This window comes from Spirosoma sp. 209, assembly GCF_002006735.1.
Classification (GTDB): Bacteria; Bacteroidota; Bacteroidia; order Cytophagales; family Spirosomataceae; genus Spirosoma; species Spirosoma sordidisoli.
In genome coordinates, this window is record NZ_MVEC01000019.1 from 1 (window position 1) to 57,671 (window position 57,671).

The following is a 57,671-nucleotide window of genomic DNA, read 5'->3' on the forward strand; positions in this document are numbered from 1 at the left end:
TCTGATCGAGCTGCTCCCGTGAGGGGGCGGTGTCGATCGAGGAACAACAAGCAGGTTGGTGCTGGTAAGGCGGGTGAACACCTCTTCCATTCCGAACAGAGCCGTTAAGCCCCGTACTGCCGATGGTACTGCTGTCACAAGTGGGAGAGTAGGAAGGTGCCACCTGCTGTTATTAAACGCGAAAGCCGTTACCCGATCCGGGTGACGGCTTTTTGCATATATAAGCTATTTTACGACGAGGAGCGAGATCCGCATGCCTGAATACAATATAAGGGCGGCTATAGAGACCCCAGATGGGATTCACCATAGCCGCCCTTATGTTATAAGTGGTATTAAGCGAGTTCGAGTTCGCTGAACGTTGGGAGGGTGATTTTAGCAAGCAGCTGTTCTTCGAGCAGATCGGCCCAGGCGTTCATGTATGCCACTACATCATCCCGGACATTATGCTTGAGGTATCGTTTTTCGAGCGGAAAACGAGCCAGTACTGCCCGATCATCCAACCGTTCGAGGTGCTTGAGATCTTCCAGCATCAAGCCAGCGTTCAGCATTTCATTGATCACAATATCCAGCGGCATCTGACTGGTGGGGCAGTAATCATCGACCTGTTCATTCCAGTCACCGTAGCGCTGCATGGCGTACTGGTGAATTTGATCTTTGTTTAGCTTGGTTAAAACCTGCGCCAGATTGCCACAGTTGCAGCCACCCATATGACCCCACTGGTAAGGAGATCCATTAGCCAGATTACGAGCCGTACGGCGCAACGCATCAATAAGTTCGGGGGTTGGTCGTGCCATGATAAAACAAGGTTTATTGATTGACTGGCTAACAGCCTGTTAATCCGTTTTGTTCGCCGTTGGCGTTGGGTGTTGATAGATTATCGAACCAGCTCCATCAGGTCTTTATCGTTCACTTCTTTACGGATATCGGCCATGTCCAGGAAGCGCGTGTAAATGCCATCCAGGGTTGGTTTATCGTAACGGAAGCCCAGCAGTTCGAGCCGATGTTTGAGGGCATGACGGCCGCTGCGAGCCGTCAATACGATAGACGACTCCGGTACACCCACATCATGCGGATTCATGATCTCGTAATTCTCCGAATGCTTTAGAAAGCCATCCTGGTGGATACCCGACGAATGCGCGAAAGCGTTGCGACCAACAATGGCTTTGTTCGCCTGTACTGGCATGCGCATCATCTGCGAGACAAGATTGCTGACGGGGAAAAGACGGGTTGAGTCAACATTGGTGTAGTAGCCTAGTTCTTTGTGTACTTTAAGCGCCATGACGACCTCTTCCAGGGATGTATTGCCCGCCCGTTCGCCAATGCCATTCATCGTAACCTCAACCTGACGAGCGCCGTTCATCACACCCGCCAGCGTATTGGCGGTGGCCAGGCCCAGATCATTGTGGCAGTGGATCGAAATAGTAGCCTGATGGACGTTGGATACGTTTTCGTAGATGTAAGCGATTTTACGACCATACTCGTCGGGCAGGCAGTAACCGGTCGTGTCCGGGATATTGACAACCGTAGCACCGGCCCGGATGACAGCTTCGGTCAGCTGCGCCAGGAAGACCAGGTCTGCCCGTCCGGCATCTTCAGCGTAAAACTCGACATCTTCAACGTACGTTTTGGCGTGTTTGACGGCTGCTACGGCCTGCTCCAGGATCTTCTCCCGCGTACTACCAAACTTGTTCCGGATATGTATATCCGAAGAGCCTATGCCCGTATGGATACGGCCCCGTTTAGCCAGTTTCAGCGCTTCACCAGCCGCGTCGATATCACCCTTGACCGCCCGGCTTAGCGCGCAGACGGTTGGTTCTGTAACAGCTTTGGCAATTTCAACAACCGAGCGAAAATCGCCGGGGCTGGAAACCGGGAAGCCGGCTTCGATAATGTCAACCCCAAGTCGCTCCAGTTCTCTGGCCACAACAATCTTTTCTTCGGTGGTTAGCTGACAGCCGGGAACTTGCTCACCATCGCGCAGGGTGGTATCGAAAATATAAACTCGCTGGCTCATACTTAGTAGTAATGACTGATTGGCAATTTATCTGATTGTATAAAAAATGCTCTTCCTGTTGCGAGAAAGAGCATTTATAGGAAAGCCTATCTTTCTCCGTCAACAAACGTAAGGTTTCTGCAGTCGGTTAAGTGAAGGCATCAGGATCATCGGCGAAATTTCGCTGGTTGCGTAAACACGCTACAAAAATAGAGTTTTAAAAAAGATCTGCAAATGAAATTTTATTTTTAATACCAGCCTATCTGACAGCTATGCCTGAAGGAGTTGCAAAATTTGCTGCCCCATGGCATCGGTTCCTAACACATGCTCGGGCTGGGTGGTTGGATCAGCAATGTCACGGGTCCGGTAGCCGGCTTTCAGCACAGCGTCTACGGCGCCGACAACAGCTTCGGCTTCGGCTTTCAGGCCAAAGGATATGTCGAGCATCAGTGCTACCGATAATACAGAAGCCAGCGGGTTAGCTACTCCTTTGCCGGTAATATCATGCGCAGAGCCATGGATAGGCTCATATACGCCGGTATTGTCGCCAACAGAAGCCGAGGCCAGCATACCCATCGATCCGGCAATCTGGCTGGCTTCGTCGGTCAGGATATCGCCGAAGAGGTTGCCCGTAACGACAACGTCAAACCGTTTTGGATCTTTGATGAGCAGCATGGCGGCAGCATCGATGAACTGGTGTTCGACCTCTACGTCGGCGTATTCGGGGGCAATTGCCTGAACCACTTCCCGCCACAGTCGGCTGCTTTCCAGTACGTTAGCTTTATCTACCGAACAGAGCCGCTTGTTACGGGTGCGGGCGGCTTCGAACGCCTTCCGAACAATACGTTCTACTTCGTATTTGCTGTAGATCATTGTATCGTAGGCGGTATTGCCTTCGTCGAGTCGTTCGCGTTTGCCAAAATAAACATCGCCGGTCAGTTCACGGAAGAACAGGATGTCGGCACCCCGCAGAATTTCGGGCTTGATACTCGATGCATCGAGCAGTTCGTCAAAGAGTTTGATGGGCCGCAGGTTGGCGTAAAGTCCCAGTTCTTTGCGCATCTGCAGCAGACCCTGCTCGGGACGGACTTTGGCGGTAGGATCGTTATCGTACTTGGGATGGCCAACGGCACCGAACAGGATTGCATCGGCTGCCCGCATTTTGGTCAGGGTTTCGCCGGGCAGGGGCGAGCCGGTTGCTTCGATAGCGACGTGGCCAATAAGGGCTTCGTCGTAGGTAAATTCGTGACCAAATTTCCGGGCAATGGCTTCGAGAACCTGCTTGCCAACGGTTGTTACTTCGGCACCAATGCCGTCGCCGGGAACTACAAGGATGTGTTTTTTCATGAAAAAGAGAATGGAGAAACGCGTAGATAAGAGGAGACGGTGCTGCGAACGTATACGATCGGACCGGCTCTCTTTCAGCAGGCGTTTCCTTTAGTCTAAAGTATTCAACATTTTTTGGGTTGCCTTAATCGCCGATACGGTCTGATCAGAGTCGAGGCCCCGGGTTTTGAATTCGTGATTTTTGACTTTCCAGGTGATGATGGTCTCGCAGAGCGCATCCGTACGGCCACCGGTCGGAATCCGTACGGCGTAGTCGGTCAGTTCGGGCAGAACGAGCTTTTTGCGGCTGTAAATTTTCTTCAGCGCGTTCATAAACGCATCGTACTGCCCGTCGCCCTGGGCATTTTCTTCAAACTGTTCGCTATCGATGCGTACTCGTAATGTAGCCGACGGCTTCAGGTCTTTAGAATGAGTCAGCACGTAGTTGAGCACTTCTACCCGCGATGCCACCGCGTTGGTGTTGAGCACGTCGGCAATAACATAGGGTAGGTCCTCGCGGGTAACGACCTCTTTCTGGTCGCCCAGTTCGATAACCCGCTGGGTCACTTTCCGAAGGTCATCGTCCGATAGCTGAATACCCAGCTCACGCAGGTTGTTCTCGATATTGGCTTTGCCGGAGGTTTTACCGAGGGCGTAGCTGCGTTTGCGACCGAAGCGTTCGGGCAGCAGCGTGTTAAAGTACAGATTGTTTTTCTTGTCGCCATCGGCATGGATGCCGGCCGTCTGGGTGAACACATTGTCGCCCACTACGGGTTTGTTATCCGGAATCCGAAGGCCGGAGAACGTTTCGACAATTTTGCTGACCTGATAGAGCGATTTTTCGACCACCCCCAGTTTTACCTCCGGCATGAAGTCGTGCAACACGGCCAGGGTGCTGGCCAGGGGTGCATTACCGGCCCGCTCACCCAGCCCGTTTACGGTCAGGTGAATGCCGTGGGCGCCGGCCCGTATGGCTTCCATCACGTTGGCCACCCCGAGGTCGTAGTCGTTATGGGCGTGAAAATCGAAGTGGAGCCTGGGATAGCGGTTTACCAGCTGATAAACGAACTGATACGATTCGGCCGGGGTCAGCACCCCCAGTGTATCGGGCAGAAGAACCCGGCGGATGGGTTGGGTTTGCAGAAAATCCAGAAACTGAAATACGTAGTCGGGCGAGTTACGCATGCCATTGCTCCAGTCTTCCAGATACACATTGATCTGAAACCCGGCGAGCTGAGCCTGGCTAACCATCTGTTGAATATCGCCAAAATGCTGGTCGGGCGTTTTCTTGAGCTGATGAGTCAGGTGGTTCATGGACCCCTTCGTCAGCAGGTTCATGACTTTAGCGCCCGATTCCCGCATCCAGTCGAGGGAGGCTTGCCCATCGACAAAGGTCAGCACCTCGACCCGGTCGAGCAAACCCATACCGGCTGCCCAGCGCGTAATCTGCCGAACGGCCTCCAGCTCGCCCGCCGACACCCGTGCCGACGCCACCTCTACCCGATCAACCTTTACCTCGGTAAGCAGTACCTGGGCTAACGCTAGTTTCTCGGACGCCGAAAACGACACCCCGCTGGTCTGTTCACCATCGCGGAGGGTCGTATCCATAATTTCAATATAACGGCGGGTTTTCATGAAGCAAAATGAGTGGTTGAGCAAACGAGTGATGGAGTGGCCAGTGCGCCTGATAACGCGCCCAATTTACTCCATCGCCATTTACTCAATCACTCAGTAAGGTTAGAACGGTCTGGTATCGGCAAAGGCTTCGATTTCGGATTTCATCGACAGGAGGTAGTCGATGTCGTCGTAACCGTTGAGCAGGTTGTGCTTCTTGTACTCGTTGATGGCGAAGCGCTCACTATCGCCCGTTGCCAGGAGGGTGATGGTCTGCTCGGGCAGGTTCACTTCCAGTTCGGTGCTGGGGTCGGCTTCGATGGCTGCGAAGATTCTGTCCGCAAACTCGGGGCTTACTGTAACGGGCAGGATGCCGACGTTGAGGCAGTTGTTCTTGAAAATATCGGCGAAGAAGCTCGATACGACGCAGCGGAAACCATAGTCGTAAATAGCCCAGGCTGCATGTTCGCGGCTCGATCCGCTGCCGAAATTTTTGCCACCCACCAGAATTTTACGGGCTGGGCCATTGCTCGAATAGGTTGGATTGTTGAGTACAAAATCGGCCTTGGGTGTGTTGTCGGGGTTGTAGCGCCAGTCGCGGAACAGGTTGTCGCCAAAACCTTTGCGCTCCGTCGCTTTCAGGAAGCGGGCAGGAATAATCTGATCCGTATCGACGTTCTCGATGGGCATCGGAACGGCCGCACTGCGAAGAATGGTGAAATTATCGTAAGCCATGTTTACCGTAATAAGTTATGAGTGATGAACGATGAGTGATAAGTGTTAAGGTCGGTCGGTACATATCGGCCGCTCATAACTCAGCACTCATAGCTCATCGCTATATGAATTCTCTGGGATCGGTGACTTTGCCTGTTACGGCGGCTGCAGCGGCAACGAGCGGGCTGGCCAGCAGGGTACGGGCGCCTGGCCCCTGACGACCTTCGAAGTTGCGGTTCGAGGTAGAAACGGCGTATTTACCGGCCGGAATCTTGTCTTCGTTCATGGCCAGACAGGCTGAGCAACCCGGCTGACGGAGTTCAAAACCGGCTTCGGTCAGGATGTCCAGAATACCTTCTTCTTTGATCTGTCGCTCAACCACGTGCGAGCCCGGTACGAGCCAGGCCGTAACGTTATCGGCTTTCCGGTGGCCTTTTACGATCGACGCAAACGCGCGGAAATCCTCGATCCGACCGTTGGTGCAGCTGCCCAGAAAAACGAAGTCAATGGGTTTGCCGACCATCGATTCGTTCTCGGCGAAGCCCATGTACTGCAACGATTTTTTGTAACTGGCCGCGCCGTCTTTTACCGCTTCGGCTATTGGAATCTGCCGCGATATACCCGTGCCCAAACCGGGGTTGGTACCGTACGTAATCTGCGGTTCGATAGTGGCCGCATCGAAGGTCAGATCTACGTCGAACTCGGCCCCGTCGTCGGTGCTGAGCGACTCCCAGTACGGAACCAGCTTATCCCAGGCTTCGCCTTTAGGCGCCATTTCGCGGCCGTTCAGGTAGTTGAGGGTGGTCTGGTCGGGGGCAATTATACCACCGCGCGCGCCCATCTCGATGCTCATGTTACAGACCGTCATGCGGCCTTCCATGCTCATGTTGCGGAACACCTCGCCGGCGTATTCGACAAAGTAGCCCGTTGCGCCACTGGCCGAAATCTGCGCGATGATGTAAAGAATGACGTCTTTGGGCATGACCGCCTTACCAAGCGTACCGTTTACCGTGATCCGCATTTTCTTTGGCTTCGGCTGCATGATACACTGCGAGGCCAGCACCATTTCTACTTCCGAGGTACCGATTCCGAACGCAATGGCCCCAAACGCACCGTGGGTCGACGTATGCGAGTCGCCACAGACGATGGTCATGCCGGGTAGGGTGATGCCGTTTTCGGGGCCGATTACGTGCACAATGCCGTTTTTCTGGTGGCCCAAACCCCAGTGTGAAATGCCATACTTAGCCGTGTTGACTTCCAGCGCCCTGAGCTGATTGGCTGATAGCGGATCGGCAACGGGTAGGTGCTGGTTGAGGGTAGGTGTGTTGTGATCGGCGGTGGCGAAGGTTCGGCCGGGAAACAGTACCGGCGCGCCCCGGCCCTCGAGACCCAGAAACGCTACGGGGCTGGTTACTTCATGGATGAAATGACGGTCGATGAACAACACATCGGGGCCATCTTCGACGTGCCGGATGACGTGCGCATCCCAGACTTTATCAAATAAGGTTTTTGGGGTACTCATTGTTGTAGCGGAAACTTTGTTCGTAGCTACAAAGGTGATGAGTTGTTATCAGGCCGGCATCTCGTTACGCGTCCAATAAATAGCGTTTTTGGTTCTTGATTGGCGAATGGACGGAAAACTACATTGGCTGGTAATGATGATGCGTGAATATAATCAGCTCTATCAACGGTTTGCCGCGTTTTGCCGCATTCGCTTGGGGCCGTACCAAAGCCAGAATCCGGTTACCGTAAACAGCAGCAGGGCCAGGCCGGTAATGGTAGTGTAAACGAGTTTGATCTGGCCGTCGCTGGTTCCGGCGTAGAAGTCGAGGATAGAGCCGTCGTGGATTTTCTCGATAAAGTCGGACCGTCGTTGTTCGATGTGGAGCAGTTTGCCGGTGGCGCCATCCAGCTGTACACCCCAGAAATGATCGGCAAACACGAATTTGACCATGCCTTTATCTTTCCGAACGTCGATCCGCTCCAGCTCCAGCGACAATTCGGGCGATATCGAGTCCTGTACTATCCGACAGGCGTTTTTATGCAGGCTATCGAGCGGCAGCCAGTCTGCCAGATTGGTCGATGTGCCTTTGTAGGATTTGGGGAGCAGGAGCCCACCGCTATTTTTCTTCCAGCCCAGCAGTAAACCGGTTACGGAGATAAACAAAAAGAACACAAATAACAGAGCCCCCGTTGTTCGATGTAGTTTTCTGGAAATCCGTAATACTTTGGCTTGCTGTTGTCTTTTCTGGCTCTCCGTCATAATGGATTGTAGAGGGTATTGCAGGGTTTTCAGCGCTGCATAAACTAAGCCGCAAACTACAGCGATTTCTGGTAAGAAGTAAGTACCGCCCAGGTTACTAAGACGTCGATGACGCTGCTCGCAGCAAGTAATGGATCGTTGAGCTGCGTATTAACACAAGGCGGTGATCAAGGCCCCAACCCGTTGATCAGGAAACGTGTTTTTAGCTTGAGGCTGAGTTGCTGAAGGACAGTCCTCCTGTTGTGTCTGTTTCGAGCATGAGAACGAACGGTGGTTCGTGTCAAACTCAATTACCCCGTTTGGGCGTGGTGCCGTACTGCTGTTTGTAGGCCTTGATGAAATGGGAAACGCTCTCGTAGCCGATCTCCATGCTGACTTCGGAGACGTTTTTGGTGGTGTTGCGGAGCAGAAATGAAGTGTATCTTACCGAATGACTATATTTGTTCATGGCATATCGATTAGATAGAAGCGCCTTTCATGCAGGTACCTTCGAGCAGACCGAGCAATATCACATGGCCTGCCAACCCACTGCATATGCTGATCGTTTGCGTGTAGCCGCCTACTTGAACAGTGTGGCTTACCGCTACGATCCTGATAAACCGCCCCGCCTGGACAGAACCGCCTTCTCGGCGCGCAAGCACACCAGTTAGGATGGCAAATCTCTTCAATGATGATTTTCGTGATTTCCTGCACGCGCTGAAGGTGTGTGGCGTTCGCTACGTGTTGGTGGGTGGTTACTCGGTGATTCTACACGGGTATAGTCGAACCACGGGCGATATGGATATCTGGGTTGAGAAATCGGTTGACAACTATGCTCGTTTAGTCGAGGCTTTTGCGCTTTTTGGCATGCCAACATTTGACATGACGCTCGATAACTTCCTTAGCAATCCTGCTTTTGACGTATTCACATTTGGTCGTCAGCCAGTAGCTATTGACATCATTACCGCTATAAAAGGGCTTGTATTTGAAGAGTCGTATGAGCAGGCTTCCGACGTTGATGTGGAGGGTGTGCAGGTTCGGCTCATTCATTACAATCATTTACTTCAGGCCAAGCGAGCTGCCGGGCGCCCTCGTGATCAAAACGACATCGATAACCTTCGGCGGTCAAATCAATAGACAGTTTTTACTCAATTACCCCGTTTAGGCGTGGTGCCGTACTGCTGTTTGTAGGCCTTGATGAAATGGGAAACGCTCTCGTAGCCGATCTCCATGCTGACTTCGGATACGTTTTTGGTGGTGTTGCGGAGCAGAAAGTGGGCGTGCTCGAGCCGTCGCTGGCGGATCCAGTGGCCGGGCGAGGTATGAAACTGTGCTTCGAAGTCGCGTTTGAAGGCCGATAAGCTCCGCCCCGACAGCCGTGCCAGCTCGTCCATCGATAAGGGTTTGAGCAGGTAGGTATTCATCAGGTAGTTGAGATCCGCTTTCTGGCCCTGGTAAATGTGGAGCAGTATGGCCCGCAGCTGACCGCTTGTATCGAGTTCGAGCAGGTGGAGCAGTAACTCCTGAAACTTAAGCCGAAGCAGTTCGTTCAGAAACGGTGTGCCCGACCCGAAATACGGCAGCAGCGACTGAATAAATGTCGTAAAGGCAGGCGAAGAGGTCAGCGACAAAATAGGCTCGTCGGGCAGCGGACGGTGCTGGTCCTGAAAGAGCGAGAGGTGCTGATTAACAAACTCCTTGAGCATCTTCTCATTAACGAAGAAGACCAGGCTTTTGTAGTTCGCGTCGATGGACTCGTTCATGGAATAGCACCCCCGCTGAAAAAACAGGATCTGCCCTTTCCGGACGTGGAGCTCCTGGGTGGGCGAGTTGAATTTTTTCTCGCCTTCCAGCACAACGATTACGGCATGCTCCTCAAAAAAGACCTCGTTCCGCTCGGGATACACATCGCTCCGATACGCCACAAAAGTCATCTCCGAACCGTCGGACCGCGAACCGTCGGACCGCGAGCCGTCGGCCGGGTCGGTGCCAGGTCGGCGGATGCTCAGCGACGCAAACTGACTGGGCTGTATGGACGATGGGACGCGAAGCATGTAGCTATAATTTATTCAGCTCCTGCTCAACTAGTAAATCTATCCATTCCTTGTTTGAAGGAACTTCTGTCAAAATAGCATTCCAGATGATTTGATACTCAATACCCCAATAGTGGTGAATCAGCCGGTCGCGTAACTTGGCAAAGCCACTCCAGTTAAATTCAGGATTACTGAAACGAATATCTTCGGGCACATTTTTACAAGCCTCTCCCACAATTTCGAAACTTCGGACAAAGGCCCGAATCAAATCGTCATTCGTAATAAAATCATCATAACTCATATCGGCTGACCGCCCCATTAAATACGTCAGTTCTCGTTGTATATGCTGTAAAAACTCAAGCGTTGAACGGGACATATTCGATCTCTTTTTCAACTTCTCGTTTAACAAACGAAGCCATTCCTTCCCAAGTAAGCAAGTCGACTTTTCGATTGAGAACCTTTTCCAGATAATCGGCCATGTTCATGAAATTCCGAAAGGTTTTTTTCCCTTCCTGAAATTCAACCACAAAGTCTACATCGCTATCCGGAGTCTGTTCATCTCTCACAAACGATCCAAATAATCCTAGTCGGGCTGCCCCAAACAATTCTATAGCTGATCGGTGCGAATGAACCCGCTCAAATACTTGCTGCTTATTGGTAACGGCCGTTTGCATAGGTGTTAATTGGGGACAGCCAAATTTAGATCAAAAACTGGAACAAATCGGGTTTGTCATTGACGTGCTCGAACACGATATTCTGGGCCTGCATACGCTGGATGAGCGGCTCAAAATCGTCGCGGTTTTTCAGTTCGATGCCGACCAGCGCGGGGCCGGTTTCGCGGTTGGTTTTCTTGGCGTACTCGAAGCGGGTAATATCGTCGGTGGGGCCGAGCACGTTCAGGAAGTCGCGGAAAGCACCGGAGCGTTGCGGAAACCGGATAATGAAATAATGTTTGAGCCCTTCGTACAGCAGCGACCGCTCCTTGATTTCTTCCGTACGGGTAATGTCGTTGTTGCCGCCCCCTACCAGACAAACTACGTTTTTGCCTTTGATTTCGTCTTTCAGCAGATCGAGCGCGGCAATGCTGAGGGCGCCGGCGGGCTCGGCCACGATGGCTTCTTCGTTGTAGAGTTGCAGGATGGTTGTACAAACCTTACCCTCGGGTACCAGCACCACCCGGTCGAGGTTCTGGCGGCAGATTTCGAAGGTGATATCGCCCACGCGCTTCACGGCCGCTCCGTCGACGAACTTGTCGATATGGTCGAGCGGAACAACGTGGCCCTCGTCCATCGATACTTTCATGGAAGGCGACCCCAGCGGTTCCACGCCGATCAGTTTGGTTTTAGGGCTAAGCTGCTTAAAAACCGTCGACACCCCCGAAGCCAGTCCGCCCCCGCCAATGGCCATCAGCACGTAATCGATCTTGAAATTGGCGTCTTTGAAAATTTCCAGCCCAACGGTTCCCTGGCCTTCCATCACCAGTATGTCGTCGAAGGGGTGAACAAAGGTGCTGTCGTGGGTCTGTACGTACTCGTTGGCAGCCATGTAGGCATCGTCGTAGGTATCGCCGATCAGGACCACGTCAACGAACTCTTTACCGAACAGTTTTACCTGCTTCACCTTCTGGTTTGGGGTGGTGGTAGGCATGAAAATCGTGCCTTTAACGCCCATTTTCCGGCAGGCATAGGCCAGGCCCTGCGCGTGGTTACCGGCGCTGGCGCAAACCACGCCTTTGGCGAGCGCTTCCTGAGGCAGCGACGCCATTTTATTATAAGCACCCCGAATCTTGTACGACCGGACCACCTGCAGGTCTTCACGCTTCAGAAAGATGTTGGCTTCGTAGCGATCCGACAGGTTCAGGTTTTCCTGCAGGGGCGTATGAGTTGCAATGCCACGGAGCCGGTCGGCCGCGAGGTATATATTGTCGAGATCGGGAGCGAGGGTATGCTGATCGGTGTCTACCACGGCTGTTGCTGATGAGTGCTTTTTGTACAAAAATACAAAATCTCTGCCGGGGATAGGTAACGAGCCAAAAGCCCGTTAAGAAAACAAAGTAAGGATAACAGCCTCGGGGCTAAGGAAGCGGGTGGCTGTCCAAACCTGGCTCAAACCCGCAGCGAGCCACGAAAGCCACGGGCGGCATAGTAGGAGGGGGCGCTGTTGTGGAAAACAAAAACATGGCCGTAGCGATATTCGGCAAAGAGCGCACCGCCCAGTTTTCGGATAGCGGCCGGTGTCTGGATCCAGCTCGACGTTTTGGTATCGAAGGCGCCCAGTTGCTGCAGCGCCCGGTAGTGCTCCTCGGTGAGCAGGTCGATACCCAGTTCGGCCGCCAGATCGACCGCGTTATGTTCCGGCCTGTTCTCTTTTCTCGAGTCCTGACCCTGGCGGTCGTAACAAACGCTCCGACGACCTTTGGGGCTTTCGGCCGAACAGTCGTAAAAAACGTACTCGTCTGTCGCGCTGTCATACGCAACCACGTCGGGTTCGCCACCGGTCGATTCCATTTCGTTAAGCGACCATAATTTGGCTGGGTTCGCGTCCAGCTTTGCCGCCACGTCGGCCCAGGCAACGTCCCGATGACGGTTTTTGTTCTTCTCAAACCGCGCTTTCAACACACGGAGCATTTCTTCGCGTTGGTCTGGAGTCAAAACGGGTTGGTTTGCCGGGGCCATGCAGTTGAATTGTGTAGAGGTGGTTTATAGAACTAGGTCAGTTATCATGTGATAATCCCTATAATAGTCGCTGTTGTTTATTCTTTTGTTGTTTTTTTGTAGTCTTTAATAATCAAATAAATGGCTATAATGAATGTAATCAGGAAAAGTATATCTAACACAGGCATTTTGAAGCTGAGCGTTTGAAAATTAAAATGCCTTAGCAGCGTGGTTCCCAATGTGAACGCTACAATGATAAACACAACATTTACTCCCTTTTTGTTTTCCATGCGTTTGCTATTTTATAATGAAGTCGATCAAAAAACCTAGGAGAATGGCGGCTACAGTAAACGTTATCATGCCAAGCATATAAGCAAAGAATGCTTTCACATAATTTATAATTTTATCCCTTCCGAAAAAACTGCCTATTGCCCAGGAACAGTAGATAATACCCACTAGGCCACCGATGGCCATCAAATTTGCTTTTGTTAATCCTTGTGCCAAAGCAAACAGAGCAAAAATCAGCATGCCTATTCCCATCACAAAGCAAAGTAGAATTAAAACCTCAAATAGGTTATAATTAGATTTTCTGAAGAATAGTTTTATCCACAAAGTAATGAATATACCCATAATGATGTTGGCATAGCCATAGTGCCCTTGTATCCACGAGAAAATTTTTACCGTTGTTGTTAATTCAGCGCCTTTAAATTTTACATAATCGTCTTCTATGTGAAAAAAACTGATTGCAACCGAATAGATTAATGAGGTTATAATGATGAAAATAATTGGCTTTACGAGTCGGTTCCTGTTCTCAGATAGATAATTTCTGACGTTTTGCCCTGGGTTTGTTATTAGCTCCCTGATTGTATACAAGATACCACGCTCAAAATGCAGCACATGTTCAATTTCATGAACAATGTAATGACCATCGATCCGTTTCAGATTCGTTGGATGTCCACAATCTGGACAATAATTTGAATGTACTTCGGTAGTACAGTTTTTACAGTTCATTTTGTTGGTCAATGTTTGTTGATTATTTACTTAAGGTTGGTTTACTATCGTTGTCATAAATGCTAGATATGGATGATATGCCGACGTTCTGCTTTCTATATTATTGGTATTGAAATTAATTTAAAAAAATTTTAATATCAATTATGATGGTTTGTATTTTTCATCGACTGAAATCAAAACTAGTTATTGGTCATAAGAAGGCGGTTTATGCTATAACTTTGTTTCATTCACGAATGTCGATTTAGTGGTTTGTGGCGATAATTATAAATTCATAAATATGCGAAATGTTCGTTATTTTATTTGTGATTCATAGCTATGACCTGTAAAGCTAACTATTCAAAAGAAAGTAGGTTGCTTCTTGGATTGTCAAGAGTTTCAATGTAAATTTTTACTTGCACTTAATGCTCTTTCATTTTTTTTCATTCAATATGACTTAAAGCTTTTAGGCTGTAGGACAGATTATTTGTTGCTGTATCATGTTGGCAATATTGTTGTTGGCTAATGACTCTCAACTATATTCGATATCAGTTCCGCTTTAGAATAGGTATGTGGCAATGTAGTAGCGTAGACCAAATATATCAACAGTTTCGTTTAATTATGACCCTTCTACAAACAGCAATCGGGTAGTAGCTGGCCTGATGGCTGCTCTCTACCCGATTGCCTGTCAACAGGTATTTGGTTTAGTTGCGCTCGGGTCGCAGGTTGCGCACGGCGGCACCGGCCTGCCACATTTCGGAGTCGCGGAGTTCAGCCAGCTCGACTTCCAGCTTCTCGCGGTAGTCGGGCTGCGAGTTGCGGGTGATGCTGATTTCGGCCTGCTCCTGCGATTTTACCGAGTTGTACAGTTGTTCGAAAACCGGCTTAGTGGCGTCGCGGAAGGGTTTCCACCAGTCGAGGGCACCGCGCTGGGCCGTGGTCGAGCAGTTAGCGTACATCCAGTCCATGCCGTTCTCGGCTACCAGCGGCATCAGCGACTGGGTTAGCTCTTCGACCGTTTCGTTGAAAGCCTCGGAGGGGCTGTGGCCATTGGCGCGCAGCACTTCGTACTGGGCCGCAAAAATACCCTGGATAGCGCCCATCAGCGTGCCGCGCTCACCCGTCAGGTCGGAGGTTACTTCTTTGTAGAAATCGGTTTCGAACAGGTAGCCCGAGCCAACGCCGATTCCCATGGCGATGCATTTCTCACGAGCCTGGCCGCTGGCATCCTGATAAATGGCAAACGACGAGTTCAGGCCTTTTCCTTCTACAAACAACCGGCGCAGCGACGTACCCGAGCCTTTCGGCGCTACCAGGAATACGTCAACGTCGGCCGGGGGAACGATACCGGTTTTCTCTTTGTAGGTCACGCCGAAGCCGTGGGAGAAGTAGAGCGACTTACCCGGCTTCAGCGCGGCTTTTACCGTTGGCCACAGTTCGATCTGGGCGGCATCGGACAGCAGGAAGCAGATGATGGTGCCGCGCTCCAGCGCTTCGTCAATGTCAAACAGCGTTTCGCCCGGAACCCAGCCATCGGCCACAGCCTTGTCGAAGGTTTTCCCTTTGCGCTGGCCCACAATGACGTTAAAGCCGTTATCGCGCATGTTGAGCGACTGGCCAGGACCTTGTACACCGTAACCGATAACGGCGATCGTTTCGTTTTTAAGGGTTTCCAGCGCTTTCTCGAGCGGGAATTCTTCGCGGGTTACGACGTTTTCTACGGTTCCGCCGAAGTTAATTTGTGCCATTTGTGGTACTCTTTTTAGTTGTAAAAAAATAGTGGTTGCAATCGTGTTACTGCTGTCCCAGTGCCATTTCTGTTCTTTTGTCACTCCGACGCAGGAGGGATCCCAGCCCTTAGCAGTCCGGTCGATGACTATCCGTTGAGATCTCTCCTTCGGCGGGATGACAAAAGGAAGGGGAGCGCAAAAGCCAGCCAGGACCCGGAGCGGCCCGGCGGTCTAGAGGTAGTAGGCCCATTCGGCTTCGGGCAGGTACTCGACCAGGCCCTGCTCCGTTTTGCCGACGGCGACCCGGCCCGACCGGACGAATTCCAGAATGTCGTGCTGCTGGCGGATGTAGGCAAAGAAATCGAAGATGTCCGTTTCGGTGCCGGTCTTCTCGACCACCACATAATCCAGCCCCCAGTATACGACCCAGGCTTTGTATTTGCTGTTGATCGTTTCGACGTCGAGGGGTTTGGCGCCCAGCGGAGTCGAAATCTTAAACATGGCAATTTCGTTGTAGACGATCTCGTCGTTGAGATAGCCGAAAACGGCCATTACTTCTACAATTTTCCGGATCTGCCGGACCAGCTTTTCCACTTCTTCGCGCGACTCGTGCTTGATTACGATCGTAAAACGCGATACTCCTTTCCGCTCGGTTTCGGATACGGTCAGGCTTTCAATATTGATGCGCCGGCGCGTGAAAATGATCGTGATGCGGTTCAGCAGCCCGATCGTATTCGACGTAAAAACGCAAATGGTGTAAGTTGTCATGGTATAAGACATTTATTGTCACTGAACCAGTCTGTCGGGAGCGGCCTACCTGCCGGGCACCCGCAGCCATAAGTAGTCAATGACGAATGGTCTGCCAACTTGATTTTTATAAACAAGCCCCGGGCGGGCGTGTGCGATCATACCCGTCAGGCAGCATCGCCACGCTGCACACTAGGCCAATCGAATCTGCGATACGCTGGTGCCGGCGGGTACCATCGGAAACACGTTTTCTTCTTTCTCCACAATGACTTCGAGCAGGTACGGACCGTCGTGGGCCAGCATCCGGTCGAGCGATTCGGACAGCGTCTCGCGCTCGGAACAGGTGTGCCCGTCCATACCGAAGCCTTTGGCAATGGTGATAAAATCGGGGTTTTGCAGTTCTACGAACGAGTAGCGCCGTTCGTGGAAGAGCTGCTGCCATTGCCGAACCATGCCCAGGAAGTTATTATTCAGGATGATTGCCTTAACGGGCTGTTTGTTCTGCACAATGGTGCCCAGCTCCTGCAGGGTCATCTGGAAACAGCCGTCGCCGATGATAGCCACTACTGTGCGGTCGGGCGCACCAACTTTGGTGCCGAACGCGGCCGGTAACGCAAAGCCCATCGTGCCCATGCCGCCCGACGTGACCAGGCTGTTGGGTCGACGGAACTGGTAATAGCGGGAGGCCATCATCTGATGCTGCCCTACGTCGGTAACCAGAACCGCTTCGCCGTTGGTTTTCTTCGACAGGAGATCAATGACCTCACCCATCTGGATTTTCTCACTGTCGCCCGAGAGGCTCGGCACGGTAATGGTCTCGTTTTCAATGACGTCGTATTTCCTGAACTCGTTTCGCCAAACGGTATGATCGTTGGGATGAACGAGCTTGAGCAGCGCCCTGAGGGCTTCTTTGGCGTCGCCCACCACAGGCGCGTCGGCTTTGATGATCTTATCGATCTCGGAAGGGTCGATCTCTATATGAATAACTTTAGCCTGCCTGATGTACTTGCTGGCGTCGCCCGTGACCCGATCGTCGAAGCGCATGCCAATGGCAATGATCACGTCGGCTTCGTCGGTCAGTACGTTGGGGCCGTAGTTGCCGTGCATGCCGAGCCAGCCCACGTACAGCGGGTGATCGGTCGAAATGGTCGACTGGCCCAGCAGGGTAGTAGCTACCGGAATGCCGGTTTTCTCCGCAAACTGCCGCAGTTCGTCTTCAGCTTTTGCCAGCTGCACCCCGTGTCCGGCCAGGATGTAGGGTCGTTTGGCACCGTTGATCAGTTTGGCGGCTGCCTCAACCTGTTCAGGTTTAGGCACCATACGGGGCCGGTAGCTGATGATGGTCCTGCACCGCTCGTAGGAGTAGGGTTGCGTCATCAGCTCCAGCTGGGCACTTTTGGTGATATCGATCAGCACCGGTCCGGGACGACCCGACTGGGCGATGTAGAACGCCCGGGCTATGATTTCGGGAACTTCGTCGGCGGTGGTGATCTGATAGTTCCACTTCGTAATCGGCATGGTAACGCCCATCACATCGGCCTCCTGAAAGGCGTCGGTGCCGAGCAGCTTTTTGCCGACCTGACCCACTATGCAAACCAGCGGGGTTGAGTCGATCAGGGCATCGGCAATGGGCGTAACGAGGTTGGTGGCACCCGGTCCGGAGGTGACCAGACACACGCCCGCCCGCCCCTGCATCCGGGCATAGCCCTGAGCGGCATGGCCTGCGCCCTGTTCATGACGCACGAGAATGTGGTTGATGCGGTCCTGAAAGTCGTACAGAGCGTCGTAAACGGGCATGATGGCACCGCCGGGGTAGCCGAAAATGGTATCGACCTGCTCGGCAACGAGGGAGTGCATCAGGGCCTGAGCGCCGGAGAGGAGCTGAACCGTCTCGGGCGTAGTATCTATATCGGGTGTCACGCTGGCCGTTTCCATAAGGGGGTGCGTTTGAATAGGTTCCGTTCGTTTGTTGCGTGCTGTTGTTAGTTGCGGCTGGCAATCAGTAGCCCGGTCGACCAGGCCAGTTTGACCAGGTGCAGGTCGTGGCGGCCTTCGAGTTCGCGGACGAGTTTATCGACATTGTCGCCATGACCGTCGGGCCAGTTAGGTTGGGGCAGCATGTCGTCGAGTACGTACAGGCCACCCGGCGCCAGCGCGTTCAGGGTGGCGTCGAGATTGGCGTATTTGCCCGGCCAGGCGTCCGCAAAAATCAGGTCGAATGTCTGGTCGGTAGTTTCCAGCCAGTTTCCGGCGTCGGTGCATACGAGCTGAAGGCGGTCGTCGGCACCCAGGACCTGGCGGGCTATGGCCTGATAAGTCGGTTCGTTATCGATCGATGTCAGCGTTGAGTCGGCGTCCATACCGGCCAGGAGCCAGGCGGTAGCCAGTCCGGTACCCGTACCGATTTCCAGCAGCTTCGACTTGGGCTTCGAAGCCGCCAGCATTTTCAGTATCGCCCCCGTTTGCCGGTCCGATGGCATCGAGAAGCGAATGGTCTGGCTGGCCGCTTCAATGTCGGCATAGGCCGGGGGCAAAGTATGGATATCGTCGCTGTACATGCTATAAGTCGTTTTCTCAGAATTCGTCGGTTACGCAGCCTTCGCTGGCCGACTTCACGTTCCGGATGTATTTGCCCAGTACGCCCTTGCTGAACCGCGGCTGGGGCTGTACCCAGTGGCTTCGGCGCTCGGCCAGCTCGTCGTCCGAAATGTGCAGGGTAAGCTCACGGCCAACGGCATCGAGCGTAATCAGATCACCATCTTTTACCAGCGCGATCGGTCCGCCCTCGAAGGCTTCGGGGGTGACGTGACCCACCACAAACCCGTGGGTGCCGCCCGAGAAGCGCCCGTCTGTGATCAGCGCTACTTTGTCGCCCAGGCCCGCGCCCATAATGGCCGAGGTGGGCTTCAGCATTTCGCTCATACCCGGACCGCCTTTAGGCCCGCTGTTCCGGATTACGATAACCTGACCCGGCAGAATTTCTCCTTTCGACAGCGCTTCGATGACTTCACCCTCGTGTTCGCAGACTTTGGCGACGCCTTCGAAGCGTTCGCCTTCCTTGCCCGTAATTTTGGCTACGGAGCCGGTAGGGGCGAGGTTGCCGCGCAGGATCTGAATATGGCCGGTTTTTTTGATCGGCTGGGTGAGCGGAAATACGATTTTCTGGGTATCGAAATTCAGGTCGGGCGCGTCGGCGAGGTTTTCGGCAACCGTTTTGCCTGTTACGGTCATGCAGTCGCCGTGGATCATGCCTTGCTGATAAAGGTATTTCATCACCGCCGGCACCCCGCCGATAGCCAGCATGTCTTCCATATAATACTTACCGCTGGGCTTCAGGTCGGCCAGTAAAGGCGTACGGTCGCTGATGGCCTGAATATCGTCGAGTGACAACGACAGGTTGGCGGCCCGGGCAATGGCCAGGTAGTGCAGTACCGCGTTGGTAGAGCCGCCAAGCGCCATAACGATGGTCAGGGCGTTCTCGATGGATTTGGGCGTAATGATGTCGGCCGGGGTGATATTCTGTTCGAGCAGCACGCGCATGGCGGCTCCGATCTTCTTACACTCTTCCTGCTTGCCTTCGTGCGTAGCGGGGTAGCTGCTGCTGAAGGGCAGGCTGAGGCCCATTGCTTCGATGCTGCTGGCCATGGTGTTGGCCGTATACATCCCTCCGCAGGCCCCCGCGCCGGGAATGGCGTTGCGGATTACCCCTTCGTAATCTTCGTCGGAGATGTTGTTGGCATATTTTTTGCCAAGGGCCTCGAACGCCGACACAATATCGAGTTTCTGACCTTTGTAATGGCCCGAACGGATCGTGCCGCCGTAGACCATAATGCCGGGCCGGTCGAGACGAGCCATCGCCATAACGGCGCCGGGCATGTTTTTGTCGCAGCCAACTACGGTAACGACACCGTCGTACCACTGAGCCGCCACGACCGATTCGATGCTGTCGGCGATCAGATCGCGGCTGGGCAGCGAATACTGCATACCGGCGTTCCCGTTGGTCATGCCGTCTGATACACCGATGGTATTGAAAATAAGCCCGACCAGCCCATTAGCCTGAATGCCCTGTTTCACGTAAACGGATAATCCGTTCAGGTGCATGTTACAGGTATTTCCCTCATAACCGGTACTGGCTATACCGATCTGAGGCTTTTGCATATCATCTTCCGTGAGTCCTACCCCATACAGCATGGCTTTGGCAGCAGGATTGCTTACTTCCTGAGTGAGGGTGCGGCTAAATGCGTTTAGTTCGGTGTTTTTATTAATCATGCTTATAGCGAAATTTCGCTGATTGCGTAATGTTGCTGTAAATAAACAGTCTCTGCTTAACTTATCAAAATTTTTGGCGCAAATCCTGACCAGAGAAATGCATAGACTGACTATAGTGCCTGTATCCTGTTTCGCTCTGCCAGGAAGGATCGGAGCCGTCTGTTGCGGATCTGTGATATTACTTTTACTTTGTACTTAATTTGGTGATTGATATCCCTTTGTAAATCCACGTTACTATGAAACAAACATGTACGCTGCTTCTGACGGCCGGTTTTTGTGCTACCCTTACTCTAGCACATGCTCAAAGTCAGATTGTAACCCCCGATAATCAGGTGGTCAGCATTCAATCTGTAAACGGTACGAACAACCTGTTCATTGGGCAGAGTACTACGGCCACGATTGGCGGAACCGGAACTTTCAATACGTTCATGGGGAGCCAGTCGGGGCAGAGCAATACCTCGGGTTCCTATAATACGTACTACGGCTACAAAGCAGGTTTTCCGAATACTACCGGTAGTAACAACACGCTGGTTGGTTACGAAGCGGGCAAGCTAAACGTATCGGGTAGCGACAATGTGTTTATCGGTTATAACGCTGGCCAGCGTAATCAGGGTGGTCACCGAAACGTGATCATGGGTACGGGGGCCGGGTTTAACGATCTGGACGGTAGCGACAATACACTGCTGGGCGCTAATGCTACGGCCATCGGGGTCGGTCTGTCGAATGCTACGGCGATCGGGGCCAATGCCCGTGTGCTGAGCAGCAATGCCCTCGTGCTGGGTAACGGCGCAAACGTCGGCATTGGTACCTCGTCGCCCGTGGCCAAACTCGACGTGGTGGCCGACCAGCCCGACCAGAGCGGCCTGCGCTTTGGCCAGCTGAACGACCGTAGCCCTGTTTCGGCTCGCACCGACCGGTTCCTGAGCGTCAACGAGCGGGGTGAGGTCGTGGTGGCCACGTACCGGCTGCGTATCAATGAACCAGCCGACTGGGCCGACCGGGTTTTTGCGCCAACCTACCGGCTCCGATCTTTGAGCGAGGTGGCTCAGTTCATCAAAGCCAACCAGCATTTGCCGGGGGTTCCGTCGGCCGAAGAGGTCACCCGCGAGGGGGTCGATCTGGTGCAGATGAACGCCAAACTGCTGGAAAAAGTAGAGGAGTTGACCCTGTACGTGATTGAACTGCAACGGCAGGTGAATGAGCTGAAGTCGGCCGGTGCCGCTCAAAAGCCGGTTAAGTAAACGGGAGTCAGGCCGCTTTCCCTTATTTTTGCGGCATGACAACCGAAACCGCTTCTCACTACGATCATCTTGAGCAGATGTCGGTCCACGACCTGCTTGCCAATATTAACCGCGAAGACAAAACAGTACCGCTGGCGGTTGAAAAAGCCATTCCTCAAATTGAGGCTCTGGTCACCGAGATCGTCAAACGCATGAAAGAAGGCGGACGGCTGATCTACATCGGCGCTGGCACCAGCGGTCGGCTGGGGGTTGTAGATGCGTCAGAGTGTCCGCCCACCTACGGTGTATCGCCCGATCTGGTCATTGGCCTGATCGCCGGTGGCGACAAAGCCATTCGCCGGGCCGTTGAATATGCCGAAGATGATCCGGATCAGGCCTGGCTGGATATAGCACCTTATCATCCTGAACCGCTCGATACAGTGATTGGTATTGCCGCTTCGGGTCGTACACCCTATGTGATTGGCGGCTTGGAGAAAGCCCGGGCGGCCGGATTGCTGACCGGTTGTGTGGTTTGTAACGAAGGGTCGGCGGTGGCGGCAGCGGCCGAATATCCGGTAGAGGTTGTTGTAGGCCCCGAGTTTGTTACGGGCAGCACCCGCATGAAGTCCGGTACGGCCCAGAAGCTGGTGCTCAACATGATCTCGACTTCGGCGATGATTCAGCTGGGCCGGGTGAAAGGTAATAAGATGGTCGACATGCAGTTATCGAACCTGAAACTGCGCGACCGGGCGGCCAAGATGGTCATCAGCGAAACCGGGGTCGACTACGAAACCGCCGAGCAGCTGCTGGCCCAGTACGGCAGCGTCCGCAACGCCGTCGATCACTACCTGAACCCCTGACGGCCTTTCCCGCCGGTGCCTGTCGATGGGCTAGGCCGGCCGTTTGCGCTGCCCCTTCTGGGGTAGTTTAGCACATTGCGATAAGGTCTGCGCTGTTTCGGCCAGGCTATGAATAAAAATACCAGGCTCAGCCGCTGGGGTCGCTTTAGCCGATGCCAGCGGCTGATTGGTTTGGTCGAGGACCATATGCCAGCCGGGCTGGGTCGGGTCGGGAAAGTAGCGGAACACGTACTCCTGAATACGCCTGAACCACTTCAGACAGTCGGGCTGCCGGGTGTGGTAATAGCTTTTGATCAGGGCCGCGAGGGCTGTGGTATGAATCCAGGCCCATTTGTGTCGCAAATCGGGGAAAATGGTCGGCTGGTTTTTCAGATCGGTGAAGGCAGCCAGGCCACCCGCGGTTTCGTCCCAGGCCTGTTCGCAGACACGCAGCCCCCAGCTTACGACCTGACTCGCCAGTTTACGAGCCCCATTCCGATCCTGAATAGCTGCCATCAGATCCGGCTCGGCGCATAAACTCAGCTGGGCACTCACCACCCGGAAGGTCAAGCCAACGTGTTGCCGACGACCTTCGGGCGTGTTCAGAAAAGCACCCTCGGGCAGGATAAACTCGCGCAGGCTGTCAGAACGCCGGTCGAGAAATTCGGTCATCAGGTCGGCCTGTACCGTTTCTACCGCGTCTTTAACCCCTTCTTCGTCCAGCAACGGCCAGATAGCCAGCACCGCTTCCAGCAAGGCTGCTGGCTCGCTCAGGTGACGCACCGACCGAAAGCCGCCAACGGTACCGGCCTGTTCGGTACGGACCGAGAGTCGCCGGGCTAGCAGGTTGGCAAAGGTTTGTTTGGCCAGCATAGCCCATTCATCGCTGCCGGTGGCCCGGTATAGCTGAACGTAGGCCATTACCGCCGAGCAGTCCGGTACCAAATCAGTCGCGGGGGCGATCGGTCGCCCCAGCCGATCCAGGATGCTGTAACAGTTGAGCGTCGGATCGTGGGCAAACTGGCTCAGAAAATCGCCCCCCCGTTGTGCATGCTGAAGATAAGCGGGCTGGGCGTCGAGCTGGTTATACAACCAGGCGAAAACCCAGGCTTGCCGGGCCTGCGCCGTAACGAACTTATCGCCTTCAATGACCTCACCCGTTGTCGATAGCAGGTCGAAGTAGCCTCCGTACTGGGGGTCAGGGGCGTTTTTAAGGTAAAAAGGAAGGATCTGCCGGGTCAGGGCCTGTACATAGTCGGCAGCGGATTTCTGGAAGTCAAGCACAAGGGTAAAGATAAGCGCCCGGCCAAACGAAGCAGGCGGGCTGGAACAGAATTTATCCGCTCCAGCCCGCCTGTTGTGTCTATGTTGCTGTTAGTAAGACCGCTCCAGCTCACGCTGTTCTTTGTCTTCGGGCAGAATAAACTTCATGGGTTTACCAACCTGACCGGGCAGCAGCGCAATGTCGAGTACCTGATCAACGGTATCGGCATAATGGAACGTCAGGTCTTTGATGTAAGCCAGATTGATCTCGTCGATGTCTTTCCGGTTCTTCGAACACAGGATGATCTCCTTGATGCCCGCCCGGTTAGCCGCCAGGATTTTCTCTTTGATACCGCCAACGGGCAGCACTTTGCCGCGCAGGGTTACCTCGCCGGTCATGGCCAGGTACGGCCGAACCTTACGCTGGGTATAGATCGACGCCATCGATGTCAGCATAGTGATACCAGCCGACGGGCCATCTTTAGGAACAGCCCCCGCCGGTATGTGCACGTGCAGATCATAATGGTTGAACGTGCGGTAGTCGATGCCCAGATCGTCGGCATGGGCCTTCAGGTACGACAGCGCCGTTATGGCCGACTCTTTCATCACATCGCCCAGCTGGCCCGATAGCGTCAGGGTTCCTTTGCCGCGACTCAGGCTGCTTTCGATCAGCAGAATTTCGCCACCTACCTGGGTCCAGGCCAGGCCGGTAACGATGCCCGCAATGTCGTCGTCGGCGTAGAGTTCTTTGTCGAAAATCTCGGCCCCGATCATTTTCGGGATGTCCGCTGCTTTCACGACATGGTTATATTCTTCTTCCATCGCGATCGACTTGGCCACTTTCCGGACCAGGGCGCCGATTTTCTGCTCCAGATTCCGGACGCCCGACTCGCGGGTGTAGCCTTCAATGATGCGCAGAATGGCTTTATCTTCGATGACCAGATCTTTGGGTTTCAGCCCGTGATCTTTGCGTTGTTTCGGAATCAGGTACTTCTTGGCGATCTGTACTTTTTCTTCGACCGTATAGCCCGCAATATCGATGATCTCCATCCGGTCGCGAAGGGCGGGGTGGATGGTATCGAGCGAGTTGGCCGTGGCAATGAACAGCACCCGCGACAGATCGAATTCTGTTTCGAGGTAGTTGTCCATAAACGTGCTGTTCTGCTCCGGGTCAAGTACTTCGAGCAGGGCCGACGACGGATCACCGCGGAAGTCGCTGCTGACCTTGTCGATCTCGTCCAGAATAAAAACCGGATTGGCCGTGGCGCACTTGCGGATGTTCTGGATAATCTTGCCCGGCATGGCACCGATGTATGTTTTGCGGTGGCCGCGGATTTCGGCTTCGTCGTGTACACCACCGAGTGCCATGCGGCTGTATTTACGCCCGAGTGCTTTGGCAACCGATTTGCCCAGGGAGGTTTTGCCGACGCCCGGCGGGCCATACAGACACAGGATCGGCGCCTTCATGTCGTTCTTCAGCTTCAGAACGGCCAGGTATTCGATAATCCGTTCCTTTACCTTCTCGAGCCCGAAATGGTCGGTATCCAGAATTTTCTGCGCCCGTTTCAGGTCAAAATTGTCTTTCGTATACTCATTCCAGGGCAGGTCGACCATTAGCTCCACGTAATTCATCGTGACCGGATATTCCGGAGCCATGGGATTGATGCGCTGTAGTTTGTTGAGTTCCTTATCGAAATGAGTCCGCACTTCGGTCGACCATTTTTTCCGATCGGCCCGCATCCGCAACTCGTCGATTTCCCGGTCGGGGTTATCGATGCCCAGCTCGTCCTGCAGTACTTTCATCTGCTGCCGCAGGTAGTAATCGCGCTGTTGCTGATCGAGGTCCGACGACGCTTTGGACTGAATTTCGCGCTTGAGTTCGAGCAGTTGCACCTCGCGCAGCATGTACTCGAGCAGGAGGTTTGCCTGCTGACCACCGTCCAGCGTTTCGAGCAGCCGCTGTTTGTCGGCTACCTCCGTATTAAGGTTCGATGAGAGGAAGTGAACCAGAAAGGTAGGGCTTTCAATATTGTCGAGAGCAATCCGGGCTTCCTGCGGAATTTCGGGATTGAGCCGGAGCATCTTGTAGGCCGCATCCTTCAGCGACTGCAGCAGTGCCTTGCCTTCTTTGCGGTGTACGTTCGGGAAATTATCGTCGACCTGACGGACCTGAGCCGTCAGGTACGGATCTTCCTGGGTAAACTGCTGAATTTCGAACCGCTTCTTGCCCTGAATAATAATCGTGATGTTGCCGTCGGGCAGCGTAATCATCTTGATAATGTACGCTACCGTACCGAGCCGGTAGAGGTCATCGGGGGTCGGTTCATCTTTCTGCTGGTTAAGCTGGGCCGTTACACCAATGATGCGATTACCCTTGTAGGCTTTCTTGACAAGACGAATTGACTTAGAGCGCCCAACCGTTACGGGAATAACCATGCCGGGAAACAGCACGGTATTACGTACGGGCAGAATGGGCAGATTATCGGGTATATCATACTCCTCATCCAGGCCTTCTGGGGGTCCGAACGGCACAATCTCCAAATTGTCCGAATCGAAATCGGCCAGCAACAAACGAGTAGCTAATTCTTTTTCTGAAATCATACGTACACTGCCAGTTTGGCAGCATTCAAACTAGTATTGGGTGTCTGTATCAATAAAAGGTAAGGAAACCTAATTGGGGCAAGAGGTGTGCCAATAATAACAGTAAGACGAATCGGCACGTGGGTTGTTACAGCCGCAAAATAAGTATCCAATCCCCGGCTTAGCTAACGGGCTTGAGCTATTGGATAGAAATCTCCTGAACGGACTGATTTTTACGAAAAACGAAGGTCTTTTTCTGCCCCTGGTACTGAACGTTAACCATATTGACCTGATCATCAAACAATTCCATAAAAACATTTTGCCTTAACAGCCCCCCTCTGAATGGCTCTGCATAGGGCATTTCCAGATACAGCCAGTGAGCATCGGCTTCGGTTTCGTAACCGATGTACTGAAACGGCTTCGGCTGCTTCTGGGAATTTACGTAGGCAAAGTGAGTACGGATGTATTTCTCGATCAGCGGGTCTGTCTTGGCTTTCGAGTCCAGATTGATTTTCTCGCTCGTCAGCGTACCCAGCGCCTTTTCCAGGTCGTCGGTGAAAACCCGGATACTGATCTCAAAAACCCGGTCTTTCGGGTTGTACTGCATTTGCGTCACGCTGGCATGGAAGTCGTGCGCCGGTCGACCAGCCGACAGTCCAATGATAAGAAAGCAGAGGCACGCCAATCTGAACACAGGCAACGGGTGATTGTACCAGCGCGACCTGACCGTTAGTCTGCACCTGGGTCAGGCCGCGCCGATGGGCTTAAAAAACAGCTTTGAATACGTCGTTAAAGATAGCAAAAGCCATCAGACCCAGGAGAATGACCATGCCTACGCGCTGGGCTCCTTCCAGGAAACGGTCAGAAGGCTTGCGGCCCGAGATGATTTCGTACCCCAGAATAGTAGCGTGGCCACCGTCGAGGGCCGGAATTGGCAGGGCATTCATGAACGCCAGCGCCATAGAAAGCAGACCCGTTACGGTCCAGAACCGATCCCATACCCAGATGCCGCCAAACAGATTCTGGGCAATACCGATCGGGCCGCTCAGCGCTTTCGACGCCGACACTTCGCCCCGGAAGATCTTGCCGAAGCCTTTGATGTTGTCATAGACCACGCCAAACGCTTTTTCGGTACCAACCCCCAGCGCCTGCCCGAACGTATACTCCTGGGTGGTCAGCTTGAGCAGCGACTTTTTATAAAAGCCAATAGTTCCGTCCGGATTGGTGGTCATCCTGATGGTCAGGGGTTGTCCGTTCCGGCTGATACCGAGGGCGAGCGCTTTGCCTTTAAGGGGCTTAACCTGATCGATAAATTCGTGATAGAACTGAATTGGGTTGCCGTTGATGCTGGTGATGAGGTCACCTTCGCGCAGGCCGGCTTTCTGGGCGGGCTGCCCCGGTACCACTTCGCCTACTTTAAACGGCTCGCGGGCTTCGAGAAACTGCCCCGATGCGTTTTTCTTGTCGGCCAGTTTGTCGATGAAGTTATTCGGAATATCGATGTCGATCAGCTGACCGTTGCGATCAACCGTGTAGGAGCTGTTGTTGCCCAGCAGCACTTCGGAGCTGCGCACGTCGCTGAAATCGGTGATGGGTTTGCCGTTGACCTTTACGATCTTGTCGCCGGTGCGAAGGCCGATCTGCTGAGCCAGGTCATAGGCTACGATGCCATATTTCGCATCCTGCACCGCCAGGTACGTATTTCCGTTTTTATAGGCCAGTACGACGAAGATCAGAATACCGACAATGACGTTTACAATAATACCGCCCAGCATAACGATCAGGCGCTGCCAGGCTGGTTTGGCGCGAAACTCATACGGCTGCGGTTCGGTATCGGTATGCTTGGTATCGAGCGACTCGTCAATCATCCCCGAAATCTTGACGAATCCGCCGAGCGGGATAGCGCCGACGCCATATTCTGTCTCGCCCCGCTTGATGCTCCAGATTTTGGGCGGAAAACCAATGAAATACTGTTCTACCCGCATGCCAAATGCTTTGGCCGCTACCAAATGCCCTAGTTCATGAAGGCCCACTAAGATGGACAAGCCCAGAATGAGCTGTCCGGCCATGATTAAAACTTCCATTCGTTACAAATTATGCTTTTTATACTACCGGCTGGCTGGTAAACGCTGTATGGAAAGGTGCTACAGTGAGCGGGAGTTGTACCGGAAAAGTCCCGTTTTTATACCTAATTATTTGGGTTGTTGTATCTGACCCGATTATCTGGCGAATATACCAACATAAAACGCTGCAATCCCGATATGAAGTACAGCATAGTAACGCTTAAACCAGGGTTTTGATTCGCTCGTCGGCAATCCGTCGTGTTTCTTTGTCTGTCGTTACGTAATCGTCGTAGGTTGGGTTCTGTACAAACGGTACCGTAGCCAGACAGGACTCGATGACGTCCGATATGTCGAGGAAACCGATGCGGTCGTGCAGAAACGCGTCGACGGCTACTTCGTTGGCCGCGTTGATGATGCAGGGGGCGTTGCCGGCCCGGTCCAGCGCATCGAAAGCGAGCTGAAGGTTGCGGAACGTTTCCAGGTCGGGCTGCTCGAACGTCAGCGCCGGGTAGTCCAGAAAGTTGAACCGTGGGAAGTCGGACCTGAGCCGGTTCGGATACCCCAGCGCAAACTGAATGGGTAGGCGCATATCGGGCAGGCCCATCTGCGCTTTCAGGCTCCCGTCTTCGAACTGTACCAGCGAGTGAATGATACTTTGCGGATGAACGATCACCTCGACCTGCTCGGGCGAGAGGCCAAACAGCCATTTCGCTTCAATAACCTCCAGGCCTTTGTTCATCAGCGTGGCCGAATCGATGGTGATTTTAGCACCCATCGTCCAGTTCGGATGCTTCAGCGCCTGCGCTTTGGTAACCCCTTCCAGAAAAGCCCGGTCTTTACCCCGGAACGGCCCACCCGACGCGGTCAGGATAATTTTTTCGATGGGGTTGTGAAACTCGCCCACCAGGCACTGAAAAATAGCCGAGTGTTCAGAATCGACGGGGTAGATGTTGACGCCCTTGCTGGCCGCCAGCTGGGTAATCAGTTCGCCCGCCACAACGAGGGTTTCCTTGTTGGCCAGCGCGATGGATTTGCCGGCTTCGATGGCTTTGATGGTTGGCAGCAGACCTGCGTAGCCAACCATAGCCGTCAGCACCATGTCGATGCTATCCATCTGCACCACCGACGCTATGGCGCTGGCACCGGCGTATACCTTGATGCCAAGCGGGTCGAGGGCCGAAAAAACCTGGTCGTACCGGTCTTCGTTGCAGATAACGACTACGTTCGGCTGCAGGTCGATAGCCTGTTGAATCAGGAGTTCAGCGTTGTTGTTGGTCGTCAGCACGTCAACCTGAAACTGGTCGGCATGCGCTTTAACGACGTCTACGGCCTGCGTACCGATTGAACCCGTTGAGCCAAGGATGGCAATATGCCGTTTGGGAGATTTAGTCATGTATGCTCTAATAAGTCAAAGTTAACTTTGACGTTCAGTTCTTCTTCGACGGCGCGGATGTAGTATATAGTGCTTTTATAGACAGGCGAAGCTAGCCGCCAGTCAATGAACTCTTGGCCGGTCAACCCAGACAAGGCAAGGTCATCTTTAAGCCGTTGAATGTAATAAATACGGGCTTTGTCTAGCTGTTCATCGTCCAGCTTCAAATAGCTTCTCAAATTTTTAGCTTCAATATCGTCCTCATTGCTTAAAATATACTGCCCGTTACTGTATACAATACGCTCCTGAAGATCCTCAGAGGTTGGATGTAAGATTGGCTGATATTTGAGCCAACGTGCTGTATGGCCTTTCTCTGTATTCCATTGTGCTTTCACAAGAAACCAATTTTGGTAACCATCCTGGTCAGTATTTTTGAGTGTTGGATTAAAATGCTCAACATCAGCTTTGTCAGCCCTCCCCAAATATTCTTCAGTATAAGCACAAATAGAATTTTGTTCAGCTCGTAATAACTTCGCTATTTGTTTTCCGTTTCCTTCCCGGTAAGACAAATTTTCCTGAACAATAAGCGAATCAGATTTTTTTTCAATTCTTCTCATCGAGAGTAGCTACAGGAAAATTATAATCGTTTCCAAGTTTTGCTCTTTCAGCAATCAGTTCCATTCTACGTTGAATATCCGGCTCATTCTTTATTCGAGAAGCCAGATCCAGATACTTTCGATAGGCATCTACACCTTCGTCTGGCACTAAGGGACTCATGCCAAAATCCTTTCTTAAAATATCGTTTGGGTCGTCACCAATTGGAGCCACACCGTTGCGACATTTCACCTCACCGTTCTCATCAAAATGTAAAATGAATCGTTCACATGGCTCAAACGCTGATGCGATAATAGGCGAATGAGTAGCAAAAAAGAACTGAGCTTCGGGAGCAAGAGAGGTATAATAATCGATTAGACCTCGCTGAATATCAGGAAATAACGAGCGTTCGGGTTCGTCAAAGAGAATTACACTATCCTTCGTGTTAAATTTATAAAGAGGAATAGCTGTAGACAAGAGTTGACGAGTGCCAGTACTGAGGTGTGAACTATTAATTTTAGTGCCCCGCTTAGTACGAAGAGCAATCGGGACATTTCCTCCATCAGTATCTACTTCAATAAAAAAATTTTCCAAAATTGGATTCAAACATTTCTCTGCCAATTCAATACGAGGGTTAGCCTCTATCCATTTTTGAAGCTGTTCAGATAATTGTTTTTTAGGTGTATTCTGCACAATTTTCGTAATTTCTTGTACTGTAACTTCGTCGTACTGACTAATGTCTTTCAATAAATATTGCCAAGTAGATAATGACTCCATGTCACCCAAAGAAACTGCTTTTTGGTAGCCTGCTTTTTGAATACGGTTTTCATAATCTGCTTTTTCTTTCTCAATTTGTGTATCAGTTTTCACGAAGTCTGAGAAGGAAAGAGGTTGCTCTTTCTGGTCGAAGAGAAAGGCATCTGCTTCACGTGCGATAGAGTCTTTGATGAATAAACAAAGTTTGTCAGTATCGAATAAATTATAAAAATCAGTTTTTGTGATTTCATTTTTTATGAAATGATCTATAAAATCTTTGTCAGTTTTTTCTATTTGACTATCTCTTTCGAAAACAATACTTGTTTTGCCAATATTTAAAAAGTATTTAATAGAAAAAAGAGAATCAGGTATAAAATTATCAGGGAGAGAATCTTGCTTGAGGGCCTTATATCCAGGGAGTTGAACCGCTTCATAAATAGTGTTTACCAGCTCCCAAATAATATTCAGCAACGTTGTTTTCCCCGTTCCACTTTGCCCAATGAAGCACACTTTCTCTAAGGGCTGCCCTTCTTTCGGGTGGCCTTCGGGATATGTAAAATCAAACTTTATATTTTTAAATTGGCGGTAGTCACCAATCTCGATGCCAGTTATCTTCATCTCTCCTCTTTTCTAACTGAGAATAAAACTATTATTTGAGAAATAGCCACTAAACATAGAGTACATCTTTGAGCATGGTATGTCGCGTAAAAGGATTCATAAACCGTTGATTAATCAAATCGGGTTTCCGACACATTTTTTTCTGCAGAACGCGTTGCAGACGATCCCGGTCGACTAACGATAAACGATGCCCTTCCGCCAAATCATAAACCAAATCGACATCGCTTTTTTCTGTCTGCTCATTTCGGGCAAAACTACCATAGAGCCCAATACGCTCAATACCAAACTCGACCCGCAGGCGGTCACGATTGGCTTTTAGGGTCTCCAGAATGAATTCGCGATCGATGCCGATTATGTTCATTGTACATTAGCCATTATACAGTACTCATTGTTCTCAGTAACCCGTCGGCAATAGTGCGGTCGTTGCTCAGGCGGGGTACTTTGTTCTGTCCGCCGAGTTTGCCCTGACTCTTCATATACCGCTGAAACGCCCCGCGCGGCAGATTCGTTAGCCGGAGTGGCTGCAGAATAGCCCCGGTAATGAGGTCGTCATAATAGACGTTGAGCTCGGTCAGGCGCGTATCGACGTCGCGGGCAAACGCGGCCGGGTCGTGGGGGGGCGTGGCAAACTCGATCAGCCATTCGTGGTACGGAAGCCCTTCTTTGGGGCTGACCATCGGCGCCACGGTAAACTCCACCACTTCGGTTTCGGGATGTTTGCTCATGGCATCTTTCAGCGCCCGTTCTACCTCCTCGCCGATAACATGCTCGCCAAACGCCGAGATAAAATGCTTGATCCGCCCCGTTACCAGCAATCGATACGGGTCGCGGCTAACGAATTTGACCGTGTCGCCGATGGAGTAGCCCCACAAACCCGCGTTGTTGTTGATCACGACGGCGTAGTTTTTACCCAGCTCTACCTCATCCAGCGTCAATCGGCGCGGGTTTTCGCTGAAATAATCGTCGGCGGCAATGAATTCGAAAAAGATACCGCTGTCGGCCAGCAGCAGCAGCCCTTCTTCGGTTTGCGTGTCCTGAAAGGCGATGAAGCCTTCTGACGCGGGGTAGGTCTCGATGCTGTCGACGCGTTTGCCGATGCTGTCGACCAGTTTGGCGCGGTACGGCTCGAAGTTGACCCCCCCGTACACAAACACTGAAAAGTCAGGAAAAACGTCTTTTATGGGTTTGCCGGTGCGCTCCTGAATCCGGTCGAAGTACATCTGCACCCAGGGCGGAATGCCCGAAATCAGCGACATCGGCTGGCTGATCGTTTCGTCGATGATGCGTTCGAGCTTGGTTTCCCAGTCGTCGATAATGTTGGTTTCGTAGCTGGGCAGCTGGTTGGTGCGCAGGTAGGCCGGCACGTGGTGATTGGCAATACCCGACAGTCTACCAATGTTGATGCCGGCTTTCTGATCCAGCTCCGGACTGCCCGACAGGAAAATCAGTTTCTTGTCGAGGAAGGCGCTGTTGCCCGTTTCGTTGATATAGTTGAGCAGGGCGTCGCGGGCCGAGTTGATGTGGTTGGGAATTGACTCGCGGGTGATCGGAATGTATTTCGTGCCTGAGGTCGTACCCGATGTTTTGGCGAAATAGAGCGGTTTTCCGGGCCAGAGAACATCGCTGCCGCCGTTTAGAATCTGCTCGACGTAGGGTTTCAGATCTTCGTAATCGCGTACGGGTACGGCCTGTCTGAATTCGGCTACGGTCTGCACCTCGGCCAGCCGGTGGTCCCGTCCGAACGCGGTAGAGCGCCCCCCTGTCAGGAGCCGCTGGAGCCAGCGTTGCTGCGCTTCGGCCGGCCGATACATCCAGTCGCGCTGCCGTTCTACAACCCACTTTGCCAAAGGCTTACTTAAAACCGAACGTATTCCCATAATAGCGCAAAAGTAAGGCGAAATTTAATGACCCTTGTCGGCGCCCGTCCGATATCGGGAAGATGGGGCCGTAAGGTCAACATCTATTATTCAGGATTTATATTTAATCAATCTCGAAAATTATCCATTAATTTTGCTCACCTTTCAAAAAACTGCATTCGTAACACGGCGCACGGCGTCAACCTGAAATGGGACTTTTCAACTTTTTAACCAGCGACATTGCAATCGACCTGGGCACGGCGAATACCTTGATTATTCACAAGGATAGGATTGTGGTGGATGAGCCTTCGATTATTGCAATGGACAAAGCCAGCGGCAAAGTGCTGGCTATTGGCCATAAGGCCATGCAGATGCATGAAAAGACCAACGAGAATATCAAGACGATTCGGCCGCTTAAAGACGGTGTTATTGCCGACTTTACAGCCGCCGAACTCATGATTCGGGGCATGATCAAGATGATCGACACGGGAAGCAAACTGTTTTCGCCTTCGCACCGGATGGTCATCTGTATCCCCTCGGGCATTACAGAAGTAGAAAAACGAGCGGTCAAAGACTCCGCCGAACACGCAGGTGCCAAAGAGGTATACATGGTCCACGAGCCGATTGCCGCTGCGATCGGTATCGGTATCGACATTACCCAGCCCAACGGGACCATGATCGTCGATATCGGCGGTGGAACTACCGAGATTGCCGTCATTGCGCTGTCGGGCATCGTCTGCGAACAGTCGATCCGTATTGCCGGCGACGTATTTACCCGCGATATCGTTGACTATATGCGCCGGGAACACAACCTGCTGATCGGGGAGCGTTCGGCCGAGCAGATCAAAATGGAAGTCGGATCGGCCCTGCCCGAACTCGACAACCCGCCGGCCGATTACGAAATCCGGGGTCGTGACCTGATGACGGGTATCCCGAAAGAAATCAAGGTGACTTACAGCGAGATTGCCTACGCCCTGGATAAGTCCATCTCGAAAATTGAAGAGGCTACCATGAAAGCCCTCGAAATTTCGCCCCCGGAGCTGTCTGCGGATATCTACACGAACGGTATTCACCTGACAGGGGGCGGAGCGTTGCTGCATGGCCTCGACAAACGCCTGGGTGCAAAAACCAAACTCCCGATTCACGTAGCCGACGATCCGCTCAAAGCGGTTGTGAAAGGTACAGGCGAGGTCATCAAGAATCTGGACATGTACAGATCCGTATTGATCAGTTAACACAAGGCCGGGCCGCACGGTAGTTGTACGCCGGTCTGGCTATGGAACATTAATTACACAGCCGGATCGGAGCGGGGTTCCCGTGCGATCCGGCTGTTCAGGTATGGGAGAGTTAGTCGATTTTTTCGTTCGGAGCCGAAACTTCATCCTGTTCGTGTTGCTCGAGGTGTTGTGTTTCTACTTCATCATCAACACGAGCAATTACTGGAGTGTGACCTATTTCAACACCTCGAACCGGTACGCGGCCGAGGTGCTGGCGTGGACAAATGCGGCTAACGAATACGCCAGCCTCCGCCAGGTAAATGCCGATCTGGCCCTGGAAAACCAGCGGCTCAATACCCAGCTGACCAAACTGCTCCAAAGTAAACCTCTGGCCCCGGCCGAATACCGGGCCGACTCGGCCTTTGCCGACCGGTTCAACTTCACCGTAGCCAAGGTGGTCAACAACACGACCCAGTTTGCCAACAACTACATCACGATCGACAAAGGCACCGAAGACGGGGTTATGCCGGGTATGGGCGTTATATCGCCGACGGGCGTAGTGGGCACGGTAAAGACCTGCAATCGCCACTTTTCGGTCATTACGTCTATTCTGCACTCAGAATTCATGGTGTCGTCGGAGCTGACCAAGGCCCAGGAGATTGGTTCTGCCAAGTGGGATGGTGTTGACCCGCACCTGATGAAGCTGGATGCCATCTCGCGTTACAAGCCTGTTGCCAAAGGCGATTCGGTGGTTACGTCGGAGTTCAACAAGAAGTTTCCGCCGGGTATTCTGGTGGGGCGGGTCAGAACGGTGGGGGTTCAGCCCAACATGACATTCCACGATATTACGCTTGAACTGGCTACCAACTTCAGCAACCTCTCTTTCGTTTACGTGGTCAGGAACCGGCTGGAGAGCGAGCAGGAGCAGCTGGAAAAACAGATCGAGACAGAAAAATAACCCTGTGGTACGCCGTTGTTGACGCTGGCCAGCGTAGCCTGAGCCGACCCCGGCATACCGCAACCAGAAAACCATCCTACTGTGACTTTTCGCGAAATCGTATCGGCCTCGCTGCTGTTTTTGCTTTATCTGACGCTGCAAATCCTGCTGGTGCGGAATCTGGTGCTGTTCGATTATGCGTTCTGTTTCATCTACATCGCCTGCGTACTGCTACTGCCCAACGAAACCAGCCTGACCTGGCTGTTGCTGATCGCCTTCGTGACGGGAATTATCGTCGATACGTTTTACAATACGCTCGGTATGCATGCCGCGGCTACGGTGCTGATGGCCTACTGCCGGCCGCTGGTCGTGCGGTCGCAGATCGATGTGCCGGGGCTGGAATCGCGTATCGAGTTTTCGCTGAAGGAACTGGGCGCAGGGGCTTTCTTCCGGTACGTATTGCTGCTGGCCCTGATTCATCATGCTGCGTTGTTTTTTATCGAAGCCAACAGCCTGGCCCTGCTGATTCCTACGCTGATCCGGGTAGGCGCCAGCACCCTCTTTACAACCGTCAGCATTGTGCTGATCCAATTCTTTACCCGTAACTGATATGGCTGAAACACTCATGCTGCCGGCAACCACAGACCGTCGGGCGCTCTACGAAAGCCTGCTGCCGCAGGTAGAAGCCCTGCTGGCCGGCGAGTCAGACCAGATTGCCAACCTGGCCAATATGGCGGCTGCTCTCAAAGAAGCGTTTGATTTTTTCTGGGTAGGCTTCTACCTCGTCAAAGACGGGCAACTGGTGCTGGGCCCGTTTCAGGGGCCGATTGCCTGTACTCGAATTGCGTTCAGTAAGGGCGTTTGCGGGGCGGCTTACTCGCGCCGTGAAACGATTGTGGTGCCGGATGTGGAGCAGTTTCCGGGGCATATAGCCTGTAGTTCGGCCTCTCGTTCCGAGATCGTTGTGCCCGTATTCGATCCGCAGGGTAACGTAACCATGGTTCTCGACGTAGACAGTGATCAGCTCGACGACTTCAGCGATGTAGACGCCGAATGGCTCGAGAGGCTGGTGACGCTCATTCGCTAACCAAAAGGTTATCTGATTGCAGTAAAGTTTACGGACAACGCTCTTTTTTCGTAAACTCAGCAATCTTATGCCGTATTCATTGTCTCGCCGGTCGTTTGTTCGGCAGGCTTCGCTGGCCACGGTGGCTGGAATGGCAAGCCCGTCCTTTTTGCCGGCAATGCCGCAGCCGGGCGATGCGGCTGTTCTCGGACACAATGGTTTCCGGTACCGGGTAGTGCCGGGATGGGGGATGCTCGACGCGGGCCGAAACCCCGTCAACGACTGCCACGAACTAGTGCAGGATGCGAAAGGCCGGATCATCCTGCTCACCAACGAGACCAAAAACAACATTCTCATTTACGACAAATCGGGTCGGCTACTCGACACCTGGGGACACGAATTTCCGGGCGGACACGGCCTGACGATTGGGGGCGAGGGCGCTGACCAGTACCTGCTCATCTGCGATACTGATCGGCATCAGGTTATAAAAACCGACCTGAAAGGCCGCGAGCTGATGAAACTCGACTACCCCCGCGAGACGGGCAAATATGCCTATCCATCCCAGTTCAAACCCACCGAAACGGCCATAAACCCCGCCAACGGCGATATCTACGTAGCCGATGGCTATGGGCTGAACTACATTACGCAGTACGACAAATCGGGTAAGATCATCCGCTCGTTCGGCGGCCGGGGCGAGGGCGACGCTACCTTCGACTGCTGCCATGGTATCGTAGTCGACCGGCGCAATGCCCAGAACCCCACACTGCTGATCACCGACCGTCGGCGTAATGCGCTGAAGCGTTTCTCGCTGGATGGCACGTACCTCTCTACTATTGCGCTGCCGGGATCGTACATCTGCCGACCCGTTATTCACGGCGATTATCTGTTCGGTGCTGTATTCCGAAGCACTTCCGATGCGTACCCCAATTCGGGCTATGTACAGATTCTTGACCGGAACGACAAAGTGGTGTCTACGCCCGGTGGTTCGGAGCCCGTTTATCAGAACGGCAAACTGACCGAGCAGCGCAAAGACCGCAGTCTGTCTATGTTCATGCATCCGCACGACGTGCTGGTCGATGAGGACGAGAGCCTGTACGTGGCGCAATGGAGTTCCCAAAAAACGTACCCCATCAAGCTGGAGCGGATCTAACTTACTCTACACGTTATTTTTTGCCGGTTTTCAGGCCGGAATGTCGTTTATGAACGCATTGATTTTAGTACAAGCTGTTGCGGCACAACCTTCTGACTGGGCCTTGTTTTTTGGCCGGTTTCATCCGCTTATTGTTCATCTGCCCATCGGGTTTCTGGTAGTAGCCGGTATTCTGGAAGCAGGCCGGCGCCTGGGCAAGATCGGTGTCGACGATTCAACGATTACGGCCGTGCTGTTCTGGTCGGCGGTTAGCGCTACGATGGCCTGCGTGTTTGGCTATCTGTTGTCGCTGGGCGGGGGCTATGACGAAGAAATCCTGGATGAGCACATGTGGCAGGGCATCGGCGTAGCTGGCTTCGCCTGGGTAGCCTGGGCCGTCAAGTCCGACTGGCTGGGCGACCGGATTCCGCTGGGATCGGTGTTGTACGTGCCGGCGCTGGTCGTTTCGCTGGTGCTGCTGGCCGTAGCCGGTCACCATGGTGGCTCACTGACGCACGGGTCCGACTACCTGACGCAGTACACGCCCGAACCGTTCCGGACCCTGGCCGGCCTGCCGCCCCGGGCTGAAGCCGTCGCCATGAAACCAATCACCGATGTGAACCAGGCGCTGGTGTACGAACAGATTGTCAACCCTATCCTGCAAAGCCGTTGTGTTCAGTGCCACAACGCCGAAAAGTCGAAAGGTGATCTGCGCTACGATAGCCCCGAGATGATTCGGAAAGGGGGCGAAAACGGGCCGGTGTTCGTGGCGGGTAAAGGCACCGACAGCGAGATGATCAAGCGGTGCTTACTGCCCGAAGAGGATGATCACCATATGCCCCCGAAAGGGAAAACTCAGTTAACCGAAGGGCAGGTAGCGCTGCTTACGTGGTGGATTGATCAGGGCGCGCCGTTCGACAAGAAAGTATCGGACCTGAAAGTCAACGATGCTATCCGGCCCGTGCTGGCTGCGCTGGGCGGTGGCGCTCCGGGGGGCGGTAGTACGGCGGTAGCTGCAGCCAGCGGCCCGGCTCCCGAATCGCCGGTGCTGACCATGAAGGTTCCCGCTGCGCAGCCCGGCGTGATCGATGAACTGAAAAAAGCCGGCCTGCTGGTTCTGCCGCTTTCGAAAGAACAGAATCAGTTAGAAGTGAGCGCCGTCAACGCCCGTTCCTTCAACGACACCCAGGCTGCGTTGCTGCCAAAAATCAGCGATCAGCTAGTCTGGCTCAAGCTGAGCGATACCGGTATCACCGATGCCGCGCTGGTACAGGTGGCTAAACTGAAGAACCTGCAAAAACTGCATCTGGCGCAGACGAAGGTAACCGATGCCGGACTGAAACAGCTCAAAGGGCTGGCCAACCTGGAATACCTCAATCTCTACGGAACGGGGATCACAGATATGGGGCTGGCCGAACTGGCTACTCTGAGCAAGCTACGAACAGTTTACATCTGGCAAACCAAAGTGACCGAAACCGGCCTGGCAACCCTTAAAAAGGCCCGCCCCGGGCTAGAAATCATTGGCGGTATCAACGAGCAGGCCGTTGCCGAGTTTGCCAAAGCGGGTCAGGCTGGTGATAAAGCCATCGAACCGGCAAAGAACTGAAAAACCGGGTGACAACCTGAAACCGGCTCCCCGCAACAGTCTGCTACGGATCGGTTACGCGTCTCCATGCACTTTTCCTGGCTGAAAAAAGTTATATTGCAACAAGCTTAAATCCTTTCGCATTGAAAGCCGCCGGCCGTTGATTCTGTTTGGCGGTTGTAAGCCTGACTGCGTAAGATTATAGCAGCCAGCTGGTTGTGGGGATGACGTAGGCAGGCTAACCGAATCGCCCCGCTGCCAGGCCGGGAAAAGGCAAAGATTGATCAAATAAGAGGCAAAATAGTGTCGTGGTTAGCCACCAATCCGACGTTCTTTTGTGTGACCAACTATACCTAACCTATCTGTATAATGATTGTCTGGTCTGACATGCGATTGCGCTATACACTTCTTACGGCCACCGTTGGTCTGTTTGGCGCTTCGGTCTGGCTCACCGCCTGTCACTCATCGGTCGACAAACCGGCTGAGCTGGTAGCTGCCGAAGCCAGCCTGCCCGAAAAAGTAGATTATAACCTGCACGTTAAACCAATTCTGTCAGACCGATGCTTTGCCTGCCATGGGCCGGATAAAGCCAAGCAGCAGGCCGGGCTTCGGCTCGACACGCCCGAGGGAGCTTACGAGGCCCTGGCCGAAAGTGGGAAGAAAGCCATTGTGCCGGGTAAGCTGGGCAGTAGCGAACTGTTTCACCGCATCATAAGTACCGATCCTGATTATGTAATGCCCACGCCCGAGTCGAACCTGACGCTCAGTGTGGAAGAGAAAGCCCTGCTGGCCCGGTGGATCGAGCAGGGAGCCGAATACAAAGAACACTGGTCGCTGATTCCACCGGCTCAGGTGGCGGTACCTAAGCTGGAGAACGACAGCTGGAGCCGTAACGAAATTGATCGGTTCGTACTGGCCAAACAACGCGAGAAAAAACTGAGTCCGGCGCCCGAAGCCGACAAAACCACCCTCATTCGGCGGGTAACGCTGGACCTGACCGGCCTGCCGCCCACACCGGCGGAGGTCGATGCCTTTCTGGCCGATAAAAGCCCCAATGCCTACGAGAAGGTGGTGAACCGGCTGCTTAAAAGCCCTCACTATGGCGAACGGCAGGCTGTTGAATGGCTCGACGTAGCTCGCTATGCCGACACCCATGGCTATCAGGACGACGGGCTTCGTACCATGTGGCCGTACCGCGACTGGGTTATCCGGGCCTATAACCGGAATCTGAGTTTCGACCGGTTCATTACCTGGCAGCTGGCCGGCGACCTGTTGCCCGCGCCGAAGAACGAGGCCGAACGGCGCGAACGGCTCATCGCAACAGCGTTCAACCGAAATCACCAGCAAAGCCAGGAAGGGGGTATCGTAGACGAAGAGTACCGGGTCGAATACGTCGCCGACCGGACCAATACCTTCGGCAAAGCCATGCTGGGGCTAACCGTCGAGTGTGCCCGTTGCCACGATCATAAGTACGACCCTATCAGCCAGAAGGACTATTATTCGCTGTTTGCGTTCTTCAACAGCAACAACGACCGGGGGCAGATTCCGTACAATGGCGAAGCCGCGCCGACCATTACCCTGACCAAACCCGAAACGGAAGCCAAACTGAAATTTATCCGCGAAAAGCTAACACCGATCCGGCAAAAAATTAATCCGAACCGCTCCGATTACCAGCAGCGTTTTGGGCAATGGCTCGCCAAAGCCCGGCAGCAACCGCTGTCATCGGCCGATTCGGGCCTGATCGCGCATTACACCTTCGACGAAGCGGACCGGACCGACATCAGCGCGTTTGTAAAAGCCCAGGCCGAAAAGAGAAAGCGCGAAGATGCCAAACGGAAGGCCGACGAGGCCCGGGGTAAATCGAAAAAGGCCGAAGCCAAACCGGAAGCCAAACGAAAAACCAAAGAAGAACTCTGGAAAGACCCCCGAAACGCATTTGCCAACACGGTCAACGACACCCTGCCGGCCCGGCTCGGTGGCGACCCCGACAAAGTGCCCTATGCGGTGGCGGGGCGCTTTGGCAAAGCCCGCTTTCTACCCGGCGACAGCTTCATTGAGTTACCGTGGAATTTCGGCGCGTTCGAGCAGAATCAGCCGTTTACGGTGAGCAGCTGGTTTAACCTGGCCAAGCCCAACATGGCGCTTACCCTCCTGGGGCGCACAACCGGTCCGATGGATGGCCAGCGTGGCTATCAACTTGACCTGCTCGCCGACGGACGGCTCAAGCTGACCTTCAGCCACGTATGGCCTGCCAATGCTATCGATCTTGAGTCGGTCGAGAAAGTGCCGGTTCGCCAGTGGTTTCAGGTGGCTTTTGCCTACAACGGCATGGGCCGCGCTGATGGAATTACGGTATACCTGAACGGTAAACCCATGCGTACCCGGGTCATCGCCGATAACCTGATCCACAGCATGGTGTATGGGAAAGACCGGACTCACTGGGCTCAGCATGCGTTCTATGTGGGGCGGATGCACGACTACTTTTACAAGGATTTTGCGGTCGACGAACTGCGCATCTACGATCGCTGCCTGGCCCCGATCGAAATGCCCAAACTGGCTGGCCAGCCCGACGCGTTGGCGGCCGCACTCCGTACGCCAGACTCGCAACGGACGGCCGCTCAGCGGGCGGGGCTGTATACGTATTACGTAACGGCGCAGGATCCGGTGTACCGGTCCGAATATGCCAAAGCGATGCAGCTACGGGGCGAAGAACTGATGCTGTATACCAACCAGGATCAGGTTATGGTCATGCAGGAGCGGTCGGTACCGCGGGTAACTCACCTGCTGAAGCGGGGGGCCTACGATGCCCCCGGCGAGGTGGTAACGCCCAACGTGCTGCACAGTCTCGAGCCAATGCCGAACGATATGCCTAAAAACCGGCTGGGTTTGGCCAGGTGGCTGTTGATGCCCGAGAATCCGCTCTTTAGCCGCGTTGTGGTGAACCGGGTCTGGCAGCAGTATTTCGGGCAGGGGCTGGCCAGAAACAGCGACGACTTCGGCAACCAGGGCGCCCTTCCAAGCCATCCGGAATTACTCGACTGGCTGGCCATACGATTCCGCGAAGGAAGCGGGCCCGCGTCAGACCGCTGGAACATGAAAGCCCTGCACAAGCTGGTCGTCATGTCGGCCACGTACCGGCAGTCGTCGGTAACGTCGGAGAAGACACGCGAGACTGATCAGGACAACACCTTTCTGACGCGCGGCCCGAGCTACCGGATGAGCGCTGAGCAGGTGCGCGATAACGCACTGGCTGCCAGTGGCCTGCTAAACCGTCGGGTTGGCGGCCCGAGCGTCCGGCCGTACCAGCCATCCGGTATCTGGGAAGCCCTGGCCACCCGAAACACGGTAAGCTACGTGCAGAACCACGGCGACAGTCTGTACCGGCGCTCGATGTATACGATCTGGAAACGGAGTTCGCCCCCGCCTATGATGCTTAATTTCGATGCGGCTGAACGACATACCTGCATCGTAAAACGGCAAAAGACCAGCACGCCCCTGCAGGCGCTGGTCACCCTGAACGATCCGCAGTTTGTGGAAGCGGCCCGGGTACTGGCGCAGAAGAAAGCAGGCACCGGAACAACAACCGAGCAGGCCATCAGCGAGTGCTTCAAAGCCGTAGTCAGCCGGCAGCCCCGATCTGGCGAGCTTGCGCTGATGCAACAGCTGTACGACGAAGAGCTGGCTGATTTCCGGAAGAACCCCAGCCGCGCCAGGGAACTGCTGTCGGTTGGCGAATACCCGCTCGACAAAGCGCAGAACCCGGCCGAACTGGCCGCTCTGACGGTGGTAGCGAGTACGATTATGAATTTCGACGAAGCGATTATAAAACGGTAAAAGCCAGCGGTCCGGAGGCTGTACGAAACTGGCCGATCCGGCGCCATCTCATACTATGGATATTCAGGACCAATTGCATGATCAGCTGAGCCGCCGAACCTTTTTGGGGCAGAGCAGCGCGGGGTTAGGGACCATTGCGCTGGCGTCGTTGCTGAACCCGGCCAATCTGTTCGGCGGTACGTCAGCGGGCGAGAATCCGGCCGTGGGTAAGCCGCATTTTGCGCCCAAAGTGAAGCGGGTGATCTACCTGTTTCAGAGTGGGGCGCCGTCGCAGCTCGAACTGTTCGATTACAAGCCGCGGCTCGAAGCCATGTGGGGGCAGGACCTGCCCGAGTCGGTTCGGAAAGGGCAGCGCCTGACGGGGATGACCGCTGGCCAGAGCCGGTTTCCGCTGGCTGCGTCGAAATACAAATTTGCTACCTACGGCCCCGGGCAGATGACCATCAGCGAACTCCTGCCCCATACGGCCCGTATCGCGTCAGACCTGACGTTTATCAAGTCGATGCATACCGAGGCCATTAACCACGACCCGGCCGTTACGTTTTTCCAGACGGGGAGTCAGCAGGCCGGCCGGCCCAGTTTTGGGTCATGGATCAGTTACGGACTGGGGTCCGACAACCAGAACCTGCCGGCGTTTGTGGTGCTGCTCAGCAAAGGACGTGACGGTGACCAGCCGCTCTATGCTAAACTCTGGAGCAATGGCTTTTTGCCGTCGGTGCATCAGGGCGTCGTGTTTCGGTCGGGCCCTGACCCGGTCTATTACCTCAATAACCCGCCCGGTATCGACAAAACCAGCCGGCGCCGGATACTCGATTACCTCGGTAAGATGCACCAGGAGCAGTTCAAACACGTGCTCGATCCCGAAATCAACAACCGGATGGCTCAGTACGAAATGGCCTACCGGATGCAGACCTCCGTACCCGAAACGCTCGATATCTCGAAAGAACCGGACTATATCTTCGACATGTACGGGCCCGACAGCCGGAAGCCGGGAACGTTTGCTGCCAACTGCCTGCTGGCCCGCAAGCTGATCGAGAAAGACGTTAAGTTCGTTCAGCTGTATCACCAGGGCTGGGATCAGCACGGCAACCTGCCCAACGACATCAAGATTCAGACAAAAAGCGTTGATCAGCCATCGGCCGCGCTCATTATGGACCTCAAACAACGCGGCCTGCTCGACGATACGCTGGTTATCTGGGGGGGTGAGTTCGGGCGGGGCGCCTACTCGCAGGGTAAACTCACCCGCGACAACTACGGCCGCGACCACCACCCGCGCGCTTTCTCGATCTGGATGGCCGGGGCCGGTGTGAAAAAAGGAATGGTCTACGGCCAAACCGACGATTTTGGCTACAACGTGGTCAACCAGCCCGTTCATGTTCACGATTTCCAGGCGACCGTATTGCATCTGCTGGGGGTCGATCACGAAAAACTGACGTTCAAGAGCCAGGGGCGCCGGTATCGCCTGACCGATGTACATGGTAAGGTAGTAAAGCCATTACTGGCCTGACAAACAGGGTCGTATGGCCACAATCCGGCGCTTATTAACGCGCTCGGTAATCCGTAAACCGAGTTAATAGACCTAAAAGGTTCTGAGAAACCTTTTAGGTCTTGTTATTTTTGCGCCATGTTACAACAACTTGAAACGTGGATCCGCGCCCTGATCCGGTGGGCAGGCTACCAGCCAAATCGTGATTTGTCGGGGTGGGTGCTGCTTGTTTCGGCCGTCCTGCTGGGGCTGGCGGTCAATTTGGTTGTGACGCAGACAATTCGGTTTGTGAACCGGCGCCGGTCGTTTAAGACGCTGCTTCTGCTGCGTACGCACGTGCGCTGGGCGTTCTGGGTGTTTGTGCCCTCGTTGTTTTTTTTGCTGGCCACCAATATTCAGTCGGCGCGTTTTCTGCGTCGGCATCCCGTGGCTGATAAGTCGGCCGAGGTGCTGTTTCTGGTGGCGAGTACGTGGCTGGCGGTGCAGTTGCTCAAGTTTGGGGAGCTGTTTCTGATTCGGCAGTATGACACCACCCAGGATGTGAACCTGTCGCAGCGCAAGTTTGTGACGCAGGTTCGCTTTGCCCGCCGGATACTGGCCATTGGGGTGGTGATCATTGGTACCTCGCTGCTGCTGATCGCCTTCCAGGGTAGTCGTAAAGTGGGCCTGAGTGTGCTGACGTCGGCCGGGGTGGTTTCGGTCCTGATTGGTTTTGCGGCCCAGAAAACGCTGGCCAACTTGCTGGCCGGGGTTCAGATCGCTTTCAACCAGCAGATCCGGCTCGACGATGCGGTAGTGGTCGAAAAGGAGTGGGGGCGCATTGAAGAAATTAACCTGACCAGCGTTATTGTACGGCTCTGGGACCGTCGTCGGCTCATTCTGCCCATCACCTATTTCGTTGAAACACCCTTCGAAAACTGGACCCGCTCCGACGCGTCTATCACCGGCTCTGTCTTTCTCTACCTGGATTATAACGTACCGGTCGACAGAATCCGGGAGAAAGCCCGCGAACTGACCGAGGCTAACCCGCTCTGGAGTGGCGATTCGTTTGCCGTTCAGGTGACGGACACCCAGCCAACCTGTATCGTAGTACGGGTGCTCGTATCGGCCCGCGATGCGCCATCGGCTTTCGACCTGCGTTGTTACCTACGCGAGCAGCTCATTGCGTTTGTCCGGGATGAATACCCGCAGAGTTTGCCCCAGACCCGCCTGATGCTCAGCGAAGAGCTGAAGCCCAAAGCGTAGCGCTGCCACGTAGAGACGCAACCCTTTGCGTCTCCTGCCCGGATGGCTGGCGTTTCCTGTCCGGATGGTTTTGTTGCTGTCGCGCATGTGGTCCGTGGGGACACGGACCACGGTGTAGAGACGCAACCGCCCGGCGGCCCGGCCTTTGCGTCTCCTGGCCGGATGGTTTTGTCTCTTGTCCGGATAGTTTTGTTGCTGTCGCGCATGTGGTCCGTGGGGACACGGACCACGGTGTAGAGACGCAACCGCCCGGCGGCCCGGCCTTTGCGTCTCCTGGCCGGATGGTTTTGTCTCCTGTCGCGTATGTGGTCCGTGGGGACACGTACCACGGTGAGAGGTGAAGCGTAGAGACGCAACCGCCCGGCGGCCCGGCCTTTGCGTCTCCTGTCCGGATGGTTTCGTCTCTTGTCCGGATGGTTTTGTTGCTGTCGCGTATGGGACGCGAAGGCCGGGCCGCCGTCGCGGTCGCGTCTCTACATCCGACGACCTGGTCCTTATGGTTTGTCCGAAACGCAGTCGGGCGGGTAGGCTGCAGAACACAGCTTACCCGCCCGACACCCGTCAGAACGGTAATTAGGCGTTTACGTCTTCGAGTTCTTCCTGCCGCACAGGCTGGCCGAGCAGCGTAGCAAAGCGGTTGATGTTGAAGGTAGGCTCAAACCAGACCTCACCCATAACCGGATGTTTCACCGGTACATCGGGGTTCTGAATCTCGTTCAGCAGGACGCCCGTGTCGCCAGTGGTGTGGCGCTTCACCTGCCGGATCGTGTAGAGTTGATCCTGCTTGGGGGTCTGTATGCCAAACTCGGCATAAAAGGCCAGCACCGGTGCCGGAAACTTATCGTTCGTGCAAATGACTTCCATAGCTTTATTGAGGTATACTGATCAGGTGACAATAACTCATCGTCTGTTGATCAGTATACATTATCTGCGTAAAGTTTGTTCAATCCAGCAGTCCGCCCAGCTGGCCTAGCACTGAGCCGCTTTCCTTGTTGGCCTGTCCACCACCCGGCGATAACCGCTGAACCAGTTTCGAGATCGGCATGCTCTGAATCCAGACTTTGCCTGAGCCGCGCAGGGTAGCCAAAAATAAGCCCTCACCGCCAAAAATCATACTTTTAAGCCCGCCCGACCGCTGAATGTCGAAGCTCACGCTCGGCTCGAAACCCACTACGCAGCCCGTGTCGACGCGGAGCAGCTCGTTATTCAGCGTCCGCTCGATAACGACGCCACCGGCGTGGATGAACGCCATCCCGTCGCCCTGTACTTTCTGAAGAATGAACCCCTCACCCCCGAAGAAGCCGGCCCCCAGTTTCTGGTTGAGGTGAATACTAAGCCGGGTGCCAAGGGCCGCACACAAAAACGCGTCTTTCTGTACGATAATGGTATTGCCAAATATGTTGGCCAGGTTCAGCGGCATAACCGTGCCGGGATAAGGAGCCGCGAAGGTTACCTTCCGCTTGCCGTTGCCCCGGTTGGTGAAGTGCGTCATGAACAGCGACTCCCCCGTGAGCAACCGCGAGCCGGCCTGAAACAGCTTGCCCATAAGCCCCTGGTCCGGCTGCGAGCCGTCGCCCATTTTGGTTTCGAACTGGATGCCGTCTTCCATATACAGCATCGAGCCTGCTTCGGCAATGACGGTTTCGTTCGGGTCAAGTTCGATTTCGACGATCTGGATGTCTTCGCCGATGATTTTGTAGTCGATTTCGTGAGAGTACATGTGCGTTAATTAGTTTCAGGTCTCGGTCATCTATGGACGAAAACTACAGAAAGCTGCGCATTTGGTCGGTGATATTTCTGACTAACGGCCAAAAAAAAGTCCAACCGGGCATTTTCGCCAGTCGGACTTTTTTGAGTATGCGTCTATACGACGACCTGGTCAGGTAGCCTAGCGGGTATTGATGTCGTCGGGCAGGTCGTTATCCGACTCGTCGAAGAGGGTGTCATCGTCTTTGGTTTTCTCATCGGCATCGTCGGCCTGCGGATCGCCCTTCAGGTTGAGGTCAGTTCGGTGCCGCAGCTTCTTATCGTCGACGGTCCGGTTCAGAAACTGGTTGATACGATCAATATCGAAGCTCGTCGTGATTTCACCGAACGAGTTGATCTGAATGTCGAACCCTTCCAGTTCTTTATGAACGCGGGGTTTTTCGTTTTCGTCGGGGTTGGGTTTTTTCTTAGCCATAGCCGGGTGATGCGTTGCCAATTTGTATACAACTGAAAAAAGGGGGTGAGGGTTAGTTTACCTTCACCCCCGTGAGGCAATCTACCGCGCCAGCGTTTGCAGGGCCTGCTTCAGCCGGCTAACGGTTTCGTCTTTACCGATGATCTCCATCGTCAGCATCAGGTCCGGTCCGGCGCCTGAACCGGTCAGGGCTACGCGCATGGCCTGCATGATTTTTCCCTGCTTGATACCCGCCTGGGTCATGGTGTCGGCCAGCAGATGCTTGATGTCGTCGGCCACAAACGGGCCCGCATACGTCAGCAGCGCGTCATAGAAGGCCGTAGCGGCCCGGATGGCATCGTCGTTCCATTTGGCGGCCACGATGGCTTCGTCGTAGGTAGCAGGCGCGTTGAAGATCGTGGCGGCTTCACCGTAGATTTCGTGGGCGAAGTTGACACGGCCTTTCAGCAGGGCCACAATCTTCTCGGCTTTTTCGGGCGGACAGTCGTATCCGGCGGCTTCGGCCTGCTGCTGAACGGCGGGGGCCAGCTCGGCGTCGGGGCGGAGCCGGATATACTGGTGATTAAACCATTGCGCTTTCTGGATATCGAAGCGCGCACCGGCTTTGTGGACCTGGGCCAGATCGAAACTGGCAATCAGCTCATCCATCGTGAACAGCTCCTGCTCGGTACCAGGGTTCCAGCCCAGCAGGGCCAGAAAGTTGATAGTCGCTTCGGGCAGGTAGCCATCTTCCCGGAACCCACGCGCCACCTGTCCCGTAACGGGGTCGGTCCATTGCAGCGGGAAAATCGGGAAGCCACCCAGGTCGGCGTCGCGCTTGCTGAGTTTTCCGTTGCCCTCGGGCTTGAGCAGCAGCGGCAGGTGAGCAAACTGCGGCATGGTATCTTCCCAGCCCAGGTACCGGTACAGCAGCACGTGCAGCGGAGCCGACGGCAGCCACTCTTCGCCCCGGATCACATGGGTGATGCCCATCAGGTGATCATCGACGATGTTGGCCAGGTGGTAGGTAGGCAGACCATCTGACTTCAGCAGCACCTTATCATCGATAGCCGACGAGTGGACATTGACCCAGCCCCGGATCAGGTCGTTGAGCCGCACTTCTTCCTTGCGGGGGGTCTTGAGCCGGATCACGTGCGGCTCGCCAGCGTCGATGCGGGCGCGAACCTCGTCGGCCTTCAGAGTAAGCGAGTTACGCATCTGCATCCGCGTAATGGCGTTGTACTGGGCCGCGGGTGCGTTGGCGGCTTCGAGCCGCTGGCGCATGGCATCCAGCTCGTCGGCCGTGTCGAAGGCATAGTAGGCTTTGCCCTCGTCGACCAGCCGCCGGGCCTCCTGCTGGTATAGGTCGCGCCGTTCTGACTGGCGGTAGGGCGCGTGTGGCCCGCCAACGCCCTGGCCTTCGTCGATCTGGATACCTGCCCAGGCCAGGGCATCGAGAATGTATTGTTCCGCACCCGGCACGAACCGATTCTGGTCGGTATCTTCAATGCGGAGCAGCATCTGGCCCCCCATCTTGCGGGCAAATAAATAATTATAGAGTGCGGTACGCACCCCACCAATGTGCAGCGGGCCAGTAGGGCTGGGTGCAAACCGTACGCGAACAGGTTTTGACATGATATATAGTGGGGAGGAAGACATAACAGCCAGACAACCGGAACCAGCCGCAAGGCCAGCCTGATTCGGCTCGTTGGATATATCCTCTAGTTAGTCAACAGCAATGACAGAGATTTCGACGTTTACATCTTTGGGCAGGCGGGCCACTTCAACGGTTTCGCGGGCGGGGTGGTAGGGCGAATCGGCATCACCGGCGAAAAACTCGCCGTACACCTCGTTGATCGCTGTGAAGTTGTTCATGTCTTTGACGAAGATGCTCGTTTTGACGATGTTACTGTACGAGAGCCCGGCCGCCTGCAGAATAGTCCCGATGTTCTCCATTACCTTCCGGGTTTCGGCCCGGATGTCGCCCAGCGGAGCCAGCTCAATGGCTACCTGGCCTGATACATACAGGGTTCCGCCCCCGGCTGCCGGCTTCACGAGAATCGCCTGGCTATAGGGCCCGATGGGTGCCGGGGCCTTATCGGTATAAACAATTTGCTTGGTCATACTTGTTAGTAGATGGTTAACAGTCGATTGCGGCTCGTCAGGTAAGGCAGAACTGTCAGCACGGGCTACCGACGATCGTGCGGGCGCGCCAGCATCGACTATTTTTGCAAAGTTACGACCGCCAGGGCGGTCCGACAAACCACCGTATGGCTGACCGACATCTTATCATCTTCGTAAAAAACCCGATTCCGGGTACGGTTAAAACGCGAATTGCCCGCACCGTTGGCAACGAACGGGCGGTGCAGGTATACCGGCATCTGCTGCAGCATACCCAGCAGATTACGCGGCTGCTGCCCTGGCCGCGGGTGGTATACTACGGCGACTTCATCAACAGCAACGACGGCTGGAACGGCTACCAGAAACGACTACAGGCCGGTAACGACCTTGGCGAACGCATGCTGGCCGCTTTTCGGGAGCAGTTTGCCGAAGGCGCCAGGCAGGTAGTCATCATCGGCAGCGACTGCCTGGCCATCACCGCCGACCATCTCCGGCAGGCCTTCTCGGCTCTCGACGAAGCCGATGTGGTTATCGGGCCCGCTACCGATGGGGGGTATTATCTGCTGGGTATGAATGCATTGCATCCGTTTCTGTTCGAAAATATGCCCTGGAGCCAGCCCGAACTCCGGCAGCTTACCGAACTGGCCCTGCAGCAAAACAACCTGACGTTCGAGCGGTTAGAAGAACTAACCGACATCGATGAGTGGTCGGATTACGAACGGGTATCCAGTACATAGCATGACAACGTGGAAAGACTTTTTAGTGAGTGCATCTGCCGATGCCGAGCTGCACTTCGATCGGTTGAAGAATCGCCTGTTCGGACGGCTCGACGCCAGTAAACCCTACAAAATCGTGTATTACCGGGGCTTCGGGAGTCCGTCGGCCGTGTACCTGAAAGGCCGCGTACTGCGCGAACGCGACCTGTCTACCCAGTCCGATAATGACACGTTCTGGGAGAATCTGGTCGCTACCTATCAGCGGTTCGAGAGCGACGAGGTACCGGGCGTAACCGTCCGCGTAGAAGCATTCGGGCAGGCCTACACCACCCAGACCGACGAAGAAGGCTATTTTGAGGTGACGGTCAACCCACCCGACGATCTACTAATGGCCTACCCGGGCCGGGTCTGGTTTCCGGTGCGGTACGCGCTCGATGACATTGTGCAGCCTGATACCCGGGAGCCGGTCGTAAAAGAAGGGCATCTGATGGTGTCGCCCCCGTTCAGTCAGTTTGGGGTCATCTCCGACATTGACGATACGGTGCTGGTTACGGGCGCCACGAGTATTCTGCAAACGGCACGGCTTACGTTTCTGGGCAATGCCTACACCCGGCTTCCGTTTGCCGGAGTGGCCGCGTTTTACCGGGCGCTGCAGAGCGGCCCCGTCACGACCCTGTTCAACCCGATCTATTATGTATCGAGCAGCCCCTGGAATCTCTACGATCTGTTAATCGATTTTTTCCGGATACAGGGCATTCCGAAAGGGCCGATTCTGCTACGCGATCTGGGCCTCGATCCCAACCTGCTGGCCTCGTCGAGTCACCATACCCATAAGCTGGCCATGATCCGGAAGGTACTGGACGTGAATCCCCAGCTGGCGTTCGTGCTCATTGGCGACAGTGGGCAGCAGGACCCCGAAATTTATACCCAGGTCGTTCGCGACAATCCGGGCCGCATCCGGGCCATCTACATCCGCGACGTTACGCCCGAAACCCGCGACGCTTCCGTGCGCGAGCTGATCCGTACTGCCCAGACGCACCAGGTGCCGATGCTGCTCGTGTCGGATACCGTGGCGGCTGCCGAACATGCGGCCTCGCTGGGGCTGATCGACCCCGATACAATCCCCGAAATCAGGGCCGACCGCCGGGCCGATGCGGAGGGATAAGAATAGTAAGTAAGTAGCGTTAAGTATATAAGACGGGTTGATTATCTTTATTGCTTCGTTTACGCTTAACGCTACTTACTTCTCGTGCAAAGACGCGCAGCTCTTCAACAACTGGCCGTAACGGTCGGCGGATTTATCAGCCTGCCAGCCTGGGCAAACGGCTGGAATGCCACTACGATTGGGTCCTCTTCCGGTCTATTATCGGCTCCGCAGGATGAGCTACTGGCCATCGTTGTGGATACCATCATTCCCGAAACCGATACGCCGGGCGCCAAAGCCCTGGGCGTTCATTCGTTCCTGCAGAAAGTAGTAGCTGACTGCTACGAGCCCAAAGCCGCCGAGACGCTGAAACAGGGTCTGGCCGCTACGGAAGCTATGGCCCGGCAGACCTACAGCCGTTCGTTTGGCGAGTGTGATACGCCCCAACGGATCGACGTGCTGAAACGCCTGAATCAGTCGGCGGAGCAAACCCAGACCGATTTCTACAAACTGGTAAAGGCGCTGACCATCCGGGGATATACCAGCTCGGAGTACGTCATGACCAACCTGACCAAGTACGAAATGGTGCCGGGCCGTTACCACGGTTGTGTGCCGGTGCCTGCCAAAGCAATTACCCAAACCAAATAAAAGTCTTGTCGACGTATGTCTTATTTGAATATTGATGCGCAGGCAGCCAATACCTACGATGCCATTGTGGTTGGTTCGGGAATCAGTGGCGGCTGGGCGGCTAAAGAATTGACGGGTAAAGGACTTCGGACCCTAGTACTGGAACGCGGCCGCGATGTGCAGCACGTGACGGATTACCCGACTACGATGATGAACCCCTGGGAGTTTGAGCACCGGGGCCAGCTGCCGCGCGAGATCAAAGAACAGAACCCGATTATCAGCAAGTGCTACGCCTTTTACGAAGGGTCGACTCACTTTTTTGTCAAAGATGCCGAGCATCCGTACGTGCAGGAGAAACCCTTCGACTGGATTCGGGGCTATCAGGTGGGCGGCAAGTCGCTGATGTGGGCGCGGCAAACCCAGCGCTGGAGCGATTTCGATTTTCAGGGACCCGCCCGCGACGGGTTCGCCGTTGACTGGCCGATCCGCTACGCCGATCTGGCTCCGTGGTACACCTACGTAGAAAAGTTTGCCGGTATTACGGGTAACAAAGACGGACTGCCGCAACTGCCCGATGGCGAGTTTCTGCCCCCGCACGAGTGGAACTGCGTAGAAAAGCACTTCAGCGAGCAAATGGCGAAGCGCTACCAGAACAGTCGGCCGGTGATCATGGGCCGGGCGGCTCATATCACCCAGCCCAAGCCGATTCACCTGCAACAGGGCCGGGCGCAGTGTCAGCACCGGACCATCTGCGAGCGTGGCTGTCCGTTTGGCGGCTATTTCAGCAGTAACTCCAGCACCCTGCCCTGGGCCGCCAAAACCGGCAAAATGACCCTCCGGCCCCATTCGGTCGTTCACTCGATCATCTACGACGAGAAGAAAGGTAAAGCAACCGGGGTTCGCGTTATCGACGCCAACACGAAGCAGATGACCGAGTTTTATGCCCGCGTTATCTTCATAAACGCAGCCGCGCTGAATACCAACCTCATCCTGCTGAACTCGACCTCTGCCCGCTTCCCGAACGGGCTGGGCAACGACAGTGGCGTGCTGGGTAAGTACGTAGCGTTCCATAACTACCGGGCCGGCGTATCAGGTGAATACGATGGCTTCCTGGACTCGACTACCGACGGGCGCCGTCCGAACAGTCCCTATATTCCGCGTTTCCGCAACGTCATGAAGCAGGAAACCGACTTCCTGCGTGGCTACGCGGCTGGCTTCTCGGCCGGCCGAATCTCGCGTACCAATCAGGACGGGCTCGGTGCCGACCTGAAGTCAGGCCTGCTGAACCCCACGCTGGGCGGCTGGTATGTGGGTTCCCACATGATGGGCGAAACTATCCCGAAAGAAAGCAACTACGTAGCCCTCGACTCCGCGCAGAAAGACCCATTCGGTATTCCGCAGCTGAAAATATCGGTGGCTTACGACGATAACGACGAGAAAATGGTGAAGGATTACCTGGAGCAGATGACCGAGATGTTTACGGCCGCCGGCTTCACCAACATCCGCACCCGCGATGACAAACGAAATCCCGGTCTGGACATTCACGAGATGGGCGGTGCCCGAATGGGAAAAGACCCGAAAACATCGATCCTGAACAAGTGGAACCAGATGCACGCGGTCAAAAACGTATTCGTGACCGACGGCGCCAGCATGACCTCTACCTCTACACAGAACCCGTCGCTGACCTACATGGCCATGTCGGCCCGCTCGGTAGACTATGCCGTGAAAGAAATGAAGCGGCAGACTTTGTAGGTATGGTATTTACCGTGAATTATGAATTTCGAAAGCCCCGACACGATGGTATGGTGTCGGGGCTTTTGGTATGTTAGGGCCGCTGCGAACTGGTTATACGCCTGCTACCATAGCTTTCATCTTCTGAAACGCGGTTTTGGCGACGGTATCGGCGGGCTGGGCGTAGTAGGTTTTGTTGAACACTTCCAGCGACAGTACGATAGGGCGGGCCGGATCTTTGATCACGCGCAGGGTGTCGCGGATGGGTGCTACGCCATCGCCGGGGAAAACGCGGTCGGCGTCGGTGATGGCTTCGCGGCTGAGGTTGGCCGGGTAATCGTTGACGTGAAAGACTTCGATAACCGGTTTCCCGACAAATGGCAGGCCAGCCGGTGCCGATCCGCCTTTGTAGAGGTGGTAAATGTCGAGCAGCACCCGCGCCGACGGATGGCCGCTTTCCAGGGCCACGTACATGACTTCGCTGAGTTTGTTCAGGTTTCGGGAGAATCCCCAGAGCTCCAGCTGCGGCACTACGCCGGTCTGGTCGCCCAGGTCGAGGATGGCCCGGTAGCGTTCGGCAGCCCGGCGCAGATCGACCAGTGGGGCGTCGGGGGCCTGTACACCAATGGAGGGCGCAGCGGTGCGTTTACACCCGATCTGAGCCAGCAGCTCCATTTCGCGCTTGAGCTGGTCGAGGCCTTTGGCGCGGGCACTGGCGTCGTCAACGAGCCAGGGCGCGAAGCCAATCGTATTCTCGACGGTTATGCCGAGGTCGCTCAGGAGTTTCCGGGCGTCGGCGGGGGAGTGGCTTTTGAGGTAGTCCTGGTAGGTGTCCATCCAGATCTCCACCGATCGGAAGCCAGCTTTTGAGGCCGTTTCCAGTTCTTTCACAAACCCCAGCTTATGGCCCCGGATGGTGCTCATGTTCAGACAGAGCGTAAACGGGGCCGCCGGGGCCGGGCTGGCCGGTGAAGCATCCGCGGTCCGGGTCAGCTCGGGCGCCGACCGGACCGGTTTGGGAAGAAGCGAGGCCCCTGCCGAAGCGGCCAGGGCAGTAATCGTTTGACGACGGGTCAGAGACATGATGAGTGAGTCGGTTGTTTCAGGGGTTGGCCGGGAAACCCTGCGCCAAACCCTGAAACAAAGCTACAGAAGCGGTTCTTTTACTTCTGTGTCGAACACTCCCGTCAGGACCTGCCCGTTGCGTTTGACCTGCACCCAAATGCGATAATGCCCGGCCCGCGGAAAGGCGTACGGAAACTCGACCATGTTATTGACGGCCATTTTGTGGTCCATAGCTGGCATACCGGCCATGAGCAGCTTATTTTTCTCGGCATCGGGAAGCGTATTGAGCCGGGCCACGTAGCGGTCGATGCTGTCGCGGAACTGGTTGGCGTCGGGGTAGCGGAACGTGCGGGCGGTATCGGCCAGGCGACCCACAAACGAGCCCTCGGCGGCCATGGAGTAGGTGCCGACCGGGTGCAGGTGGATGTAGACCGTACCGTCGGAGCGCAGAATGGCTGCGTGCCCGCTCATGCCCAGATACGGCTCCAGGGCTACGGCCTTACCCTGGGCGTCGGCTACGGCAAACTTCAGGGTGTAGAGCTTACCGGCGTCCAGCACCGACTGCGGCTTATCCATCCAGATCATCGACGAGCCATCGGTCAGCTTCATACTGGCGCCGGGCTTGCCACACACCACCATGTTGTTATCGAGGTGCGGTACTCCCTCGGCCCCGGCCTTGATACCCATCGGGTTTGCCACGAGCCAGCTATCGTCCGGATCAGACGGTGCCGGGGCCGAAGCGGTTGGTGCCGATCCGGCAATATCGATGGTATCTGTCAGGGTTTCGGTGAAGCCCGATCGGAACACGATGTCGGAATAGAGCAGATACCGCCCGGCCGGGAGCGCGGGTATGCTGGCTTCGTAGGTCAGCGAGTCGCGCCGGCTGGGATGGAGGTGGGCAAAGGCGTCGAGCCCCGGCATCCGGACCAGAAAGGTGTGCATCAGCTTGCCATGGTCGGGCAGTACGTAACTCAGCAGCCGTTTTTTCTGCCAGTTCTGGCCAAAGCCGGTCGTGTCGATGCGGATCGATAACCGTTGGGTACCGTTGGCGGGGGCAACGCTGGTCAGAATGGACGTTGGCCGGTAAAGCTGCTGGTCCTTGTAGACCTCGGCTTCGCTGGTCCACCAGCTTCGCCAGCCGGTCAGCAGCAGGGCCAGTACCAAAGCGCCAGCGCCCATACCCACCAGTCTACGGCGGCCCAGCCCGGCCGAAGCCGCCTGGTCCGGTTTCGTAATGCCGTCGGCATTGCTGGCACCAATGATGGTAATCATCATCACGACCAGCAGCAGCCCCATCAGCGCCAGACCGATACCGGTGCCTTCGGGCATGTCGCGCACGGCGGTGGCTACCGACATCACGGGTACAACAACGGTTTGTTTGCCGTCGGGACCGTTCAGCTCCAGCTCAACGCTCGACGACCCCGAATCCATCAGCCACAGATCACCTTCATACCGGCCGTTTTCGACCCGGGTCAGGATATCGTGCGTGGGCGCGCCTTCATCGCCCGAGCGGAAATAGACGGGGCGGGCGCCGATCTGCGCTACGCGACCCTGCTCTACATAAACGGTAACCTTAGCCGTTCCGGGTACGACATCGGGCGGCTGAACGCTGACCAGGAGCCGATATGCACCAACCTGTTTCTGAACAATAACCCCCGAGCTGCCCACGTGGGCCGATGCCGCCGGGGCCAGTATAAGCGCGTGCAGGAGCACCAGTAACCCGGTTAGCAGGCCTGGTAACGCCCTGTTTTTTGATGTACTCATTCGTTGTTTCATCCGTACAGAATACGCCTTTAGCTTATCGAACCACTTGTTTCATCCAGTTACCCCACAGCAGGCCAATCCGGGCCGAGAGAATGGCATAGAGTAGCGCTTTGCCAAAACCCAGCGCAAACTCGGCCGCCGACTGCTTGTACCAGGGGCCGAACGCAAACCGGTATTGCCAGTCCGCCGGGTTGTCGTACGACCAGGAGTAAGACAGGAAGAAGCCATTCCGGGCCAGGGGCGATGTCAGCAGAAACTCCCCGAAAGGCCACTGAACGAGCAGGACGACAACCAGCAAGGTAACGCCGTAAATGACCGATAACAGCCAGTCGTTGGGTTTTCGAACACCGTCGGTCCGCTCGAACCGGCGCAT

The 57,671-nt window shown here is 54.6% G+C and carries 51 protein-coding genes, 1 rRNA gene and 1 pseudogene (1 of these 53 running past the window's edge); 17 read left to right on the plus strand and 36 right to left on the minus strand.

What is annotated here, in order from left to right:
• Nucleotides 1-54: 54 nt before the first annotated feature.
• Nucleotides 55-165, plus strand: a 5S ribosomal RNA gene (gene rrf / locus B1C80_RS23185).
• Nucleotides 166-332: 167 nt separating this feature from the next.
• On the opposite strand, the gene B1C80_RS23190 is transcribed toward rrf, so the two are convergent.
• The 8 genes and pseudogenes from B1C80_RS23190 to B1C80_RS23225 form a co-directional block, all read right to left on the minus strand.
• On the minus strand, nt 333-794 hold the full coding sequence (locus B1C80_RS23190) for a hypothetical protein (RefSeq protein ID WP_077923614.1): 462 nt from the start codon (nt 792-794) through the stop codon (nt 333-335).
• Between the two features lie 80 nt (nt 795-874).
• A complete protein-coding gene (locus B1C80_RS23195) occupies nt 875-2,014 on the minus strand; it encodes a 2-isopropylmalate synthase (RefSeq protein WP_077923615.1) in 1,140 nt (379 codons plus the stop codon).
• Nucleotides 2,015-2,263: 249 nt separating this feature from the next.
• On the minus strand, nt 2,264-3,340 hold the full coding sequence (gene leuB, locus B1C80_RS23200; protein WP_077923616.1) for a 3-isopropylmalate dehydrogenase: 1,077 nt from the start codon (nt 3,338-3,340) through the stop codon (nt 2,264-2,266).
• A 90-nt stretch (nt 3,341-3,430) separates the two neighbouring features.
• Nucleotides 3,431-4,954, minus strand: a complete 1,524-nt coding sequence (locus B1C80_RS23205; protein ID WP_077923617.1) for an alpha-isopropylmalate synthase regulatory domain-containing protein — start codon at nt 4,952-4,954, stop codon at nt 3,431-3,433.
• Nucleotides 4,955-5,056: 102 nt separating this feature from the next.
• Entirely contained in the window at nt 5,057-5,668 is a 612-nt protein-coding gene (gene leuD / locus B1C80_RS23210; protein WP_077923618.1) for a 3-isopropylmalate dehydratase small subunit, read from the minus strand.
• Nucleotides 5,669-5,768: 100 nt separating this feature from the next.
• A complete protein-coding gene (gene leuC, locus B1C80_RS23215) occupies nt 5,769-7,169 on the minus strand; it encodes a 3-isopropylmalate dehydratase large subunit (RefSeq protein ID WP_077923619.1) in 1,401 nt (466 codons plus the stop codon).
• A gap of 162 nt (nt 7,170-7,331) precedes the next feature.
• Complete coding sequence (locus B1C80_RS23220; protein ID WP_236648902.1) at nt 7,332-7,823, minus strand: PepSY domain-containing protein; 492 nt, start codon at nt 7,821-7,823, stop codon at nt 7,332-7,334.
• A 373-nt stretch (nt 7,824-8,196) separates the two neighbouring features.
• Nucleotides 8,197-8,325: pseudogene (locus B1C80_RS23225) on the minus strand (helix-turn-helix domain-containing protein); the annotation flags it as partial.
• 236 nt (nt 8,326-8,561) lie between these two features.
• Here B1C80_RS23225 and B1C80_RS23235 point away from each other — a divergent pair.
• A complete protein-coding gene (locus tag B1C80_RS23235; protein WP_077923623.1) occupies nt 8,562-9,026 on the plus strand; it encodes a nucleotidyltransferase in 465 nt (154 codons plus the stop codon).
• Nucleotides 9,027-9,037: 11 nt separating this feature from the next.
• On the opposite strand, the gene B1C80_RS23240 is transcribed toward B1C80_RS23235, so the two are convergent.
• The 11 genes from B1C80_RS23240 to ilvD all read right to left on the minus strand — a co-directional run bounded on the left by B1C80_RS23240 (nt 9,038) and on the right by ilvD (nt 20,309).
• Nucleotides 9,038-9,943 (minus strand): helix-turn-helix transcriptional regulator, encoded by a 906-nt coding sequence (locus B1C80_RS23240; protein ID WP_077923624.1) that lies wholly within the window; start codon nt 9,941-9,943, stop codon nt 9,038-9,040.
• Between the two features lie 4 nt (nt 9,944-9,947).
• Nucleotides 9,948-10,298: a DUF86 domain-containing protein gene (locus B1C80_RS23245; RefSeq protein ID WP_077923625.1), complete on the minus strand. Its 351-nt coding sequence runs from the start codon at nt 10,296-10,298 to the stop codon at nt 9,948-9,950.
• Complete coding sequence (locus tag B1C80_RS23250; protein WP_077923626.1) at nt 10,279-10,596, minus strand: nucleotidyltransferase family protein; 318 nt, start codon at nt 10,594-10,596, stop codon at nt 10,279-10,281. Before B1C80_RS23250 ends, B1C80_RS23245 begins: the two co-directional genes overlap by 20 nt.
• 25 nt (nt 10,597-10,621) lie before the next feature.
• Nucleotides 10,622-11,887 carry a threonine ammonia-lyase gene (gene ilvA, locus B1C80_RS23255; protein WP_077923627.1) on the minus strand — a complete coding sequence of 422 codons (1,266 nt, stop codon included), beginning with the start codon at nt 11,885-11,887 and terminating at the stop codon, nt 10,622-10,624.
• A 140-nt stretch (nt 11,888-12,027) separates the two neighbouring features.
• A complete protein-coding gene (locus B1C80_RS23260) occupies nt 12,028-12,597 on the minus strand; it encodes a DUF4256 domain-containing protein (protein ID WP_077923628.1) in 570 nt (189 codons plus the stop codon).
• Nucleotides 12,598-12,873: 276 nt separating this feature from the next.
• Nucleotides 12,874-13,587, minus strand: coding sequence for a DUF3667 domain-containing protein (locus tag B1C80_RS23270; RefSeq protein ID WP_077923630.1), 714 nt, complete (start codon nt 13,585-13,587; stop codon nt 12,874-12,876).
• 680 nt (nt 13,588-14,267) lie between these two features.
• The gene (gene ilvC, locus B1C80_RS23275) at nt 14,268-15,311 is read right to left on the minus strand and encodes a ketol-acid reductoisomerase (RefSeq protein ID WP_077923631.1); all 1,044 of its coding nucleotides are present in this window, start codon (nt 15,309-15,311) and stop codon (nt 14,268-14,270) included.
• Between the two features lie 213 nt (nt 15,312-15,524).
• The gene (gene ilvN / locus B1C80_RS23280; protein ID WP_077923757.1) at nt 15,525-16,061 is read right to left on the minus strand and encodes an acetolactate synthase small subunit; all 537 of its coding nucleotides are present in this window, start codon (nt 16,059-16,061) and stop codon (nt 15,525-15,527) included.
• Nucleotides 16,062-16,232: 171 nt separating this feature from the next.
• A complete protein-coding gene (ilvB, locus tag B1C80_RS23285) occupies nt 16,233-17,975 on the minus strand; it encodes a biosynthetic-type acetolactate synthase large subunit (protein WP_077923632.1) in 1,743 nt (580 codons plus the stop codon).
• Between the two features lie 47 nt (nt 17,976-18,022).
• Nucleotides 18,023-18,598, minus strand: coding sequence for an O-methyltransferase (locus B1C80_RS23290; RefSeq protein WP_077923633.1), 576 nt, complete (start codon nt 18,596-18,598; stop codon nt 18,023-18,025).
• 16 nt (nt 18,599-18,614) lie between these two features.
• Nucleotides 18,615-20,309: a dihydroxy-acid dehydratase gene (ilvD, locus tag B1C80_RS23295; RefSeq protein ID WP_077923634.1), complete on the minus strand. Its 1,695-nt coding sequence runs from the start codon at nt 20,307-20,309 to the stop codon at nt 18,615-18,617.
• A gap of 236 nt (nt 20,310-20,545) precedes the next feature.
• Here ilvD and B1C80_RS23300 point away from each other — a divergent pair, with 236 nt between their 5' ends.
• Nucleotides 20,546-21,550, plus strand: coding sequence for a hypothetical protein (locus B1C80_RS23300; protein ID WP_077923635.1), 1,005 nt, complete (start codon nt 20,546-20,548; stop codon nt 21,548-21,550).
• Between the two features lie 35 nt (nt 21,551-21,585).
• Nucleotides 21,586-22,389, plus strand: coding sequence for an N-acetylmuramic acid 6-phosphate etherase (gene murQ, locus B1C80_RS23305; RefSeq protein WP_077923636.1), 804 nt, complete (start codon nt 21,586-21,588; stop codon nt 22,387-22,389).
• Nucleotides 22,390-22,419: 30 nt separating this feature from the next.
• On the opposite strand, the gene B1C80_RS23310 is transcribed toward murQ, so the two are convergent.
• From B1C80_RS23310 to B1C80_RS23350, 9 genes are all read right to left on the minus strand, one after another.
• Complete coding sequence (locus B1C80_RS23310) at nt 22,420-23,652, minus strand: AGE family epimerase/isomerase (RefSeq protein ID WP_077923637.1); 1,233 nt, start codon at nt 23,650-23,652, stop codon at nt 22,420-22,422.
• Between the two features lie 90 nt (nt 23,653-23,742).
• Complete coding sequence (lon, locus tag B1C80_RS23315) at nt 23,743-26,232, minus strand: endopeptidase La (RefSeq protein WP_077923638.1); 2,490 nt, start codon at nt 26,230-26,232, stop codon at nt 23,743-23,745.
• Nucleotides 26,233-26,410: 178 nt separating this feature from the next.
• Nucleotides 26,411-26,905, minus strand: coding sequence for a DUF6702 family protein (locus tag B1C80_RS23320; protein WP_236648903.1), 495 nt, complete (start codon nt 26,903-26,905; stop codon nt 26,411-26,413).
• A gap of 70 nt (nt 26,906-26,975) precedes the next feature.
• Nucleotides 26,976-28,295 carry an RIP metalloprotease RseP gene (rseP, locus tag B1C80_RS23325; RefSeq protein ID WP_077923640.1) on the minus strand — a complete coding sequence of 440 codons (1,320 nt, stop codon included), beginning with the start codon at nt 28,293-28,295 and terminating at the stop codon, nt 26,976-26,978.
• A 199-nt stretch (nt 28,296-28,494) separates the two neighbouring features.
• Complete coding sequence (locus B1C80_RS23330) at nt 28,495-29,667, minus strand: 1-deoxy-D-xylulose-5-phosphate reductoisomerase (protein ID WP_077923641.1); 1,173 nt, start codon at nt 29,665-29,667, stop codon at nt 28,495-28,497.
• Nucleotides 29,664-30,263, minus strand: a complete 600-nt coding sequence (locus B1C80_RS23335) for a hypothetical protein (protein WP_077923642.1) — start codon at nt 30,261-30,263, stop codon at nt 29,664-29,666. The genes B1C80_RS23330 and B1C80_RS23335 overlap by 4 nt, the downstream gene beginning before the upstream one ends.
• Nucleotides 30,250-31,614, minus strand: a complete 1,365-nt coding sequence (locus B1C80_RS23340; protein ID WP_077923643.1) for an AAA family ATPase — start codon at nt 31,612-31,614, stop codon at nt 30,250-30,252. Before B1C80_RS23340 ends, B1C80_RS23335 begins: the two co-directional genes overlap by 14 nt.
• Nucleotides 31,615-31,663: 49 nt before the next feature.
• Nucleotides 31,664-31,975, minus strand: a complete 312-nt coding sequence (locus tag B1C80_RS23345) for a nucleotidyltransferase family protein (RefSeq protein WP_077923644.1) — start codon at nt 31,973-31,975, stop codon at nt 31,664-31,666.
• A 13-nt stretch (nt 31,976-31,988) separates the two neighbouring features.
• Nucleotides 31,989-33,491 carry a GH3 auxin-responsive promoter family protein gene (locus B1C80_RS23350; RefSeq protein ID WP_077923645.1) on the minus strand — a complete coding sequence of 501 codons (1,503 nt, stop codon included), beginning with the start codon at nt 33,489-33,491 and terminating at the stop codon, nt 31,989-31,991.
• A 188-nt stretch (nt 33,492-33,679) separates the two neighbouring features.
• On the opposite strand from B1C80_RS23350, the gene B1C80_RS23355 reads away from it, so the two are divergent.
• The 9 genes from B1C80_RS23355 (at nt 33,680) to B1C80_RS23395 (ending at nt 45,969) form a co-directional block, all read left to right on the plus strand.
• Nucleotides 33,680-34,705 carry a rod shape-determining protein gene (locus tag B1C80_RS23355; protein ID WP_077923646.1) on the plus strand — a complete coding sequence of 342 codons (1,026 nt, stop codon included), beginning with the start codon at nt 33,680-33,682 and terminating at the stop codon, nt 34,703-34,705.
• A 103-nt stretch (nt 34,706-34,808) separates the two neighbouring features.
• Complete coding sequence (gene mreC / locus B1C80_RS23360) at nt 34,809-35,645, plus strand: rod shape-determining protein MreC (protein ID WP_077923647.1); 837 nt, start codon at nt 34,809-34,811, stop codon at nt 35,643-35,645.
• Between the two features lie 81 nt (nt 35,646-35,726).
• Nucleotides 35,727-36,233 (plus strand): hypothetical protein, encoded by a 507-nt coding sequence (locus tag B1C80_RS23365; protein ID WP_077923648.1) that lies wholly within the window; start codon nt 35,727-35,729, stop codon nt 36,231-36,233.
• 1 nt (nt 36,234) lies between these two features.
• Nucleotides 36,235-36,711, plus strand: coding sequence for a GAF domain-containing protein (locus B1C80_RS23370; protein WP_077923649.1), 477 nt, complete (start codon nt 36,235-36,237; stop codon nt 36,709-36,711).
• A gap of 67 nt (nt 36,712-36,778) precedes the next feature.
• Nucleotides 36,779-37,840 (plus strand): 6-bladed beta-propeller, encoded by a 1,062-nt coding sequence (locus B1C80_RS23375; RefSeq protein WP_077923650.1) that lies wholly within the window; start codon nt 36,779-36,781, stop codon nt 37,838-37,840.
• A 49-nt stretch (nt 37,841-37,889) separates the two neighbouring features.
• Nucleotides 37,890-39,425 carry a c-type cytochrome domain-containing protein gene (locus B1C80_RS23380; RefSeq protein WP_077923758.1) on the plus strand — a complete coding sequence of 512 codons (1,536 nt, stop codon included), beginning with the start codon at nt 37,890-37,892 and terminating at the stop codon, nt 39,423-39,425.
• Nucleotides 39,426-39,773: 348 nt separating this feature from the next.
• Nucleotides 39,774-43,238, plus strand: a complete 3,465-nt coding sequence (locus tag B1C80_RS23385) for a DUF1553 domain-containing protein (RefSeq protein WP_077923651.1) — start codon at nt 39,774-39,776, stop codon at nt 43,236-43,238.
• 55 nt (nt 43,239-43,293) lie between these two features.
• Nucleotides 43,294-44,745 carry a DUF1501 domain-containing protein gene (locus tag B1C80_RS23390; protein WP_077923652.1) on the plus strand — a complete coding sequence of 484 codons (1,452 nt, stop codon included), beginning with the start codon at nt 43,294-43,296 and terminating at the stop codon, nt 44,743-44,745.
• A gap of 117 nt (nt 44,746-44,862) precedes the next feature.
• Complete coding sequence (locus tag B1C80_RS23395; RefSeq protein WP_077923653.1) at nt 44,863-45,969, plus strand: mechanosensitive ion channel family protein; 1,107 nt, start codon at nt 44,863-44,865, stop codon at nt 45,967-45,969.
• A 573-nt stretch (nt 45,970-46,542) separates the two neighbouring features.
• Here B1C80_RS23395 and B1C80_RS23400 read toward each other — a convergent pair.
• The 5 genes from B1C80_RS23400 to B1C80_RS23420 form a co-directional block, all read right to left on the minus strand.
• On the minus strand, nt 46,543-46,833 hold the full coding sequence (locus tag B1C80_RS23400) for a hypothetical protein (RefSeq protein WP_077923654.1): 291 nt from the start codon (nt 46,831-46,833) through the stop codon (nt 46,543-46,545).
• A gap of 79 nt (nt 46,834-46,912) precedes the next feature.
• A complete protein-coding gene (locus B1C80_RS23405; RefSeq protein WP_077923655.1) occupies nt 46,913-47,689 on the minus strand; it encodes a TIGR00266 family protein in 777 nt (258 codons plus the stop codon).
• A gap of 168 nt (nt 47,690-47,857) precedes the next feature.
• Nucleotides 47,858-48,151: a hypothetical protein gene (locus B1C80_RS23410; protein ID WP_077923656.1), complete on the minus strand. Its 294-nt coding sequence runs from the start codon at nt 48,149-48,151 to the stop codon at nt 47,858-47,860.
• Nucleotides 48,152-48,232: 81 nt separating this feature from the next.
• Complete coding sequence (gene gltX / locus B1C80_RS23415) at nt 48,233-49,765, minus strand: glutamate--tRNA ligase (protein WP_170315668.1); 1,533 nt, start codon at nt 49,763-49,765, stop codon at nt 48,233-48,235.
• A gap of 90 nt (nt 49,766-49,855) precedes the next feature.
• Nucleotides 49,856-50,254 carry a Rid family detoxifying hydrolase gene (locus B1C80_RS23420; RefSeq protein ID WP_077923657.1) on the minus strand — a complete coding sequence of 133 codons (399 nt, stop codon included), beginning with the start codon at nt 50,252-50,254 and terminating at the stop codon, nt 49,856-49,858.
• 146 nt (nt 50,255-50,400) lie between these two features.
• Between B1C80_RS23420 and B1C80_RS23425 the strand changes: the two genes are divergently transcribed.
• The 4 genes from B1C80_RS23425 to B1C80_RS23440 all read left to right on the plus strand — a co-directional run bounded on the left by B1C80_RS23425 (nt 50,401) and on the right by B1C80_RS23440 (nt 54,490).
• Nucleotides 50,401-50,988 (plus strand): TIGR04282 family arsenosugar biosynthesis glycosyltransferase, encoded by a 588-nt coding sequence (locus B1C80_RS23425; protein WP_077923658.1) that lies wholly within the window; start codon nt 50,401-50,403, stop codon nt 50,986-50,988.
• A gap of 1 nt (nt 50,989) precedes the next feature.
• Nucleotides 50,990-52,132 (plus strand): App1 family protein, encoded by a 1,143-nt coding sequence (locus tag B1C80_RS23430; RefSeq protein WP_077923659.1) that lies wholly within the window; start codon nt 50,990-50,992, stop codon nt 52,130-52,132.
• 84 nt (nt 52,133-52,216) lie between these two features.
• Nucleotides 52,217-52,759, plus strand: a complete 543-nt coding sequence (locus B1C80_RS23435) for a gluconate 2-dehydrogenase subunit 3 family protein (RefSeq protein WP_236648904.1) — start codon at nt 52,217-52,219, stop codon at nt 52,757-52,759.
• 15 nt (nt 52,760-52,774) lie between these two features.
• Nucleotides 52,775-54,490, plus strand: a complete 1,716-nt coding sequence (locus B1C80_RS23440) for a GMC oxidoreductase (protein ID WP_077923660.1) — start codon at nt 52,775-52,777, stop codon at nt 54,488-54,490.
• Between the two features lie 93 nt (nt 54,491-54,583).
• On the opposite strand, the gene B1C80_RS23445 is transcribed toward B1C80_RS23440, so the two are convergent.
• The 3 genes from B1C80_RS23445 to B1C80_RS23455 all read right to left on the minus strand — a co-directional run.
• Nucleotides 54,584-55,552 carry a sugar phosphate isomerase/epimerase gene (locus tag B1C80_RS23445; protein WP_077923661.1) on the minus strand — a complete coding sequence of 323 codons (969 nt, stop codon included), beginning with the start codon at nt 55,550-55,552 and terminating at the stop codon, nt 54,584-54,586.
• Between the two features lie 63 nt (nt 55,553-55,615).
• Complete coding sequence (locus tag B1C80_RS23450) at nt 55,616-57,298, minus strand: hypothetical protein (protein WP_077923662.1); 1,683 nt, start codon at nt 57,296-57,298, stop codon at nt 55,616-55,618.
• A 34-nt stretch (nt 57,299-57,332) separates the two neighbouring features.
• Nucleotides 57,333-57,671, minus strand: the 3' end of a protein-coding gene (locus tag B1C80_RS23455) for a hypothetical protein (protein ID WP_369822735.1). Its footprint extends 921 nt past the window's final position; only the last 339 of its 1,260 coding nucleotides appear in the window; its start codon lies off the right edge, out of view — the gene reads right to left on this strand; its stop codon occupies nt 57,333-57,335.

Bases quoted from the DNA above. Each gene is read 5' to 3' on its own strand.
- B1C80_RS23270 (WP_077923630.1), bottom strand. From the start codon at position 13,587: ATGAACTGTAAAAACTGTACTACCGAAGTACATTCAAATTATTGTCCA.
- B1C80_RS23340 (WP_077923643.1), bottom strand. From the start codon at position 31,614: ATGAAGATAACTGGCATCGAGATTGGTGACTACCGCCAATTTAAAAAT.
- B1C80_RS23350 (WP_077923645.1), bottom strand. From the start codon at position 33,491: ATGGGAATACGTTCGGTTTTAAGTAAGCCTTTGGCAAAGTGGGTTGTA.
- B1C80_RS23375 (WP_077923650.1), top strand. From the start codon at position 36,779: ATGCCGTATTCATTGTCTCGCCGGTCGTTTGTTCGGCAGGCTTCGCTG.
- B1C80_RS23445 (WP_077923661.1), bottom strand. From the start codon at position 55,552: ATGTCTCTGACCCGTCGTCAAACGATTACTGCCCTGGCCGCTTCGGCA.
- B1C80_RS23235 (WP_077923623.1), top strand. From the start codon at position 8,562: ATGGCAAATCTCTTCAATGATGATTTTCGTGATTTCCTGCACGCGCTG.
- B1C80_RS23385 (WP_077923651.1), top strand. From the start codon at position 39,774: ATGATTGTCTGGTCTGACATGCGATTGCGCTATACACTTCTTACGGCC.
- B1C80_RS23420 (WP_077923657.1), bottom strand. From the start codon at position 50,254: ATGACCAAGCAAATTGTTTATACCGATAAGGCCCCGGCACCCATCGGG.
- B1C80_RS23205 (WP_077923617.1), bottom strand. From the start codon at position 4,954: ATGAAAACCCGCCGTTATATTGAAATTATGGATACGACCCTCCGCGAT.
- leuC (WP_077923619.1), bottom strand. From the start codon at position 7,169: ATGAGTACCCCAAAAACCTTATTTGATAAAGTCTGGGATGCGCACGTC.
- ilvD (WP_077923634.1), bottom strand. From the start codon at position 20,309: ATGATTAATAAAAACACCGAACTAAACGCATTTAGCCGCACCCTCACT.
- B1C80_RS23250 (WP_077923626.1), bottom strand. From the start codon at position 10,596: ATGCAAACGGCCGTTACCAATAAGCAGCAAGTATTTGAGCGGGTTCAT.
- murQ (WP_077923636.1), top strand. From the start codon at position 21,586: ATGACAACCGAAACCGCTTCTCACTACGATCATCTTGAGCAGATGTCG.
- B1C80_RS23370 (WP_077923649.1), top strand. From the start codon at position 36,235: ATGGCTGAAACACTCATGCTGCCGGCAACCACAGACCGTCGGGCGCTC.
- B1C80_RS23245 (WP_077923625.1), bottom strand. From the start codon at position 10,298: ATGTCCCGTTCAACGCTTGAGTTTTTACAGCATATACAACGAGAACTG.
- B1C80_RS23195 (WP_077923615.1), bottom strand. From the start codon at position 2,014: ATGAGCCAGCGAGTTTATATTTTCGATACCACCCTGCGCGATGGTGAG.
- B1C80_RS23380 (WP_077923758.1), top strand. From the start codon at position 37,890: ATGAACGCATTGATTTTAGTACAAGCTGTTGCGGCACAACCTTCTGAC.
- B1C80_RS23335 (WP_077923642.1), bottom strand. From the start codon at position 30,263: ATGAGAAGAATTGAAAAAAAATCTGATTCGCTTATTGTTCAGGAAAAT.
- B1C80_RS23345 (WP_077923644.1), bottom strand. From the start codon at position 31,975: ATGAACATAATCGGCATCGATCGCGAATTCATTCTGGAGACCCTAAAA.
- B1C80_RS23260 (WP_077923628.1), bottom strand. From the start codon at position 12,597: ATGGCCCCGGCAAACCAACCCGTTTTGACTCCAGACCAACGCGAAGAA.
- B1C80_RS23330 (WP_077923641.1), bottom strand. From the start codon at position 29,667: ATGACTAAATCTCCCAAACGGCATATTGCCATCCTTGGCTCAACGGGT.
- ilvB (WP_077923632.1), bottom strand. From the start codon at position 17,975: ATGGAAACGGCCAGCGTGACACCCGATATAGATACTACGCCCGAGACG.
- rseP (WP_077923640.1), bottom strand. From the start codon at position 28,295: ATGGAAGTTTTAATCATGGCCGGACAGCTCATTCTGGGCTTGTCCATC.
- B1C80_RS23405 (WP_077923655.1), bottom strand. From the start codon at position 47,689: ATGTACTCTCACGAAATCGACTACAAAATCATCGGCGAAGACATCCAG.
- leuD (WP_077923618.1), bottom strand. From the start codon at position 5,668: ATGGCTTACGATAATTTCACCATTCTTCGCAGTGCGGCCGTTCCGATG.
- lon (WP_077923638.1), bottom strand. From the start codon at position 26,232: ATGATTTCAGAAAAAGAATTAGCTACTCGTTTGTTGCTGGCCGATTTC.
- mreC (WP_077923647.1), top strand. From the start codon at position 34,809: ATGGGAGAGTTAGTCGATTTTTTCGTTCGGAGCCGAAACTTCATCCTG.
- B1C80_RS23425 (WP_077923658.1), top strand. From the start codon at position 50,401: ATGGCTGACCGACATCTTATCATCTTCGTAAAAAACCCGATTCCGGGT.
- B1C80_RS23410 (WP_077923656.1), bottom strand. From the start codon at position 48,151: ATGGCTAAGAAAAAACCCAACCCCGACGAAAACGAAAAACCCCGCGTT.
- B1C80_RS23440 (WP_077923660.1), top strand. From the start codon at position 52,775: ATGTCTTATTTGAATATTGATGCGCAGGCAGCCAATACCTACGATGCC.
- B1C80_RS23395 (WP_077923653.1), top strand. From the start codon at position 44,863: ATGTTACAACAACTTGAAACGTGGATCCGCGCCCTGATCCGGTGGGCA.
- B1C80_RS23240 (WP_077923624.1), bottom strand. From the start codon at position 9,943: ATGCTTCGCGTCCCATCGTCCATACAGCCCAGTCAGTTTGCGTCGCTG.
- gltX (WP_170315668.1), bottom strand. From the start codon at position 49,765: ATGTCAAAACCTGTTCGCGTACGGTTTGCACCCAGCCCTACTGGCCCG.
- B1C80_RS23450 (WP_077923662.1), bottom strand. From the start codon at position 57,298: ATGAGTACATCAAAAAACAGGGCGTTACCAGGCCTGCTAACCGGGTTA.
- B1C80_RS23300 (WP_077923635.1), top strand. From the start codon at position 20,546: ATGAAACAAACATGTACGCTGCTTCTGACGGCCGGTTTTTGTGCTACC.
- ilvC (WP_077923631.1), bottom strand. From the start codon at position 15,311: ATGGCACAAATTAACTTCGGCGGAACCGTAGAAAACGTCGTAACCCGC.
- B1C80_RS23430 (WP_077923659.1), top strand. From the start codon at position 50,990: ATGACAACGTGGAAAGACTTTTTAGTGAGTGCATCTGCCGATGCCGAG.
- B1C80_RS23190 (WP_077923614.1), bottom strand. From the start codon at position 794: ATGGCACGACCAACCCCCGAACTTATTGATGCGTTGCGCCGTACGGCT.
- leuB (WP_077923616.1), bottom strand. From the start codon at position 3,340: ATGAAAAAACACATCCTTGTAGTTCCCGGCGACGGCATTGGTGCCGAA.
- B1C80_RS23390 (WP_077923652.1), top strand. From the start codon at position 43,294: ATGGATATTCAGGACCAATTGCATGATCAGCTGAGCCGCCGAACCTTT.
- ilvN (WP_077923757.1), bottom strand. From the start codon at position 16,061: ATGACAACTTACACCATTTGCGTTTTTACGTCGAATACGATCGGGCTG.
- B1C80_RS23290 (WP_077923633.1), bottom strand. From the start codon at position 18,598: ATGTACAGCGACGATATCCATACTTTGCCCCCGGCCTATGCCGACATT.
- B1C80_RS23400 (WP_077923654.1), bottom strand. From the start codon at position 46,833: ATGGAAGTCATTTGCACGAACGATAAGTTTCCGGCACCGGTGCTGGCC.
- B1C80_RS23355 (WP_077923646.1), top strand. From the start codon at position 33,680: ATGGGACTTTTCAACTTTTTAACCAGCGACATTGCAATCGACCTGGGC.